The following is a 46,685-nucleotide window of genomic DNA, read 5'->3' as shown; positions in this document are numbered from 1 at the left end:
GGTGTTAGCCCGCTTTCTTTGCTTACTTTCTTTGCGGCGGCAAAGAAAGTAAGTGCCGCCCCGCACAGGGGCAACGCGAGCAAACCGATAACAAACCGCGGAGGCCACCAAAACAGCCGAAAACCCGGCTAAAAGCACCAGCAAAACCCCAAACCTGCAGAACCAAAAACCAAAATTATAGCGGATCACAACCCCGCAAGGCCGCGCTAACAGCCACTAGTCAATCAGCGCATGCTCAACAATCAGATGCACCCTTGCAACCCCATTCCACGAATCCGCCGACAACCGATAGGCCACCGTAGTCCGCGCCGGTAACGGCGTCGTATGGTTGAACCAGATCGCATTGAACCGCTGGCGTCCGCGCATCAGTTGCAGCTTCAGATGGTTGTCCTTCACCAGCGCCTGCGACATCACCTCGAATTCGCCAGAAAAAACGGGCGCCGGGAAACCCTGTCCCCACACCGCAGCATCGATCATTTCGACGAATTGCGGCGTGAAGTACGCATCTTCAAGATCGCCGTCTGTCTCCACCGTGCGCGCCAGCACGTCCTGCGTCAGCCACTCGCGCCCAACCTGCTCGAACGCCGCCGTAAAGCGCGGCAGATCGGCCGTGGCGATCGTCATGCCCGCCGCCATCGCGTGGCCGCCAAATTTCGCGATCAATCCCGGTTCCCGCTTCGATACCAGATCGAGCGCATCCCGCAAATGGAAACCCGGAATTGAACGGCCCGAACCCTTGATCGTGGTGCCGCTGTCGTCGGCGAGCGCAAACGTGAACGACGGACGGTGAAATTTTTCCTTCAGACGGCCTGCAACGATCCCGATCACGCCCTGATGCCAGCCTGGATTGAACAGCGTAATCGTCGTCGAACCGGCTGGGTCGAAGGTGGAAAGATCGTCGAGCGCCTGTTGCTGCCTGCCCGCTTCGATTTCGCGTCGCTCGCGGTTCATCGTGTCGAGTTGCTGCGCAAGCTCCCATGCGCGTCCGACGTCGTCCGTCGTCAGGCAGTCGATACCCAGCGACATGTCCGACAGTCGCCCCGCGGCATTCAGACGCGGCCCCAGCGCGAAGCCGAGATCGAAGCCCGATGCACTGCGCGCATCGCGCCCCGCGGCGCGGAAGAGGGCAGCGATGCCCGGCTGCATGCGCCCATTGCGGATCCGCTGCAAGCCCTGCGCGACCAGCACGCGGTTGTTGCCGTCCAGCTTCACCACGTCCGCGACCGTGCCCAACGCGACCAGATCGAGCAGACCGTCCAGGCGCGGCTCCGGCCGTCCGTCGCCGAAAGCGCCACGCTTGCGCAGTTCGGCGCGCAGCGCCAGCAGCACATAGAACATCACGCCGACGCCCGCGATGCACTTGCTCGGAAACTCGCAGCCCGGCTGGTTCGGATTGACGATTGCGCGCGCATCCGGCAGTTCGTCGCCGGGCAAATGGTGGTCGGTGACGAGCACGTCGATGCCGAGCGCATTCGCCGCCTCCACGCCGTCGACACTCGCAATGCCGTTGTCGACCGTGATCAGCAGATCCGGCTTGCCGCCCGGCCGTTTCGCGGCCAGTTGCACGATTTCGGGTGTCAGGCCGTAGCCGTATTCGAAGCGGTTCGGCACCAGGTAGTCGATCTGCGCGCCGAACATGCGCAAGCCGCGCACGGCGACGGCACAGGCGGTCGCGCCGTCGCAGTCGTAGTCGGCGACCACCAGCATGCGGCGCTGGCCTTCGAGCGCGTCGGCGAGCAGCGTCGCCGCCGCGTCACAGCCCTTGAGCGAGGCGGGCGGCGTGAGCCGCGCGAGGCCGGTTTCGATGTCATCGGGCAGACAGACGCCGCGCGATGCATAGAGCCGTGCGAGCACGGGATGCAGGCCGTGACGGATCAACGCTTCGGCGTCGGCGGGTGAGCAGGGGCGCGTAACGATTCGAGTCATGCGGCAAAACCGGAAACAGTAGGACAGTTCATTCGATAAAGAGCGACGCGAACACGCGCCGTCGCCAGAATTTGCGCAGGTCACCGCGCGTGATGTTCAGTGTCACCGAGCCGGTGTCGCCACACAGCGTCAGCCCGAGTTCGCCGAGTTCGCCGGACTGCAGTGCGGCGAGCGCAGGCGAAAACCAGTCGCGCTCGAGCGTCGCGAATGCAGCGTTCCAGCGGCCCCAGTCCTGCTCGATAAACGGCGCGGAAAACGGATCGAGTTCGATCAGCGTGCTGGCGGCGCTGCCGTTGGCCGAACGCCATGAGCCATATGTCGCGGGCGGTGCGTCCGTTGCGGCATTGGCAGCTAACGCAAGGCCGCGCGTCGCCGCAGCCTCCGACAGCACGCGCGTAAAACCGCTGCGCACGGGCTGCGCGGCGCCTTGCGCGTGAAACCAGATCGAATTGACGGCGGGCAGCCCGCGCGCCTCGCGCGCCTCGTTGACGGGATGCTCGAACCACGCCATCTGCACTTCGTTCTGCAGCTTCATCCACGCGCGCGAGCGCTCGCCCGTGTGCGCTTCGTGCGGCAGCCAGATCTCGATGTTGCGTCCGCTGGCGCGCAGCGGCGAAGCGCCCGCGAGCGTGCCGAACGCATCGCTCGACAGATACCAGCGCGACGGCTGCGGCGCCTCGACGCGCACGCCCAGTTCCTCAATCAGCGGACGGGCCACGTCGAACAGCGCGCGCGCGTCGGCGTCGGCGAGTTCGAGCGAGGCGGGATCGATCAACACCAGATGGTCGTGCGCGATCCGCACGTGCACCGGCTGCACGCAGGCCCACGTCGCGCTGCCGGGCTGGCCGCCGTCGGCGAGCAGCATGTACGGCGCGAGCGGCGCTTCGTCGGCGGCAGCCGTGCCGGCGGGCACCGCGCCGAACGCGCGCGCGACCCAGCGCTCGTGCGGCAAGGTGCGCTGGAAGTCTTCGCCGATCACGCGTTCGACCAGCGGGGCGCGGGCGATCAGTTTGTCGAGGGCAGGAATGTCGAGGGAATGCAGCGCGGTGGACGCGTCGGCTGCGGCTGGCAGCGCGAAGGGCAGTAGAAGGTGCAGTCGGTTGGCATTCATGATGCTGCGCATTGTATGGCAAACTTCGCCCCGTTGATCCGCGATAGCGGGCGATGCGGCCCGACAAAAAGCGGCGGCGCGGGCGCCGGTGCGTACAATTCGCGCAAGCCCGGAAAGTCGCCGCAAGCCGGCGTTCTGGAACCATCGGCCGGAATTCGCGCCCAATCGACAAGGCTTTCGCGCGCCTGACGGATGCTATCGGGGCAGACGCACGGACGCGCGGGCGCCATGCAGGCAATTGCAGAACACAGCGCATTCACGCTGAAAAAGGACTCGCTTGAAACTTCCATACGAATGGCAGATTGGCTGGCGCTACACGCGCGCCGGCAAACGCACCACGGGTAACGGCTTCATCTCGTTCATCGCGCTGGTGTCGATGTCGGGCATCGCGCTCGGCGTGGCCGCGCTGATCGTCGTGCTGTCGGTGATGAACGGCTTCCAGAAAGAGGTGCGCGATCGCATGCTGTCGGTGCTTGCGCACGTCGAGATCTTTTCGCCGACGGGTTCGATGCCGAACTGGCAGCTGACCGCGCAGGAAGCGAAGCAGAACAAGGAAGTGATCGGCGCGGCGCCGTACGTCGAGGCGCAGGCGCTGCTGACGCGCCAGGACGCCGTGAGCGGGGTCGCACTGCGCGGCGTGGAACCTTCGCTGGAGCCGGAAGTGTCGGACATCGGCAAGGAGATGAAAGCGGGCAGCCTGAACGAGCTGAAGCCGGGCGAATTCGGCATCGTGCTCGGTGCCGATCTCGCGGGCAATCTCGGCGTGATGACGGGCGACAAGATCACGCTGGTCGCGCCCGAAGGCACCATGACGCCTGCCGGTCTGCTGCCGCGCCTCAAGCAGTTCACCGTGGTCGGCGTGTTCGAATCGGGACACTACGAATACGACAGCACGCTCGCGTTGATCAATATCAAGGATGCCGAGGCGCTGTTCCGGCTACCTGCGCCGACGGGTGTCCGCCTGCGGCTGAAGGACATGCAGCGCGCGCCGGAAGTCGCGCATCAGCTGGCGCGCACGCTATCGGGCGATCTGTATATCCGCGACTGGACGCAGCAGAACAAGACCTGGTTCTCGGCCGTGCAGATCGAAAAACGAATGATGTTCATCATCCTGACGCTGATCATCGCGGTGGCGGCGTTCAATCTGGTTTCGTCGCTGGTCATGACGGTCACCAACAAGCAGGCCGATATCGCGATTCTGCGCACGCTGGGCGCGCAGCCCGGCTCGATCATGAAGATTTTCGTGATCCAGGGCATGACGATCGGCTTCGTCGGCACGGGCATCGGCGTGGCGCTCGGCTGCCTGATCGCGTGGAGCATTCCGTGGCTGGTGCCGATGATCGAACATCTGCTGCACGTGCAGTTTCTGCCGCCTTCGGTGTATTTCATCAGCGAGCTGCCGTCCGAACTGGTGCCGGGCGACGTCGTCAAGATCGGCGTGATCGCCTTCCTGCTGTCGTGCCTCGCGACGCTGTATCCGAGCTGGCGCGGCGCCAAGGTGCGTCCGGCGGAGGCGCTGCGTTATGAATGATCGTCCCAACAACACCCTTATGGCAGCCGACGAGACTGGTTTGCATCCTTACGTGCTCGAAGCGACGGGCATTTCGAAAGCATTCGTTCAGGGCGGCCTGATCGTGTCCGTGCTCAGCAACACGCAGCTGTCGGTGCGGCGCGGCGAAAAGCTGGCGATCGTCGGTGCGTCCGGCTCCGGCAAGAGCACGCTGCTGCACGTGCTGGGCGGTCTCGACGATCCGAGCACCGGGCATGTCGAAGTGATGGGCAAGCCGTTCACGAAACTGTCCGAGCGCGAACGCAATGATCTGCGCAACCGCGCGCTTGGCTTCGTCTATCAGTTTCACCATCTGCTGCCCGAGTTCAGCGCGCTCGACAATGTAGGAATGCCGCTGCGCATCCGTCGCATGACGACGGAAGACGCACGCGCGCAGGCCATGGAGATGCTGGAGCGCGTCGGCCTCGCGCATCGTGCGAAGCATCGGCCGGGCGAACTGTCGGGCGGCGAGCGGCAACGTGTCGCGATTGCGCGCGCGCTGGTCACGAAGCCCGCCTGCGTGCTCGCCGACGAACCGACGGGTAACCTCGACGGCGGTACGGCCGATACCGTGTTCAACCTGATGCTGGAGCTGTCGGCGACGCTGTCGACGAGTTTCGTGATCGTCACGCACGATCCCGATCTGGCCGCCCGCTGCGACCGGACCATGCGTCTGCGCGACGGCGTGCTGTACGAGGAACCGTCGGTGCCTGTCTAAGGCTGGACAGTTTTCATTCGACACGAGGCTGCGCGCATGTGGATCGACACGCACTGTCATCTCGACGCATCAGAATTCGACGCGGATCGCGGCGCGGTGGCGGACGCGGCACGTGACGCGGGCGTGAGCCGGATCGTGATTCCGGGCATTGCGCGCAGCAACTTCACGGTGGTGCGCGAGTTGGCGCATCAGGTGCAGGGCGGGGCGTATGCGCTCGGCATCCATCCGCTCTATACGCCGCAGGCGCAGCCGTCCGATCTCGACGTGCTGCGCATGGAAATCGAAGCCAGTCTCGACGATCCGCTATTCGTCGGACTCGGTGAAATCGGCCTCGATTACTTCGTTCCCGGTCTCGACGACGACACGCAGCAGTTCTATTACAACGAGCAACTCAAGCTCGCGCGCGAGTTCGATCTGCCCGTGATCTGCCATGTGCGCAAATCGCAGGATCAGGTGTTGAAGGGCTTGCGGCGCAATCATGTCAATCGCGGCATTGCGCACGCGTTCAACGGCAGTTTCCAGCAGGCGCAGGCGTTTATCGATCACGGCATGCATCTGGGCTTCGGCGGCAACGTGACGTTCGAGCGCGCGTTGCAGATTCGCCGGCTCGCGGCGCAACTGCCGCTCGATGCGCTCGTCGTCGAAACCGATGCGCCCGATATTGCGCCTTCGTGGCTTTATAAGCAGCGCAACACACCCGACCAGATTCCTGCCATCGGTGCGATGCTCGCCGAACAGCGCGGCATCGACCAAAACGAACTCGCGATAGGCACAACGGCTAATGCGCACGCCGCCTTGCCGCGACTCGCACTTTACTCTGCATAATCACTGTCTGACTTGTGCGGCGCCTTGCATTGGTATTGATTCGGGTTCCTGATCGATATTGATAAGCCGCTGCGCGAGTGTCGAATGCGGAGGCGGCATGCGGGCAGTGTGGTGCGGGTTTGCGTTGGGTGTCGTGTGGTTGCAGCAACAGGCTTCATTGCCTGAATGGCCAGCTTGGCTCGCGTTGATCGCGGGTGCTTGCGTGTTCATGCTCGCTGCGTGGGCGTGCTTTCGACACAACGATGTGCGGTTCATGCGCGTGGGCTGGTTCGTGGTGTTTTGCGCGGCCATGTGCTGCGGATTCGGCTATGCAGCATGGCGCGCACAGGCCCGGCTCGCATTCGAGTTGCCGCAGACGTGGGAAGGGCGCGACATCGCGGTGACGGGATGGATCAAAGGCTTGCCGACCCATAGCGCGGATGGCGCGCGATTTCTCTTTGCCGTGGAATCCACCGACGCACCTGTCGAGCGCTTTCCCCGCACGCTGCAACTCTCGTGGATGGCAAACGATGCGCCGCCGCCCATGCTCGAGCCCGGCTCGCGCTGGCGCCTGAATGTGCGAGTCAAGCGTCCGCACGGCAATGCGAACTGGGGTGTGCGGGACGCGGAAGCTGCATGGCTCGCCCGCGACGTACGCGCGACGGGCTATGTGAACATGCCTTCGCACGCCGTACGGCTGGCTGGTAAGGCAGGCGGGTTGAGCGCACGGGTCGACGGGTGGCGTTCTGCAATCCGTAACCGGATTGCCGACGTGCTAAAGGGTGCGCCGCACATAGGCATCGTCGTCGCGCTCGCCGTGGGCGCGCAGGATGCCGTCAGTGCCGCCGACTGGCTGTTGATGCGGCGCACGGGTACCAGTCATCTGGTCGCGATTTCGGGGCTGCACATTGGTTTCGTGGCGGGACTCGCGGGATGGCTGATCGGCATGCTGTGGCGGCGATCCTTTTTCGTCGGGCAGGGTTTGCCGTTGCGAGTGCCTGCGCAGAAGGTGGCGATGGTCGGCGGTGCGCTGTTCGCCGCGTTTCATGCGGCGCTCGCAGGTTTCAACGTGCCTGCGCAACGGGCGTTGTGGATGGCGGGCGTGGTGGCGCTTGCGTATGTCGGTGGCCGACGTGTCGCGCCTTCCGTTGTGATTGCATGGGCGCTTGGACTCGTGCTGCTGGTCGATCCGTGGGCAGTCGTGTCGGCGGGATTCTGGCTCTCGTTTTGTGCGGTCGCGGCGATTCTCTACGCGATGTCCGGCGACGCGCGTCCCGTCCGTGATGATCCGACGGGCTCGCCGCACGAAGAGGCAGTGAAGCACCCGTTATCAAGGCGTTGCGCCGAACAGTTGCGTGCATGGAACCGTTCGCTGAGAGGGCGCGTGCGTAGCGGCGCACGCGTTCAGTTCGCGGTGACGGTCGCGCTCGCGCCGCTGACGGTCTGCTTCTTCTCGCAGATACCGCTGATCGGTCCCGTCGCCAATGCGTTTGCGATCCCGTGGGTCAGCGTGCTGGTCACGCCTGTCGTGATCGCAGGTGTGGCGTTGCCGGCGCCGCTCGATGCGCTGGCGTTTCGTGCCGCGCATCATCTGCTGGAATGGCTCGCGGGCGGGGTGCAACTGATGTCGTGGCCGGCATGGGCAGTCTGGCAGTTGCCGCAGCCGGACGCATGGGCGCTCGCGTTCGCAGCCGTCGGTGTGGTTTGGTGCCTCGCGCCTGCAGGCTGGCCGCTGCGCTGGGCCGCGCCGCTGACGTGGCTGCCACTGCTCGCGCCCGCATCGGCGGCACCTGTCGAGGGATCGTTCCGACTCACGGCGCTCGATATCGGCCAGGGTTCATCGATCGTCGTCGAAACGGCACACCACACACTGCTTTTCGATGCCGGACCAGGGCCGGAATCGACGCACGCAGGCGAACGGATCGTCGTGCCGTATCTGCAGGCGGCAGGCATTGCATCGCTCGATACGCTGATCATCAGCCATGCCGATTCCGATCACTCGGGTGGCGCGCCCGCCGTGCTCGAAGGTGTCGAAGTAAAGCAGTTGCTGGCGGGTCTTCCGCCTACTCATGCACTGTGGCGCGCGGCAAGCGGCAAGGGCGCGCAGACCGTGCGTTGCGCAGCGGGCCAGCGCTGGCAGTGGGACGGCGTCGAGTTCGCGATCCTCTGGCCCGATGCGGGTCCGTTGCAGGGCAAGCCGAATGCACATTGCTGTGTGCTGCACGTGAGCGCTGCGCCCGTTCAAACGCCGGATGGCGCCAGCAAGGCCATGACGGCCTTGCTGGCCGCGGATATCGAAGCGCCCGTCGAACGCACGCTGCTCGCCCGCGATCCCGGCGCCTTGCGTGCGCAGGTTCTGCTCGTGCCGCATCACGGCAGCAAGACCTCGTCGACCGAGCCGTTCCTCGACTCTATCGGGCCGTCCATCGCGGTATTTCAGGTAGGCTATCGCAACCGGTTTCACCATCCGTATGAGGGCGTCTACGCACGGTATCTGACGCGCGGCATCGCGCTCTCGCGCAGCGACGACGACGGCGCCGCGCGCATCGAAGCGGGCACCGCGGGGCTGACGCTCGAACGCTTTCGGCAGACGCAGCGGCGCTACTGGATGGATCCGCAACCCGACCGGCAGCGCGATTGAGAACAAATCAGAACGGAGGCGATAGCGCTTGAAGAGCATCATCCATATCTCGCCTGCAAACGGATTCCCTGCGTCGACTTATCGGACGATCTTCGCTGAACTCGCGGACGACTACGACATACGTTTCGTCGAAAGGATCGGACACGACACGCGTTACCCGGTGACGCGCGACTGGCCGCATCTGGTCGACGAATTGCTGGATGACATTGGGCGCGCGTACGAGAACCCGGTGTGGCTGGTCGGGCATTCGCTCGGCGGCTATCTGTCGCTGATGGCCGCGTTGAGGAAGCCGCAATGGGTGCGCGGCGTGGTGATGCTCGATTCGCCCGTGATTGCGGGCTGGCGCAGCAACATGCTGCGCGTGTCGCAATGGACGGGGCTGGACGAGCGGCTCTCGCCAGCGGCCGCCACGCGCACGCGGCGCACGCGCTGGGCAAGCCGCGACGAAGCGTGGCGCCACTTTCACGCGAAGCCCGCGTTTGCGCGCTGGGACGAACGCATGCTGTCCGACTATATCGACTTCGGCATTCCGCAAGCCACGGCAGACGGCGCACGCGAACTGGCCTTCGACCGGCTCACGGAATACCGCATCTACAAGACCTTGCCGCATACTTTCGGCGGCCGGCTGGCGCACGGGTCATCCGTGCCCGTTGGTTTCGTCGCGGGAACGCGTTCACGGGAAGTACGCCAGGCCGGGCTGCTCGCCACCCGGCGGCTGGCGGGCGATCATTTCGAATGGATGGAGGGCAGCCACCTGTTCCCGATGGAGCGTCCGATCGAAACGGCGCGCGCCGTGCAGCGGCTGCTGCGCGGGCTGGAATGAGTGGGTGTGCATCGGTCGCGAGCGGGGCAATGAGAGGCGCGTTTATGCATAAATGAAACGCCGCGCGGCACTGCGACATAAACCCGCAACAAAGCCGTGACAGCCTTGCGATGCAGGTCGGATTTCCCATGCATCGGGATGCCGATCCGTCTTGCGAAGCCGCTAAAAAGCACGCTCGATCCGCATGATCGACCCGCCCCAGGACTGGGCTGGAAGCACGCGTTCATGTATAATCCGTTTTTCCCGCGAGCATCCAGCGATGACCAAATATGTTTTCGTCACCGGCGGCGTAGTTTCTTCCCTCGGCAAGGGTATTGCCGCCGCTTCCCTCGCCGCGATCCTCGAATCGCGCGGTCTGAAAGTCACCCTCCTCAAGCTTGATCCTTACATCAACGTCGACCCCGGCACGATGAGTCCGTTTCAACACGGCGAAGTGTTCGTGACGGAAGACGGCGCTGAGACTGACCTCGACCTTGGCCACTACGAGCGCTTCATCAGCACGAAGATGCGCAAGGCCAACAACTTCACCACGGGCCAGATTTACGAATCGGTGATCCGCAAGGAACGCCGCGGCGATTATCTCGGCAAGACGGTGCAGGTCATTCCGCACATCACAAACGAAATCCAGGCATTCGTCGAACGCGGCGCGGCATCCGCGACGTGCGGCGAGCCGGATGTCGCTATCGTCGAAGTGGGCGGCACGGTCGGTGACATCGAATCGCTGCCGTTCCTCGAAGCCGCGCGTCAGATGAGCCTGCGCATGGGCCGTAACAGCGCGTGCTTCGTGCACCTCACGCTGGTGCCCTGGGTCGCCACTGCGGGCGAACTGAAAACCAAGCCGACGCAGCATAGCGTGCAGAAGCTGCGTGAAATCGGTATCTCGCCGCACGTGCTGCTGTGCCGTGCCGACCGGCGTATTCCCGACGACGAGCGCGCGAAGATCTCGATGTTCTCGAACGTGCCGGAAGACGCCGTGATTTCGGTGTGGGACGCCGACAGCATCTACAAGATTCCGCAGATGCTGCACGACCAGGGCATGGACGAGATCGTCTGCAACGAACTGAAGCTGACGCCGAAGCCGGCTGATCTGTCGATGTGGTCGGACCTCGTCGAGAAGCTCGAGCACCCGAAGAGCGAAGTGACCATCGGCATGGTCGGCAAGTACGTCGAACTGACGGAGTCGTACAAGTCGCTGATCGAAGCGCTGCGCCATGCGTCGATCCATACGTCGACCAAGGTCAACATCGAATACATCGATTCCGAAGAGCTGGAAGAGAACGGCGTCGACAGCCTCAAGCATCTCGACGCCGTGCTGGTGCCGGGTGGCTTCGGCCGTCGCGGCACGGAAGGCAAGATCAAGGCAATCCGCTACGCACGCGAAGCGAAGGTGCCGTATCTCGGCATCTGCCTCGGCATGCAGCTCGCGGTGATCGAATTCGCCCGCGACGTGGTCGGCCTCGCGGACGCGAACAGCACGGAATTCGACCAGGAAACGCCGAATCGCGTGGTCGCGCTGATCACCGAGTGGTACGACCGCGAAGGCAAGGTTGAGAAGCGTACGGAAGAATCCGATCTGGGCGGCACGATGCGTCTCGGTTCGCAGCGTTGCCCGATCAAGCCCGGCACGATGGCCGAAGAGATTTACGGCAAGGATGTGAACGAGCGTCACCGTCACCGTTATGAAGTCAATAACCGCTTCGTGCCCCAGCTCGAAGCCGGTGGCCTTATCATCAGCGCCCGTACCCCGAGCGAAGATCTGCCGGAAATGATGGAACTGCCGCGTTCGATGCACCCCTGGTTCGTCGGCGTTCAGTTCCACCCTGAATTCACGTCGACGCCGCGCGACGGCCACCCGCTCTTCAAGGCATTCGTTGAAGCCGCGCGTGCGCATCGCGAAGCGAGCGTCGAGGAGAAAGTATGAAACTGGGCGATTTCGAAATCGGCCTCGACAAGCCGTTTTTCCTGATCGCGGGCACGTGTGTGGTCGAATCCGAACAGATGACGATCGACACGGCCGGCAAGCTGAAGGAAATCTGCGCGAAGCTGAAGATTCCGTTCATCTACAAGTCCTCGTACGACAAAGCCAATCGCAGCAGCGGCAAGTCGTTCCGTGGTCTGGGCATGGACGAGGGTTTGCGCATTCTGTCCGAAGTGAAGCGTCAGCTCGGCTTGCCTGTTCTGACCGACGTGCACAGCGAACACGAAATCGAGCAGGTCGCTTCTGTGGTCGACGTGCTGCAAACGCCCGCGTTCCTGTGCCGTCAGACGGACTTCATCCACGCGTGCGCGCGTTCGGGTAAGCCCGTCAACATCAAGAAAGGCCAGTTTCTCGCGCCGCACGACATGAAGAACGTGATCGACAAGGCGCGTGATGCAGCACGAGAAGCGGGTCTGTCGGAAGACCGTTTCATGGCTTGCGAGCGTGGCGTGTCGTTCGGTTATAACAACCTCGTGTCGGACATGCGCTCGCTGGCCATCATGCGCGAGACGAATGCACCCGTCGTGTTCGACGCCACCCACTCGGTGCAATTGCCGGGCGGGCAGGGCACCAGCTCGGGCGGTCAGCGCGAGTTCGTGCCTGTGCTGGCGCGCGCGGCTGTCGCAACGGGCGTCGCTGGCCTGTTCATGGAAACCCATCCGAATCCGGCTGAAGCGAAGTCGGACGGTCCCAATGCCGTGCCACTGCATCGCATGGCCGATCTGCTCGAAACGTTGATCACGATCGATCAGGCCGTGAAGCGCACGCCGTTCCTCGAGAACGATTTCAACTGATGCATTCACGCGCGTGCCGCTGAGGTCCGGCGGTGCGCGCGTGCTTCAACCCGATGGTCGTCGAACGCGTCCGGACGCAGGCAGTCATAGAGAACCGGACGTCTCATCTTAAGAATTCATCGTCATTTCAGAGGAAACCATGAGTGCTATCGTAGATATCATCGGGCGCGAGATTCTCGATTCGCGGGGCAACCCGACTGTCGAATGCGACGTGCTGCTCGAATCGGGCACGATGGGCCGCGCGGCTGTGCCGTCGGGCGCATCGACGGGCTCGCGTGAAGCGATCGAACTGCGCGACGGCGAAACCGGCCGCTACAGCGGCAAGGGCGTGCTGAAGGCTGTCGAGCACATCAACACCGAAATCTCCGAAGCGATCATGGGTCTCGACGCTTCCGAACAGGCTTTCCTCGACAAGACGCTGCTCGAACTCGACGGCACGGACAACAAGTCGCGCCTGGGCGCGAACGCGATGCTGGCTGTGTCGATGGCCGTCGCGAAGGCTGCTGCTGAAGAAGCCGGCCTGCCGCTGTACCGCTACTTCGGCGGTTCGGGCGCGATGCAACTGCCCGTGCCGATGATGAACATCGTCAACGGCGGCGCGCCCGCAAACAACAGCCTGGACATCCAGGAATTCATGATTGTCCCCGTCAGCCAGCCGACGTTCCGCGAAGCGCTGCGTTGCGGCGCGGAAGTGTTCCACGCGCTGAAGAAGATCCTGTCGGACCGCGGCATGAGCACGGCAGTCGGCGACGAAGGCGGCTTCGCGCCGAACTTCGGCAGCAACGACGAGTGCCTGTCGACCATCCTGCAAGCCATCGAGAAAGCCGGCTACCGCGCCGGTGAAGACGTGCTGCTCGCGCTCGACTGCGCAGCGAGCGAGTTCTACCACGACGGCAAGTACCAGCTGGCGGGCGAAGGCCTGCAACTGTCGTCGTCGGAATTCGCCGATTACCTCGGTGCGCTCGCGGACAAGTTCCCGATCGTGTCGATCGAAGACGGCATGCACGAAAGCGACTGGGAAGGCTGGAAGATCCTCACCGACAAGCTCGGCAAGAAGATCCAGCTGGTCGGCGACGATCTGTTCGTGACGAACACGCGCATCCTGAAGGAAGGCATCGAAAAGGGCATCGCCAATTCGATCCTGATCAAGATCAACCAGATCGGCACGCTGACGGAAACCTTCGCAGCCATCGAAATGGCCAAGCGCGCCGGCTACACGGCGGTGATCTCGCACCGCTCGGGCGAAACGGAAGATTCGACCATTGCTGACATCGCGGTCGGCCTGAACGCGGGTCAGATCAAGACGGGTTCGCTGTCGCGCAGCGACCGTATCTCGAAGTACAACCAGTTGCTGCGTATCGAAGAAGATCTCGGCGATATCGCCAGCTACCCGGGCAAGTCGGCGTTCTACAACCTGCGCTGATCAAGGTCCGATTGACGCTGTTTTGCGACTAAATGACGGTGAGAGTGACGCTTGCTGTCAACATTTCGTCTCAATAAGCGTTAAACCGGTTATGCTTCGCTACTGATTCACCCTTGCCGCCCTGCGTACAGCGCAGGGCGGCGCGTATCCAACCCTGCAATTCACTACATGCGGCTCGTCACCGTCGTTCTGCTCGTCCTGCTGGTGCTGATCCAATATCCGCTGTGGTGGGGCCATGGCGGCTGGTTGCGTGTTCACGAACTGCAGCAGGAACTCGCGCAGCAGCTGAAGAAGAACAGCGACGAGAAAGAGCGCAACGAGCGCATCCAGGGCGAAGTGCAGGATCTGCAAAACGGCACGGCAGCCGTCGAAGAACGCGCCCGCTACGAAATGGGCATGGTCAAGGACAGCGAGGTATTCGTGCAGTTCGTGTCGCCGAATGCGCCCACGGCTGCGGCGAACCTGCCGCAGTCGAATACGTCGACGCGCGGCCAGATCACGGGCGCGCCGCTGCGGGTGGTGCCGAATCCGGAATCGCGAGCGAAGCCGGATCGCAAGCATGCGAAAAAGGATGCGAAGGACAAGAAGCCGGGTTGATCTGGCGAGCGACAGGCTGATAAAAAAGGCGCGGTTCATCAAGAACCGCGCCTTTTGTTTTTGCGCGACACGCCAGCTTGTGCGTGCGTAGGGAGCGTCAGGCTGTGGGGCCTACCAGCCCCAACCCCAGCCCGGATATCCATAACCGATCCCCGTGCCCCAGCCATGTCCCCAGCCGCCGCTGTAGTAGCTGCCATACACGCTGACGGGCGGCGCGGCGTAACGCGAATAGGCCTGCGCGGCGGCATCGGCGACCATCGCCTGCTTCTGTTCGGCCATCACCTGCCTGTCGATTGCGTCGTAGCGGGCCCGTTCTTCCGGCGAGAGCGGTTGCGCTGTCGTCGGGATGCCCGACTGGTCCGCCGGCAAGCGACTGTAAATCGGCGACGGGCCGGGCGGATCCATCATGCAGCCGGATAACGCGACCGCGCCCGTCACCAGTGCGAGTGCAGCGAGCCGTTGCATGGATCGCTGCAGGGAAGGGATGTTCATATCGACCTCCATCGGTCGGATACGTCAGTCTGATATCTAGGTCGGATACCTAAGCAAATCGACGGCCCGGAACCACTGCGCGGCGCGTTATCCGTGGATACCGCGCCGCCGGGTGCTGCTATTCGAGCCGTCGGCGGGCCATGCCTGCTTCAGTGCCGCTGGTCGGCGGCAGGCGCTACACCTTGTGAGAGCCCACTCGCGACAAAAAGTTGCGCGACATCGACGGGATCGAATTCATAGCGCTGATTGCAGTACTCGCAATGAATCTCGACGTGACCCCGTTCCTCGATCACGCTATCGACTTCCTCGCGGCCCAGCATCTTCAGCATGTTGCCGACGCGAGCGCGCGAACACGTGCACTCGAAACGCGTGCGCGTCGGTTCGAAATGCTGCACGTTTTCCTGCCAGAACAGGCGTCGGAACAGCGTGTTCGGCTCTTCCTTCAGCATCTCTTCGTGCGACAGCGTGCTGCCGAGCGTGCACAGTCGGTCCCACGTATCGGCGTCGATCTCGCCCGGATGCGGCACGATGCCGCCGTCGCCGGGCAGCTTCTGCAGCAGCATGCCGACAGCGCGGTCGTCGTTGGCGGCGAGCCACAGACGCGTGTCGAGCTGCTCCGAATGCTGCATGTAGTGCTCGATCACCTGCGCCATCGTCTCGAGCGGACCATCCACACCCGACAGCGGCACGATGCCCTGATACGGCTGCTGGCCAGGCACCTTGTTTTTCGGATCGAGCGTGATCACGCAGCGGCCGTGGCCGCCGGCGTTGATCAGTTCGGCGAGGGTGAGGTCGTCGGCGATGGCTTGCGGCGTGTCGCCGGAATACTTGGCCGTCGCGCGCATCGACAGATCGGAGTTGCACTGCACGACCAGCATCCTGATCGGGCCGTCGCCGAAGATCTGCATGATCAGAGTGCCGTCGAACTTGAGATTCGCCGACAGCAGCGCGCATGCCGCCATCATTTCGCCGAGCACGTTCCGCACCGGCAACGGATAGCTTCGGCGCGTCAGCACATCCTGCCACGTATTGCGCAACGAAACGAGCTCGCCGCGCACGGGCGCCGCGCTGAACATGAATTTCTGCAACTGGTCACTCACAACTTTTCCTCGGTCGAACCGCGCGGTGGGAAAGCCACGCGTGGCGCGCCGTGCGGTCGGCTTCAGCCGATGCGCACGAGTTGCGCCTTGAAATAATCCCTGCGCTCCACGTAAATGTCCGCAGCGCGCTTCAGGCCTTTGATATCTGCTTCAGTCAGTTCCCGGACAACCTTGGCCGGTGATCCGAGAATCAGGGAGTTGTCAGGAAAAACCTTGCCTTCGGTCACGACGGCGCCTGCACCAACCAGACAGTTGCGGCCAATTACCGCTCCATTCAAGACCACGGCCTGAATGCCGATCAGCGCGCCTTCCTTGACCGTGCAGCCGTGCAGCATCGCCTGATGGCCGACGGTGACGCCTGCTTCGAGCGTCAGCGGAAAGCCGGGGTCGGCGTGCAGAACGGCGCCTTCCTGTATGTTAGTGCCCTTGCCGACGGTGATCGGCTCGTTGTCGCCGCGAATCGACGCGCCGAACCAGATGCTGGCATTTTCTTCGACGCTCACCTTGCCGATGATGGTCGCCGTGTCCGCGACGAACACGCTTTCGTGGATGGTCGGGGCTGCGTCGCCAAGCTTGTAGATTGCCACAGTGTCTCCTCTGGTCTCATGCAAGACGGTTGCTGCCGCCCGTGGGCATCGTGCCGCCGTCAGGCGTGTGGCATGACGTGGCGCCACACCGCGCGGCATGGTCGAATCGCGTATTGTAAACGGTTGTGCCATAAGGCCGTGCGGAGCGTGCCGAAGCGCGGGTAAATTGGCGATGTCACGCCAGAAACGCTGGTTTTTGTCCTTTTTTGTCGTATTCCGTATTCGCGATGCTTTCCGCCGACTCAATCCATCCGCAGCCAACGCGTTGCGCACGCTCTGAAGCGCTCGACATCCTGACGGAGCGCGTGCCTGCCGCCAAGGCTGCCGCGGCGCAAGCGCTGTACATGCATGTGCTGGCGGGCGAGACCCGTGTGTCGGCGCAACGCTCGCTGGACGAGCCGCCCGGTTTGCCGGGCCGCCCTGAGCGGCCCGAACTGGTCGAGCCGCGCAAGCTCGGGCGCCGCAGCATGCAGTCGCCGGAAGGGCGCGCGGTGCTGCTGCACGCGCTCGCGCATATCGAATTCAACGCGATCAATCTGGCGCTCGATGCCGTCTGGCGCTTCAGCGACATGCCCGACGCGTTCTACCTCGACTGGCTCAAGGTGGCCGCCGAAGAGGCGCATCACTTCTCGTTACTGTCGGCGCGGCTGGCCGAGTTCGGCCACGCGTACGGCGACTTCCCGGCGCACGACGGCCTGTGGGACATGTGCGAAAGGACGCGTGGCGACGTGCTGGCACGCATGGCACTGGTGCCGCGCACGCTGGAGGCGCGCGGACTCGACGCGTCGCCGCCGATCCGCGCGCGGCTACAGCAGGCAGGCGATCATGCGTCGGCGGCGCTTCTGGACGTGATCCTGCGCGACGAAATCGGCCATGTGCTGATCGGCAACCGCTGGTTCCGGCACTTGTGTGACAAGGCGGGCATCGACGTGCATCAGACCTATCTGCGTTTGTCCGACGAATACCACGCGCCGAAACTGCGTGGCCCGTTCAACTTCGAGGCGCGCCGCGACGCCGGGTTCGAAGAGGAAGAACTGGCCGCGCTCGCGGGCCTCGAAGCGCAACAGCGGCCATCCGACTGACGGCGCTGCGTTTATCCCGATATAATCGAACGATCATTCGTTTTTATCTGGCTACACCATGGACCGTCCGCTCAAACCCTCCGTTTCCGAATTCGTGACCGTACGCGGCGTGCGGCTGCACGTGCGCCGCTGGGGCAATCCCGACGCGCCGATGCTGTTCATGCTGCACGGCTGGATGGACGTCGCGGCGTCGTTCCAGTTCGTCGTCGACGCGCTCGCGGGCGACTGGCAGGTGATCGCGCCCGACGCGCGCGGCTTCGGCCTGTCCGACTGGCCCGTCGCGCAGCACGGCGGCGGCCACTACTGGTTCCAGGAGTATCTCGCCGATCTCGAAGCGCTGCTCGATCACTACGCGCCGACGGGCGAAGTCAATCTGGTCGGCCATAGCATGGGCGCGAACATCGTGTGCCTGTACGCGGGCGTGAGGCCGGAGCGGGTGCGTCGCGTGGTCGATCTGGAGGGCTTCGGGCTGCCGCCGTCGAAAGCCGCGCAGTTGCCGCGACGTATCGCGACGTGGCTCGACGAACTGCGCGAGCCGCCCACCTTGCGCCCCTACGCGAGGCTCGACGATGTCGCCGCGCGCCTGATCAAGACCAACGCGCGTCTCGCGCCGCAGCGCGCACAGTTTCTCGCGCAGCACTGGTCGAAGCCGGACGGCGAGGGCGGCTACATGCTGCTCGCCGATCCCGCGCACAAGATGCGCGGGCCGCTCCTGTACCGGCTCGATGAAGTGATGGCCGTGTGGGCGAATGTGCGCGCGCCCGTGCTGCACGTCGAAGCGGCTGCGTCGCCGACGCTCGCGATGCTCGCCGGCACTATTCCCCTCGATGAATTCAAGGCGCGTTTCAAGGCCTTTGCCGACTGGCGCGAAGAGATCATCGAAGACGCGGGCCATATGGTTCATCACGATCAGCCGGAGCGGGTCGCAGCGCTGATCGAGGCGTTCTGCGCGTAATGCGCGTTTGAAACCGGGTCGACGAATCCTCTGCGTGTGCTTACTGCGTTGCAGTAAAATGGATTGACCACGCTATCAAGATAAAGATGAACGCCGACCTGCACTGCCATTCCACCGTTTCCGACGGCGCCTTCGCGCCCGCCGACGTCGCGCGCCGCGCGCACGCAGGCGGCGTGCCGCTGTGGGCGCTCACCGATCACGACGAAATCGGCGGTCAGGGCGAAGCCCGTGAAGCGGCTGAGGCGCTCGGCATGCAGTATCTGAGCGGTGTCGAAATCTCCGTGACATGGGCGTCGCGCACCATTCACGTGGTCGGGCTGCATGTCGATCCCGCCTGCAAGGAACTCGTCGAAGGGCTCGAGCGCACGCGCAATGGCCGCGCCGCACGCGCCGAAGCGATCGGCGAGCAACTGGCCACGCTCGGCATTCCCGACGCGTACGCAGGCGCACTGAAGTACGTGTCGAATCCCGACATGATTTCGCGCACGCACTTCGCGCGCTTCATGGTCGAGAGCGGCCACTGCGAAAACACCCAGGACGTGTTCAACCGCTTTCTCGGCGACGGCAAGCCGGGTTATGTGTCGCATCGCTGGTCCAAACTGGCCGATGCCGTCAAATGGATTCAGGTCGCGGGCGGCGAAGCCGTGATTGCGCATCCGGGCCGCTATGCTTACACGCAGACGGAATTCGACGCGCTGTTCGGTGAGTTCATCGATCTCGGCGGCAAGGCAATCGAAGTCGTGACGGGCAGTCATACGCCCGACCAGTATCGCGAGTATGCCGATGTCGCGCGCCGTTTCGGCTTCGAGGCCTCGCGTGGATCCGACTTTCATGCTGCAGGCGAGGGCCGCGTCGATCTCGGCAGTTTGCCGCCGCTGCCGTCCGATCTGAAGCCGGTCTGGGAACGTTGGCTGTAAGCTCTCGTTTCGCGCGGTGCGTGGGCACGCGCGCTGCATGAGCCGTTGCTTGCTGTTTGTCGATTCCCCGACCTTCTGACCGACACCATGTCCCAATTCTTTCGGCTTCATCCGGACAATCCGCAGCCGCGCCTGATCAAGCAGGCGGTGCAGATCATCGAAAGCGGCGGCGTGGTCGCGCTGCCCACGGATTCGAGCTACGCGCTCGCCTGCCAGCTCGACGACAAGAATGCCGTCGACCGTGTGCGGCGCATTCGCGGGCTGGATGAGCGGCAACTGCTGTCGCTGCTGGTGCGCGATCTGTCCGAGCTGGCGAATTTCGCGCTGGTCGACAATCGCCAGTACCGTCTGATCAAATCCGTCACGCCCGGTCCGTACGTGTTCGTGCTGCAGGCGACCAAGGAAGTGCCGCGCCGGCTGTCGCATCCGTCGCGTAAAACCATCGGCCTGCGCGTGCCCGACCACGCGATCACGCTCGCCATTCTGGAAGAGCTCGGTCAGCCGCTGCTCGGCTCGACACTGATCTTGCCGGGCGAAACGCAGCCGCTGAACGACCCCGAAGAAATCCGCGAGAAACTCGAAAAACAGCTCGATCTGGTGATCGACGGCGGCGCGTGTCCGTGTGAGCCTTCGACCGTGATCGATCTGACGGGCGAAGAACCCGTGCTGGTGCGTCCGGGGCGCGGTTCGCTCGCGCCGTTCGGACTCGAAGAGACGGCCTGACTTTCAATCAGCCGTCAGATGAGCGAAAGCCGACAGAGCCGCAAGGCGCCGTTGTTACAATAGAGCGGATATGGATTCCTCCCTGATACAGACCATCGTCGTCTATGCCTTGCCCGTGATCTTCGCGATCACGCTACACGAGGCGGCGCACGGCTACGTCGCGCGCATGCTCGGCGACAACACCGCGTACGTGCTCGGCCGCGTGTCGTTCAATCCGATGCGGCACATCGATCCGCTCGGCACCATCGCGATCCCTCTTTTGCTGTATTTCGCCACCAGTGGCGCGTTCATGTTCGGTTACGCGAAGCCGGTGCCCGTCGCGTTCGGCAACCTGCGCAATCCGCGCTGGGGTTCGCTGTGGGTCGCGCTGGCCGGTCCGCTGTGTAACTTCGTTCAGGCGCTGGTGTGGGGCGTGTTCGGCGTCGCGCTGGCCGCGATGAATATCGACGAACCGTTTTTCACGCGCATGGCGGGTGCCGGCGTTGGCGTGAATCTGGTGCTCGGCGTGCTGAACCTGTTCCCGCTGCCGCCGCTCGACGGCGGTCGCGTGCTCATGGCGCTCCTGCCCGTACGTCCGGCCATGTTGCTGGCGCGGCTCGAGCCGTATGGCTTTTTCATCGTGATGGCGCTCGTGATGACGGGCACGTTGACGCGCTTCTGGCTGCGTCCGCTCGTGAATATCGGCTATGAGGCCGTGACGGCTATCCTGACCCCCCTCGTTTCGCTTCTATAAATCAAAACCATGTACCCCGACCGTATCTTCTCCGGCATGCGGCCTACCGGCTCGCTGCACCTCGGCCACTATCACGGCGTGCTGAAAAACTGGGTGCGCCTGCAATCCGAGTATCCGTGCTTCTTCTGCGTGGTCGACTGGCATGCGCTCACCACGCACTACGAAACGCCGGATGTCATCGAGAAGAACGTGTGGGATGTGCTGATCGACTGGCTCGCTTCGGGCATCGATCCGGCACAGGCAACCCTGTTCATCCAGAGCCGTGTGCCTGAGCACGCCGAACTCGCGCTGCTGCTCGGCATGAGCACGCCGCTCTCCTGGCTCGAACGCGTGCCGACCTACAAGGAACAGATCGAGAAGCTGCGCGACAAGGATCTCGGCACGTATGGCTTCCTCGGCTATCCCGTGCTGATGGCGGCGGACATTCTGCTGTACCGCGCGTCGCTCGTGCCGGTTGGTGAAGACCAGGTGCCGCACGTCGAAATGGCGCGCGAAATGGCGCGCCGCTTCAACTACATGTACGGCCGTGAACCCGGCTTCGAAGAGAAGGCGAACGAAGCCGCGAAGAAGCTCGGCGGCAAGCGCTCGAAGCTGTATCACGAACTGCGCATCGCGTATCAGCAGGAAGGCAACGAAGAGGCGCTCGAAAAGGCGCGCGCGATGTTGTCCGAGTCACAAAGCCTGTCGATGAGCGATCGCGAGCGTCTGTTCGGCTATCTCGAAGGCTCGCGCAAGATCATCCTGCCCGAACCGCAAGTGCTGCTGACGGAAGCGTCGCGCATGCCGGGTCTCGACGGCCAGAAGATGTCGAAGTCGTACGGCAACACGATCGGCTTGCGTGAAGACGCGGAAACGATCACGAAGAAAGTCCGCACGATGCCGACCGATCCGGCCCGCGTGCGCCGCACCGATCCAGGCGATCCCGACAAGTGCCCGGTGTGGCAGTTGCACCAGGTCTACACCGACAAGGACACGCACGAGTGGGTCCAGAAGGGTTGCCGTTCGGCGGGCATCGGCTGTCTGGAGTGCAAGCAGCCGGTGATCGAAGGCATTCTGCGCGAGCAGCAGCCGATGCTCGAGCGCGCGCAGAAGTACATGGACGATCCGTCGCTGCTGCGCGCCATCGTCGCCGACGGCTGCGACAAGGCGCGCCGTTTCGCGACGGAGACGATGCGCGACGTGCGCGAAGCGATGGGCCTGTCGTACACCTGATGACGGACAGCCTGAACCCGGACGCGGCGGGCGCCGCTGGCCATGCGGCAATCGGCGAGCCGTCGCGCTGGGTGAAGCGCTGGGCGCATCTCGTCGATGCAGGCGGCGCAGTGCTCGACGTGGCATCGGGAGCAGGGCGGCACGCGCGGTTTTTCGCGTCGCGTGGACATACGGTCACAGCAATCGACCGCGATGCGGCCGCGCTGCAAACGATGGAAGGCGCGCCGGGCATCGCGTGCATCACCGCCGACATCGAAAACGGCCCGTGGCCGCTGCTTGCGGGCGCGCAATTCGCGGCGATCGTCGTGACCAACTATCTGCATCGCCCGCTCTTTCCCCAATTGCTGGACGCACTCGCGCCCGGCGGCGTGCTGATCTACGAAACCTTCGCGCAAGGCAACGAAACGGTCGGCAAGCCTTCGAATCCCGCTTTTCTGCTGGCGCCCGGCGAGCTTCTCGACGCCGTGCGCAGCGTGTTACGTGTCGTTGCATTTCAGGACGGTTTCCTCGCGGAGCCGCGTCCCGCCTACGTGCAGCGGATCTGCGCCGTGCGTGAGCCGGACGCGTCGGTCGAAAGGAAAGATAAGGGGGGTCCCCCGCGTTACGATTTGGCCGGTTAATCCGCTACAATCGAAGTTTATCGAACAAATTCATGACGTTTCATGGCTAACGGCACTCAGCAAGACGGCGTCGCGATTCGCGGCAGCATTCCCGCCATCATCACTCCCATGCTCGAAGACGGCAGTCTCGATCTGCCGGCGTTCCGCAAACTGGTCGACTGGCATATCGAAGAAGGCACGAACGGTCTGGTCGTGGTCGGCACGAGCGGCGAGTCGGCCACGCTGTCGGTCGAAGAGCACGTGTTGATGGTGCGTACGGCCGTGGAACAGGCAGCCGGCCGGATTCCCGTGATTGCTGGCGCAGGCGCGAACTCCACCACGGAAGCCATCGAACTGACCGAGCAGGCGAAGAAAGTGGGTGCCGACGCCACGCTGCAGGTGGTGCCGTACTACAACAAGCCGACCCAGGAAGGCATTTACCGCCATTTCGCGAAAATCGCCGAAACGGTCGATCTGCCTGTGATCCTGTACAACGTCCCCGGCCGCACGGTCGCGGACATGTCGAATGAAACGATCCTGCGACTGGCCAATGTGCCGGGCATCGTCGGCGTGAAGGAAGCGACGGGCAATATCGACCGCGCTGCGCATCTGATCAAGTCGGCGCCGTCGCACTTCGGCATCTACAGCGGTGACGATCCGACCGCGATCGCGCTGATGCTGCTGGGCGGTCACGGCAATATCTCGGTGACGGCCAACGTGGCGCCGCGCCTGATGAGCGAACTGTGCAAGGCCGCCATCGCCGCCGACGCAAAGACCGCGCGCGAAATCCATCTGAAACTTCTCTCGCTGCACAAGAACCTCTTCATCGAATCGAACCCGATTCCGGCGAAGTGGGCATTGCAGCAACTCGGCCGCGCTCAGGGCGGCATCCGTCTGCCTCTTACGCCGCTCGACGCGCGCTACCACGACGTGGTCCGCGCTGCACTGCGCGAGGCAGGGCTGCTCGGCTGAGCGCCTGGTATCACAGGCGCCACCCGGCATTTTTTCAACTGACGTCGATATCGCCCACGGTCCCGTACCGCACCCGGCAGCGCGTTTTAGCTTCACGAAGGACCCCATGAAACGTTCCGCACTTTCCCTCCACGCAACGCGCCTGGCGGCGCTGACGCTTGCGGCTGGCACGGTCGTATCGCTGTCTGGCTGCGAGTCGCTGAACGACATGCTCGCGTCGGACCGCGTGAACTACAAGGCCACCTCGAGCGCGCCGCCGCTCGCCGTGCCGAGTGACCTGACGGCTGCGCAGATCGATCAGCGCTATGTGGCGCCGCCCGCGAACGCGGCGCTCGGCGGCGCGCCGCAGCGCGCGACGACGGCAGCAGGCAACCAGACAGAAGGCGTGCCGAGCGCGCAGGATCCGCTGGGCATGCACATCGAGCGCGACGGCGACCGCCGCTGGCTGGTAGTGGACGGGCGCTCGCCAGAACAGCTGTGGCCGCAGCTGCAGGAGTTCTGGACAGACAACGGCTTCTCGCTGAAGACGGACGCGCCGAGCACGGGCATCATGTCGACCGACTGGGCCGAAAATCGCGCGAACATTCCGGACGACTGGTTCCGTCGCACGATCGGCCGTGTGGTCGACTTCGCGTACTCGTCGGGTACGCGCGACAGCTTCCGCACGCTGGTTTCGCGCGATGCAAGCGGCGCGACCGATATCTCGATCACGCACTCGGCTATGGAAGAAGTGCTGACGGGGCAGGACAAGACGTCGTCGCGTTGGGTCGAGCGTCCGCGCGATCCGGCGCTGGAAGCTGAGTTCCTCGCCAAGCTGATGCAGAAGTTCGGTCTCACCGACGCGCAGTCGAAGCAACTGCTGACAGACGCGCGTTCGGCGACGGGGCAGGCGCAGCTCGACAAGGCGGCGGGCGGCGCGACGCTGGATCTGCCGGAATCGTTCGACCGCGCCTGGCTGCGTGTGGGCCTTGCGCTCGACCGCACCAACTTCACCGTCGACAATCGCGACCGCGAAAAGGGCATCTACTACGTCCGTTACGCGGATTCGATGCAGGAACTCAAGCGCGACGGTCTGTTCGGCAAGCTGTTCTACAGCGACAAGAGCGCGAAGAAGGATAGTCACGAATTCCTCGTCAACGTGCGCTCGAAGGGCGACGCGATGACGCAGGTTGCCGTGGTCGATTCGAACGGCCAGGTGGACACGTCGTCGGATGCGCAACGCATCGTGACGTTGCTGCACGCGCAACTGAACTAAGGCGGGTCGTGCGATTCGCCAGTCTGGGAAGCGGCAGTGAAGGCAATGCGTTGCTGGTCGAAGCCCAAAGCGGTAACACGACCACGCGTATCCTGCTGGACTGCGGCTTCTCGGGCAAGGAAGTGGCCCGGCGGCTGGAACGGCTGGGCACGGGCGTCGACGAACTCGACGCCATTCTCATTACCCACGAGCACAGCGATCACATCGGCAGCGCGTTGACTTTGGCGCGCAAGCTGTCGATCCCGCTGTACATGAGCTGGGGCACGGCGCGCGCTGTCGGCGCCGACGAGGCGGATGTCGATCTGCATGTGCTGTGGAGCGACGAGACCGTTGCGATCGGCGATCTCAGCATTCTGCCGTACACGGTGCCGCACGACGCGCGCGAACCCCTTCAATACGTATTTTCCGATGGCGCCTCGCGCCTCGGCGTGCTGACTGACGTCGGCACATCGACGCCGCATATCAGCGCGGTGCTGAGCGGTTGCGATGCACTGGTGCTCGAATGCAATCACGACGTCGGGATGCTGGCGGCTTCGCGGTATCCGCCGTCGCTGAAGGCGCGGATCGGCGGCAATCACGGGCATCTGAACAACGACGCGGCGGCGGAGATTCTGGCGTCGCTTGATCGCTCGAAGCTCCGGCATCTGGTGGCGGCGCATCTGAGCCAGCAGAACAATCTGCCTGAACTGGCGCAAGCGGCGATGGCTTCAGTGCTGAGTACAGCGGCCACGGAGGTGGTGGTCGCGAACCAGAGCGACGGGTTTGGCTGGTTGAGTCTCTGAGACTCGCGGCACTTACAAGCGGCCTGACAATGAAAAACGCCCGTGACGATTGCTCGTCACGGGCGTTTTGCTTTAGCTGGCGATCAATGCCCGCCAGCTTCGATCAGTTACGGTTGCCGCCGAAGATGCCGAGGATCGACAGCAGGTTCACGAACACGTTGTACAGATCCAGGTAGATCGCGAGCGTGGCCGTGATGTAGTTCGTCTCGCCGCCATTCACGACGCGCTGCACATCGAACAGCATGTAAGCCGAGAAGATCACGATGGCCAGCACGGACACCGTCAGCATCAGCGCGGGCAGTTGCAGAAAGATATTCGCGACCATGGCCAGCAGCAGCACAATCACGCCGACGAACAGCCACTTGCCGAGACCCGAGAAGTCACGCTTGCTGACCGTGGCGATGGTTGCCAGCGCAGCGAAGATCACACCAGTGCCACCAAAGGCGAGCATGATCAGCTGCGGCCCGTTCGAAAAACCGAGGATGAAGCTCAGCAGGCGCGACAGCATCAGCCCCATGAAGAACGTGAAGCCGAGCAGCACGAACACGCCGGCGGCGCTGTCTTTCGTCTTCTGGATCGCGAACATGAAGCCGAACGCGATGGCGAAGAACGCGATCATGCTCATGGCCGGGCTGGTGGCGGCGAACAGCGAGAAGCCCGTCGCGACGCCCACCCACGCACCGATGACGGTCGGCACCATCGACAGCGCCAGCAGCCAGTAGGTGTTGCGCAGCACCCGGTTGCGGGTCTCGGCCGTGGTGACGCTGCCGCCCCGGCCAAAGTTATAGGGATATTCGTTCATGGTTTCTCCTTGCGTCAGACGCAGTGTTGCGACGTGGCTTGCAACGGTTTTTGTACGGTGCGGCTGGCGGCTGCCAACCTTCACGCGAACCCACAACCCTAAGATTAGCGGTGTACAGCGGAGTTTCAATGCGGCGCACAACACCGTGCGATTACATTGTGTTTCCGTTTCCTTAGCCCTGTCTTAAAAGGGTTTGGGCCTCCCAACTTCGACCTTACAGTATCGTAAGGGTTCAATCGCAATCATACACTGGAACATGCTACAATAGCGGATTCATTTAAATCTGTAACCTCTTAATTTTCTGGAGTTTTTATGGCGCTCGAACGCACCCTGTCGATTATCAAGCCGGACGCAGTGGCAAAGAACGTGATCGGCCAGATCTACAGCCGCTTCGAAAACGCTGGTCTGAAGATCGTTGCATCGCGCATGGTTCAACTGTCGCGCGCTGACGCAGAGAAGTTCTACGCTGTGCACGCTGCGCGCCCGTTCTTCAAGGATCTGGTTGAATTCATGATCTCGGGTCCGGTGCAGGTTCAGGTTCTGGAAGGCGAAGGCGCCATCCTGAAGAACCGTGACCTGATGGGTGCGACGGATCCGAAGAAGGCCGACGCAGGCACGATTCGCGCTGACTTCGCAGACAGCATCGACGCCAACGCGGTCCACGGCTCGGACGCTGCTGAAACGGCAGCTGTCGAAATCGCGTTCTTCTTCCCGGAAGTCAACGTCTACTCGCGCTAAGCGCTTCGTAGTTCTGTAGTAACAGCAGCAGGAGCGGGCGCGAGCGGCTTACGCGTTCATGCAGCTTGTTGCATGAACGCAGTCTCGCACTGAATGGCAGGATTCGATATGACGAGCAGTCAAACCGTCAACCTTCTCGATCTCGACGCTGCAGGCCTCGTCGCTTATTGCGACAGCCTCGGCGAGAAGCCGTTTCGCGCCAAGCAATTGCAGCGCTGGCTCCACCAGTACAACGCTGCCGACTTCGACGGGATGACCGATCTCGCGAAGTCCTTGCGCGAAAAGCTGAAAGGCCGTGCATCGATCACGATGCCGCCTATCGTCAGCGACCATATTTCTACCGACGGCACGCGCAAATGGCTCGTGGACGTCGGTAACGGCAATGCCGTTGAAACCGTGTTCATCCCCGAAGAAACGCGTGGCACGCTGTGCGTGTCGTCGCAGGCGGGATGCGCGGTCAACTGCCGGTTCTGTTCGACGGGCAAACAGGGGTTCTCACGCAATCTCACCACGGGTGAAATCATCGGCCAGCTGCGCATGGCCGAGTTCGCGCTGCGTGCGTCGCTCGGCATGGCCGGTGGCCGCGCGACGGGTGGTGAAGGCAAGGGCGAGCGGGTCGTCACGAACGTCGTAATGATGGGCATGGGCGAGCCGCTGCTCAATTACGACGCAGTGGTTCCCGCGATGCGCCTGATGCTAGACGACAATGCCTACGGGCTGTCGCGCCGGCGTGTCACGTTGTCCACTTCGGGGGTCGTGCCGATGATGGACCGTCTCGGCGCCGATCTTCCCGTAGCACTCGCCGTATCACTGCACGCGCCGAACGACGCGCTGCGCGACGAGCTGGTGCCGCTCAACAAGAAATATCCGCTGCGCGAGCTGATGGCCGCGTGCCAGCGGTATCTGAAAGTCGCGCCACGCGACTTCATCACATTCGAATACTGCATGCTCGATGGCGTGAACGACAGCGAGGCGCACGCGCGCGAACTGCTGGCCGTGACGCGCGACGTGCCGTGCAAATTCAACCTGATTCCATTTAATCCGTTCCCGGAGTCGGGTTTGTTGCGCTCGAAGAATGAACAGATCAAGCGTTTCGCGCAGGTGTTGATGGACGCGGGGGTTGTCACGACCGTGCGCAAGACGCGCGGTGACGATATCGATGCGGCTTGCGGTCAGCTGGCAGGCGCGGTCAAGGACCGCACGCGCCTCGCCGAACGTACCGGCAAGTCGAAGATCATCGAAGTTCGCGCCGTGTAAGGCCCGCGACAGGCGAAAAGGGGCGGCATGTCAGCAAGCCGGCCCTTCGGGTGCGCCGCGTCACGTGAAGTGAAAAGAAAGTGCGCAAAATCGATCGGAAGCGGCACGCACAGCCGCACATTTTGTTATAAACGGTCTGCGCAATCGGGTGAGGCGAACAGCCGCCCGTTCGCATGAGTGATAAAAGAATCGACGCGAAAGGATTTGGGATGAGTGAGCCGCAGCACCCGCAACCGCACGACATGGATACGCATTCGGATCGCCCGCTTTCGGCCGCCCCGGCTGCCGTGCCGACCGGGTACGACTCGCTGGCGGCCGTCGGCGCGCGGCTCGCGCAGTTGCGTGAGTCGAAGGGCTGGTCGATCGAGGATGTGTCGGCACGCCTGAAGGTGTCGCCGGGCAAGTTGCGCGGCCTCGAGGCAGGCGATCTCAGCCAGTTGCCGGACACCACGATTGCGCTCGGCGTCGTGCGCAGCTACGCGAAGATGGTGGGTGCCGATCCCGCGCCGATGACGCAGGCGCTGCGTCGCGAAAAGGGCGTGCCGGCACCGGCGCTGCCCATGCCTGCTTCGGCGGGTACGGATCTGCCGCGTGGAAAAGTGTCGCTGTCGCTCGGTCACAGCGCGCCGCGTCGCCGTTCGTGGCTGTGGGGCGTTGCGCTTGCCGTGGTCGTGGTGGCCGCGCTAGCCATGTGGCATACGAATAGCAGCGATTCGACCGCGTGGCTCGCGCGCCTGAAGGGCATGGCGGGCAGCGTGACGAGCACGGACGCGGCGTCGTCGACAGCAGCGCAGCCTGCAAGCGGCTCGGCGGTGACGGGCGAAATCAGCGCGTCGGATACGGCGGCGCAAACGGATGCGCAAGCCGCGACGGACGGCGCATCGGCAACGCCGATGCCGACTCCGCTGCCGATGGCAGGCGCGACGCCCGCATCGAACGCAGCGCCGGCATCGACGCCGGCCGCCAATGCCGTTGCCTCGGCGCCGAAGGCTGCAAGCGCAGCGCCTTCCGCGACGGCCGCTGCATCGGCAGCCGCATCGGCAAGCGAGCCCACTGCAGCACCGGAAGGCTCGTCGACGGTCGCGTTGACGGTCAAGCAGGACAGCTGGTTCAGCGTGCGCCAGAAAGACGGCAAGGAAGTGTTCTCCGGCCTCGTGCACGCAGGTGAAAACAAGGAAGTCAGCGGCATGCCGCCGTTCAAGGTAACGGTGGGCAACAAGGCGGGTCTCGATTCGATCACGCTGGACGGCCAGCCGGTCGACCCAGCCAAATACGCGTCAGCCAAGGGCAATGTTGCGCGCTTCGCGTTACCCTGACGCCATTCAAATCGTGCGCGTCGCGGCTTCGAGGCCGCGGCGCTTTTTCAATTCACGCGCCGTATTTCCCAGCAGGGCCGAACGCTTATCGGTCCGCGGGCAAGCGGCGTAAGCGGGTTTATCGATGCATTCCGATCAAGTGAAATCCAGCAGCCAGATTGTTTCGACCGTGCCGGTGTTCGGCGGTCACGCGCCGCGTCGCCGCTCGAATGCGGTCGACGTCCGTTGGGGCGGCCAGCTCGTGACGATCGGCGGCGACGCGCCCGTGCGCGTGCAGTCGATGACGAACACGGATACGGCCGACGCCATCGGTACGGCAATCCAGATCAAGGAACTCGCGCAGGCTGGCTCGGAGCTCGTGCGCATCACGGTGAACACGCCGGAAGCGGCTGCCGCCGTGCCGGCCATTCGTGAGCAGCTCGACCGTATGGGCGTGACGGTGCCGCTGGTCGGCGACTTCCACTACAACGGCCATCTGCTGCTGCGCGACTATCCGGGCTGCGCGGAATCGCTGTCAAAGTACCGTATCAATCCCGGCAACGTCGGCCAGGGCGCCAAGCGCGACACGCAGTTTGCGCAGATGATCGAAGCTGCCGCGAAGTACGACAAGCCGGTGCGAATCGGCGTGAACTGGGGCAGCCTCGACCAGGATCTGCTCGCGCGCATGATGGACGAAAACGCCGCGCGCCCCGAACCGTGGGAAGCGCAGAGTGTGATGTACGAAGCGCTGATCCAGTCGGCGATCGGCTCGGCGGAGCGTGCGGTTGAACTCGGCCTCGGCCGCGACAAGATCATCCTGTCGTGCAAGGTCAGCGGCGTGCAGGATCTGAACGCCGTGTACCAGGAACTCGCGCGCCGTTGTGACTTCGCGCTGCATCTGGGCCTGACGGAAGCGGGCATGGGTTCGAAGGGCATCGTGGCGTCGACGGCGGCGCTGTCGGTGCTGCTGCAGCAGGGCATCGGCGATACGATCCGCATTTCGCTGACGCCGGAACCGGGCGCATCGCGAACGGGCGAAGTGATCGTCGGCCAGGAAATCCTGCAGACGATGGGCCTGCGTTCGTTCTCGCCGATGGTCATCGCGTGCCCCGGCTGCGGCCGCACGACGAGCACGCTGTTCCAGGAACTGGCGTCGCAGATCCAGACGTATCTGCGCACGCAGATGCCGCTGTGGCGCGACAGCTATCCCGGCGTCGAAAAGATGAATGTGGCCGTGATGGGTTGCATCGTCAACGGTCCGGGCGAATCGAAGCACGCGAACATCGGTATCAGCCTGCCGGGCTCGGGCGAAAACCCGGCCGCGCCCGTCTTCATCGACGGCGTGAAGGTCAAGACGCTGCGCGGCGAACACATCGCGCAGGAATTCCAGCAGATCGTGAGCGATTACGTCGAGCGCAGCTACGGCCCGAATGCCGTGCGCGCCGAAGCGACGACCTGATTTCGCTCCATCCAATCGTCAATCAAAGACAGATGACTGAACAGAAGAAGCAGAAGCTCGAGAAGCTGTCCGGCGTGAAGGGCATGAACGACATCCTTCCGCAGGACGCAGGCTTGTGGGAATTTTTCGAAACGACGGTCAAGTCGATGCTGCGTTCGTACGGATACCAGAATATCCGTACGCCGATCGTCGAGCACACGCAGCTCTTCACGCGCGGTATCGGTGAAGTGACCGACATCGTCGAGAAAGAGATGTACAGCTTCACGGACGCGCTCAACGGTGAAAACCTGACGATGCGTCCGGAGAACACGGCGGCTGTCGTACGCGCGTCGATCGAGCACAACATGCTCTACGACGGCCCGAAGCGCCTGTGGTACATCGGCCCGATGTTCCGTCACGAGCGTCCGCAGCGCGGCCGTTATCGCCAGTTCCATCAGGTTGGTGTCGAAGCGCTCGGCTTCGCGGGTCCGGACACGGACGCGGAAATCATCCTGATGTGCCAGCGTCTGTGGGACGACCTCGGTCTGACGGGCATCAAGCTCGAAATCAATTCGCTCGGTCTCGCGGAAGAGCGCGCGAAACATCGCGTCGAACTGATCGCGTATCTCGAGAAGCACGTGGACGTGCTCGACGAAGATGCGAAGCGCCGCCTGCATACGAACCCGCTGCGCGTGCTGGACACGAAGAATCCCGCCATGCAGGAAGTCGTCGAAAAAGCGCCGAAGCTGATCGACTTTCTCGGCGACGAATCGCGCGCGCACTTCGAAGGGCTGCAGCGCATCCTGAAGTCGAACAACATTCCGTTCAAGATCAATCCGCGTCTCGTGCGTGGTCTCGATTACTACAATCTGACCGTGTTCGAATGGGTGACGGACAAGCTCGGCGCACAAGGCACCGTCGCAGCGGGCGGCCGTTACGATCCGCTGATCGAGCAGCTCGGCGGCAAGCCGACGGCAGCGTGCGGCTGGGCGATGGGCATCGAGCGCATTCTCGAACTGCTGAAAGAAGAGAACCTCGTGCCCGAAGCGGAGGGCTGCGATGTCTACGTCGCGCATCAGGGCGACGCAGCACGCGAGCAGGCTTTCATCGTTGCCGAGCGTCTGCGCGACACAGGCCTCGATGTGATCCTGCATTGCAGTCCTGACGGTCAGGCAGCGAGCTTCAAGTCGCAGATGAAGCGCGCCGACGCAAGCGGTGCTGCCTTCGCAGTGGTGCTCGGCGACGACGAGATCGCGAACGGCACAGCGGGCGTGAAGGCGCTGCGCAACACCTCGGCAAGCGATGGAAAGAGCGAGCAACAAACGGTACCGCTCGAAGACTTGACCGAATATCTAATCAATGCGATGGTTGCGTCCACCGAAGACGGCGACGACTAAACGCTGCGTCGTTCGACGGGCCGCAACGGTTGCGGCCCCAATCAGCTAAGGCACCAGGAAAGGAAAACGCGTCGCGATGAGTTACCACGACGAACAAGAATCGGTTGAGAGCCTGAAGGCATGGTGGGCGCAGTGGGGGAATGCCACTACGTGGATCGTGCTGGTCGCGCTGGTCGCGGCTGCGGGCTGGAACGGCTGGAATTACTGGCAGCGGCATCAGGCAGCAGAAGCGGCCGTGCTGTACGACCAGGTTCAGCAAGCCACGGCAGGCACGGACAAAGCCACCATCACGCGTGTTGCAGCCGACATGGAAGACAAGTTCAGCGGCACGGCCTACGCCCAGATGACGGCGCTGGCCGCTGCGAAGGCGCTGTCCGCCGCGGGCGACGAGCCGGGCGCAAAGGCGCAACTGCAATGGGCCGTCGATCACGCGAAGGACGACGAGTTCAAGCAGATCGCGAAGCTGCGTCTCGCGTCGCTGCTGCTCGATGAAAAGGCTTATGACGCCGGTCTCGCGCTGCTGAACGATCCGTCGGATGCGTTCAAGGGCGTGGTCGCCGACCGTCGCGGCGATCTGCTCGCCGCACAAGGCAAGCGCGACGATGCACGCACCGCCTACAAGCTCGCGCTCGACACGCTGCCGAAGAACGATGCCTCGGCACGTCAACTGATCCAGTTCAAACTCGACGCGCTGGGCGGCTGAACGTTGCGCGCCGCTGCAACGTCCGCCGTCACCTTTTGACCAATACAACATACATGCTTCGTTCACCGATGAATCTGCTGAAACGTTACGCCGTGCCCGTTGCCTGTGCGATGACCGTGCTTGCTCTGTCGGCCTGCTCATCGTCGAAAGACGAGCGCCGCGTGCCCACGCCGCTCACCGAGTTCAAACCCGTGCTCGACGTACAGCAGGCGTGGACGGCGAGCGTCGGCAAGGCCGGACGCTATCTGTTCTCGCCCGTGGCGGTCGGCGACGCCGTGTACGCAGCGGGCGCGAACGGCTCGGTCGCGAAGATCGACGCGAAGACGGGCAAGGATGTCTGGCGCACCAAGGTCGACGGCGATCTGTCGGCGGGTGTCGGTACGGACGGCACGCTGACGGCTGTCGGTGGGCTGAAGGGCGAAGTGTTCGTGCTCGACCAGAACGGCAAGCTGTCGTGGAAGGGCACCGCGCCGGGCGAAATCCTGTCGCCGCCGCTGGTCGGTAATGGTCTCGTGGTCGTGCGCACGGTGGACGGCCAGATCACCGCGTTCAACGCGCAAACGGGTGAACAGAAGTGGAACTACCGTAACCGCGCCGTGCCGCTGAACCTGCGCGTGGCGGCGGGCATGACCTTCGCGGGCGACCAGGCGGTGCTCGCCGGCTTCCCGGGCGGCCAGTTCGCTGCCATCAACGTGCAAACGGGCGATGCGTACTGGTCGACGCCCGTGTCGTATCCGAAGGGCGTGACGGAAGTCGAGCGTATCAACGACGTCACGGGTCCGCCCACGCTGGTCGGCGCTGAAACCTGCGCGGTGACGTTCCAGGGCCAGTTGGGCTGCTTCGACGCGAACTCGGGCCGTGCGCTGTGGGAAAAGGCATTTTCGAGCACCAGTGGGCTGGCTCAGGACGACCGTACGGTGGTCGCGGGCGACGACTGGGCGATCGTGTCGGCGTTCGACGCCAACACGGGCAACCAGTTGTGGCGCAACGACCAGCTGAAGAGCCGCGACGTCAGCGTGCCGCTGCTGCTCGGCCACGCCGCCGTGCTGGGCGACTATCAGGGCTATGTGCACTTCCTGTCGCGCGACGACGGTACGTTCGTCGCCCGCGCCAAAACGGACGGCAGCGCGATCACGGCGGCTCCCGTACTGGCCGGCGACACGCTGGTAGTTCAGACGCACGACGGCGACCTGTACGCTTTCCGTCCGCGTTAAATGTAGTCAGGCTGTGCGGTGCGCCGGTAACGGCGGACCGCACGGTGAATGCAGGCCGGCTTTGCCGGCCGCATCTTTTTGATGGCGTGCCCCGATTGCGGTCGAACGCGGCGGGGCCAAGGCATAGAAGAATCAAGTCGTCTCATCAGCGAAACCGCCAGCCAGGCTGCACGGGCGGTGATCCAGGACGCGTTGCGCAACTCGCGCAATCAAGGCGGCGCCGCCGGTTTCACGATCCACCCGGCGCACGCATTCAGGCAGCCAACCTGACTTCCATTTGCATGCGCACGCTCCGCGCGTTCGAAATGGGTCAAATTCGTGATAATTTTCGTCAAACGCAGCCGTGCAACGGCCGCATGGCGTTGCCAGCGCGGCAGGTCGACCGTTCGATCCCGCGTCTCACTGTGAACAAGATCTGATGAAACCCGTTATTGCCCTCGTTGGGCGCCCCAATGTGGGGAAATCCACGCTGTTCAACCGGCTCACGCGCTCGCGCGATGCGCTCGTCGCCGATTTGCCGGGCCTGACGCGCGACCGTCACTACGGTGAAGGGCGCGTCGCCGGCGAACGTCCGTATCTCGTCGTCGATACGGGCGGCTTCGAACCGGTCGCGAAAGAAGGCATTCTGTTTGAAATGGCGCGCCAGACGCGCCAGGCCGTCGAAGAGTCGGACATCATCGTGTTCATCGTCGATGGACGCAATGGTCTCGCGCCGCAGGACAAGTCAATCGCCGACTACCTGCGCAAGACCGGCCGGCCGATCTTCCTCGTCGTCAACAAGTCCGAAGGGATGAAGTACACGTCGGTGGCCGCCGATTTCTACGAACTCGGCCTCGGCGACCCGCGCGCGATTTCCGCAGCGCACGGCGACGGCGTCACGGAAATGATCAACGAGGCGCTCGACGTCGCCTATGCCGGCCAGCCGGAAGAAAGCGAGGAAGAGAAGGCCCAGCACGGCGTCAAGATCGCCATCGTCGGGCGGCCGAACGTCGGCAAGTCCACGCTGGTCAACACGCTGATCGGCGAAGAGCGCGTGATCGCGTTCGACATGCCGGGCACGACGCGCGATTCGATCTACATCGACTTCGAGCGCCAGGGCAAAAAGTACACGCTGATCGACACGGCCGGCCTGCGCAAGCGCGGGAAAGTGTTCGAGGCGATCGAAAAGTTCTCGGTCGTGAAGACCTTGCAGTCGATTTCCGACGCCAATGTCGTGATTCTTCTGCTCGACGCGCGCCAGGACATTTCGGAGCAGGACGCGCACATCGCGGGCTTCGTGGTCGAGCAGGGCCGGGCGCTCGTGGTGGGCGTGAACAAATGGGACGGCCTCGATTCCCATGTGCGTGAGCGCACCAAGGCGGATCTTCAGCGCAAGCTAAAATTCCTCGACTTCGCCAAGTTCCACTTCATTTCCGCTGCAGAAAAGACGGGCATCGGCCCGCTGATGCGTTCCGTCGACGACGCTTACAAGGCTGCCATGTCCAAGCTGCCGACGCCGAAGCTCACGCGCGCGCTGATCGACGCCGTCGAGTTCCAGCAGCCGCGCCGCCGGGGTCCGGTACGTCCGAAGCTGCGTTATGCGCACCAGGGGGGACAGAATCCGCCGATCATCGTGATTCACGGCAACGCGCTCGACGCGATCACCGACACGTACAAACGCTACCTGGAAAACCGCTTCCGGGAAACTTTCGGGCTGACGGGCACTCCATTGCGAATAGAGTTTCGATCGTCGACGAATCCCTACGCGGACAAAGGCTGAGACAGTACCGAAACGCAGGCTGATTCCCGGCTTGAAATCCGGGCTGAAACCCGCATGTACATTGGGTCCTGGCCGAATGGCCAGGGTCAGCGCTGGTCAATAAAAATCGGCTATAGTGTAGCGATTGACGGCGGATTTCTTTTTCTTCGCCGACAATAAAGTCAACCTGCAAAAAAACACGGAGTTTGCTATGAGCAACAAAGGGCAATTGTTACAAGACCCGTTTTTGAACGCACTGCGTAAAGAGCACGTGCCGGTCTCGATCTATCTGGTCAACGGCATCAAGCTTCAAGGGAACATTGAATCGTTCGACCAGTACGTCGTGTTGCTCCGGAATACGGTCACCCAGATGGTCTACAAGCACGCAATCTCGACAGTCGTGCCTGCCCGTCCGGTGAATTTCCACCCGGATTCCGAATCGTCCTAACCCTTCGTCGCGGCCGGTCGAGCGTCGTCCGCAGGCGACTCTGACCGGCTGCTTCATTTTGATACCCACCAATTTGATTAACGCCGCGCTTGTCGGCATCGACTTCGGCAAGATCGATTTCGAAGCCAGTCTCGAAGAACTCAGCCTGCTCGCGCAAAGCGCGGGCGCCCATCCTGCCGTCACCCTCACCGGTCGCCGAGCCAGTCCAGATGCCGCCATGTTCGTCGGCAGCGGCAAGGCCGAAGAATTGCGCCTCGCATGCGAGGCGAATGACATCGCCATCGTCATCTTCAATCACGCACTCGCGCCCGCACAGCAACGTAATCTGGAGCGTGCGCTTAATAGACGCGTGGTCGATCGCACCAGCCTGATTCTCGACATCTTTGCGCAACGCGCGCGCAGCCACGAAGGCAAGCTGCAGGTCGAGCTCGCACAGCTGCAATATCTTGCTACGCGCCTCGTGCGCGCATGGACTCACCTTGAACGCCAAAAGGGCGGTATCGGTTTGCGCGGTCCGGGTGAAACGCAGCTCGAAACCGACCGCCGGCTGATCGGCGAGCGCATCAAGATGCTGAAAGGCAAGCTCGAAAAGCTGCGCCGGCAGCATGGCACGCAGCGCCGCGCGCGCACGCGTAACCGTACGATGTCGGTGTCGATCGTCGGCTATACGAACGCGGGCAAGTCCACCTTGTTCAATTCGCTGACCAAGGCGCAGGCCTACGCGGCCGACCAGCTGTTCGCCACGCTCGATACGACTTCGCGCCGCGTGTATCTCGGCGAAGAAGTCGGGCAGATCGTCATGTCGGACACCGTAGGATTTATCCGCGAATTGCCTCACCAACTGGTCGCCGCTTTCCGCGCGACGCTCGAAGAAACCATTCATGCCGACCTGTTGTTGCATGTGGTCGATGCATCGAGCGCAGTGCGGCTCGATCAGATCGATCAGGTCAACGATGTCCTGCGCGAGATCGGCGCGGACACGATCCGGCAAGTGCTCGTGTTCAACAAGATCGACGCCGTGCCTGAACTGGCGGCCCGAGGCGACGCGGTCGAGCGTGACGAGTATGGTAATATTTCGCGCGTCTTTTTGAGCGCGCGCACGGGGCAAGGGCTGGACACACTGCGCGCTGCCATCGCCGAAATCGCAACTGCCGAACAACTTCCGGAGTCTGACGGTCTACTGTCAGAGGGAGACCCGAGAGCGGCGGCACTTCATCAGGACTATCGCGATGATGAAGGCGAAGACCACCGCGACGACCGCAAGATCCCAGACACGGGCGCTGACCCGTTCCAATTGCATTGACCCGCTGTCTACTCTGGTGAACGAACACAGGTGAACGATTACAACGAGCGGAGTATCTGGCTGCGTCTGCGCGCCATGTTGTCGCTGAACGACCCGCGCTGGGGCCGGGGCGAAGGCAATGGCGATCGCCAGCGCCTGAACGATTCCAAGCGTCCGCCCAATGGCAAGGACAGCGAAGGTCCGCCCGATCTCGACGAAATGTGGCGCGACTTCAACCGGCGCCTGTCGCGTCTGTTCGGCCGCAAGGGCGGCAGCGGCGGCGGTCCGCGTCCTGATAACGGGCGCGGCGCACGCATTGGTGTCGGCATCATCATCGGCGTGCTGATCGCCATCTATCTGGGCAGCGGCGTGTTCGTCGTGCAGGACGGCCAGGCGGCCGTGGTGCTGCGCTTCGGCCAGTTGCAGGGCACGGCCGGACAGGGCGTGCACTGGCGTATGCCGTATCCGTTCGAAACGCATGAAATCGTCAACGTGGGCCAGGTGCATTCCGTCGAGATTGGCCGTAATAACGTGGTGCGCCTCGCGAACGTGAAAGACGCGTCGATGCTCACGCACGATGCCGATATCGTCGATGTGCGCTTTGCCGTCCAGTACCAGATTCGCAAACCCACTGATTACCTGTTCCGCAGCGCCAATCCTGACCTGAGCGTGACGCAGGCTGCGCAGGCGGCCGTGCGGGAAATCGTCGGCACGCGCAGCATGAGCGACATCCTCGATCAGGATCGCGAGGCAATCCGCGCGCAACTGACGGAAGCCATCCAGCATTCCCTGGACGAATCACACACAGGTCTTGCCGTCACCGGCGTGACGATTCAGAGCGTGCAGCCGCCCGAGCAGGTGCAATCTGCGTTCGACGACGCCGCCAAGGCGCGTCAGGATCGCGAGCGCGCGAAGCGCGACGCGCAGGCCTACGCAAGTGACTTGCTGCCGCGTGCGAAGGCGGAAGGCGAGCGCATGATCGACGATGCGAAGACGTACAGCGAACGCGTCGTTGCGCAGGCAGAAGGCGACGCCGAGCGTTTCAAGGAAGTCTATGCGCAGTATTCCAAAGCACCGGCTGTGGTCCGCGAACGCATGTATCTCGACACGATGCAGCAGATCTATGCGAATACCACTAAGGTGTTCGTCGATAGCAGGACGGGCAGCAACGTGCTGTATCTGCCGCTCGACAAGCTCGTCGATCAGACCCGCCAGCGCGTAGCCGATGCCGCTACGGCAGCGAGCGCCGCCCCGGCGACGCAAGCCGCACCCGCAGCGCAAAACCAGCAGGGCGCAGCGGGCACGCAGGGCGCACAATCCGCGCCGCAGGGCAACAACACGCCCACCATCATCACGCCTGCAGCACCCGTCAGCGGCGCAAGCCAGGCGGCCGCCGCGACCGATGCCTTCCGTTCGCGCGAATCGTTCCGCAGTCGCGGCCGCGAAGACGATCTGCAATAAGGAGCGCGAACATGAATAAAATCGTTGCGCTCGTCGTAGCTATCGTCATCGTGCTGTTCGCAGCATCGTCGATGGTGTTCGTCGTCGATCAGCGGCATATGGCAGTTGTTTCGGGTCGCGGCGACGCGGCGCCCACGCTTGCCGGTCCCGGCCTGCACGTGAAGTTGCCGCCGCCGCTGCAGACGCTGACTTTGGTGGATACGCGCATCCAGTCGCTCGACGCACCGGATGAAGACCGCTACGCCACATCCGACAAAACGGACCTGCTGGTGAATCCGGTGGTCAAGTTCCGCGTGTCGGATCCGGTGAAGCTGGTGACGGAAACGAACGGGGACGTGCAAAGCCTGCCCGATCGTCTGGCGCTGCTGTCGCGCGGTGCGCTCGGTGACGCGTTCGGGAAATACACGCTGACGGACGCGCTCGCGAAGCAGGACGCGATCACGGCTCAGGCGCGCGAAGGCATGCAGAAGGGCGCCGCATCGTTGGGTGTGGATGTGATCGACGTGCAACTCACGCGGGTCGATTTTCCTGCCGCGATGGCCGATTCCGTCTACAAGCGCATGATCGCCGCCCGTGAACAGGTGGCGAATCAGGAGCGTGCTGACGGCGCAGCCGAAGCCGATCAGATCAAGGCAGACGCGGCGCAGCAGCAGCAGGCCGCGCTGGCGGACGCATACAAGCGGGCGCAGGAGATCAAGGGCGAGGGCGACGGCAAGGCAGCGTCGATCGCAGCCGACGCCTATGCCCGCGATCCGCAGTTCTACCAGTTTTACCAGAGCATGCAGGCCTACAAGAACAGCTTCAAGCCGGGCGACGTGATGGTCGTCGACTCGAGCAGCGATTTCTTCCGCTTCATGCGTGGTCCGGATGGCGCCGCCGCGCCTGCCCAATCGTCTTCTGGCGCGTCGACGGGCGCGCGCAAACACTGATAACCGGAACGCCGCGGCATACGGATCGCGGCGGCCTCATCGCATGGACATAGCCGGCTCGTTATTGCTCGCGATCGCACTGATGCTGATCATCGAGGGGATGTTCCCGTTCGTGTTTCCGGGTGCCTGGCGCGACACGTTTCGTAAAATAGCGGAGCGCCCGCCGCATCACATCCGGATCGGCGGGCTGATCGTCATGGTGCTGGGACTGTTGTTGCTGCTGATCGCAACCTGAGCCACCATGCGGCAGCGGACGACGCTCACGAGGCGGCGTCCTTGCGGTTCTGCCGGTACGCTGTTTTCGCCTCGCTTCGACCGCCTGACGACGCGCTTCGCAGCAGCGGACGTTACAGCGCGCCAGAAGCCGCTCCGTAGTGCCGCAAGCGCAGACAAGCAACGGATTTCCTGCCGCACCGGCGCGCGAGCGCCAGCGTTTCGCGCGCCAACGCGCCACGCGTCACTCTCATTTCCAACGGCGTCCACCGTGACGCCGGATTCACCGTCGTAGGACTGTACCAATGTCGACCTGGTTACTCCCCGAGAATATTGCCGACGTGCTGCCGTCCGAGGCACGCAAGATCGAAGAACTGCGCCGCCGGCTGCTCGACCGTTTTCGCGCGTATGGCTACGAGATGGTCATGCCGCCGCTGCTCGAATATCTGGAGTCGCTGCTGACGGGCGGCGGCCGCGACCTGAACCTGCGAACCTTCAAGCTCGTCGATCAGCTGTCGGGCCGCACGCTCGGCCTGCGCGCCGACATCACGCCGCAGGTCGCGCGTATCGATGCGCATCTGCTGAACCGGCAGGGCGTGACGCGTCTGTGCTATGCGGGCAACGTGCTGCATACGCGTCCGCGCGGCCTGCACGCAACGCGCGAGCAGATCCAGATCGGCGCTGAAATCTATGGTCACGCAGGTCTCGAAGCCGATCTTGAAATCCAGCAACTGATGCTTGATGCACTGCATCTCGCAGGCCTTGGCCGCGTGCGTCTCGATCTGTGCCACGCCGCGGTGCTCGGCGCGCTGATCGACGGCGATCCGGCTGCCGCGTCGCTGGGCGAAGCGCTGTTCGACGCGCTCGCTGGCAAGGACGTGCCGCTGCGGAAGGAACTGACGGCCAACCTGTCGCCCGTCACGCGCGACGCGCTGCGCGCCTTGCCGACGCTCTACGGCGATGCTTCGGTGCTCGAAGAAGCGCGTGCCCGCCTGCCGAATGCGCCCGAGATCTCGCGCGCACTCGACGATCTCGCGTTCCTCGCGAAACAGGTTGATGGCGCGGAAGTGATGATCGCTCTGGCGGATTTGCGCGGGTACGCGTACCACAGCGGCGTGATGTTCTCGGCGTACGTGGACGGCGTGCCGAATGCGGTGGCGCGCGGCGGCCGGTACGACAAGGTCGGCCAGGCATACGGCCGCGCCCGCGCGGCAACGGGCTTTTCGCTGGATCTGCGGGAAATTGCGCGCATTTCGCCCATCGAGGCCCGCAGCAGCGCGATTCTCGCGCCCTGGCAGCACGACGAAGCGTTGCGCACCAGCGTCGCCGCCTTGCGCGATGCGGGTGAAGTGGTGATCCAGGCGCTGCCCGGTCACGACCACGCGCTCGACGAATTTGCGTGCGACCGCGTGCTGGTCGAGCGCAACGGCCAGTGGGTCGTCGAATCGAAGTCCTGAGCGCCGCGAAGGTCAAGAGGACCTGTGGCGTCATGTGAAACGTGACGCCGCAACCATCGTTTGCGCGGCCCGCCAGAGGCCGCTAACAGTCGGGCCGCACGGGCCTGCCGCTCCCATGCCTTTGAGCGCAAAAGGAAATTTCTGGGAAATTCCCGGCATCAGCCGGCGAAAAAAATCAGGAACCTTTCGCGAACATAGGTAAAATGCGTTTTTAACCAGCTTAAGAAACAACATGTCTGCCAGCGCAGTGAATGTGAACCCTGGGCGCAATGTCGTCGTCGTGGGTACCCAGTGGGGTGATGAGGGCAAGGGCAAGATCGTTGACTGGCTGACGGACCACGCGCAAGGCGTCGTTCGTTTCCAGGGCGGTCACAACGCCGGCCACACGCTCATCATCGGCGGCAAGAAAACCATCTTGCGTCTGATTCCGTCGGGCATCAAGCGCCCGGGCGTCGCCTGCTACATCGGCAATGGCGTCGTGTTGTCGCCTGAAGCGCTGTTCAAGGAAATCGAAGAGCTGGAATCGGCCGGCGTCGACGTGCAAACGCGTCTCTTCATTTCCGAAGCCACCACGCTGATCCTCCCGTACCACGTCGCTATCGATCAGGCCCGCGAAGCACGCAGCGGCGCCGGCAAGATCGGCACGACGGGTCGCGGCATCGGCCCGGCTTACGAAGACAAGGTCGCACGCCGCGGTCTGCGCGTGCAGGATCTGTTCGAGCCGGAAGCGTTCGCTGCACGCCTGCGCGCCAACCTCGATTTCCACAACTTCGTGCTCACGCAATACCTCGGCGCGCCGGCTGTCGACTTCCAGCAGACGCTCGATCTGATGCTGGGTTACGCCGAGCGTCTGAAGCCGATGGTGACGGACGTCTCGCGCCGTCTGTACGACGCGAACCACGAAGGCAGCAACCTGCTGTTCGAAGGCGCGCAAGGCACGCTGCTCGACGTCGATCACGGCACGTATCCGTTCGTCACGTCCAGCAACTGCGTTGCGGGTGCGGCGAGCGCGGGCGCGGGCGTCGGCCCGCAGAAGCTGAACTACATCCTCGGCATCACCAAGGCATATTGCACGCGCGTCGGTTCGGGCCCGTTCCCGAGCGAACTGTACGATGCCGACAACGCCAATCGCCAGGAAGAAGTCGGTCTGACGCTCGCGAAGGTCGGCAAGGAATTCGGTTCGGTCACGGGCCGTCCGCGCCGCACCGGCTGGCTCGACGCCGCCGCGCTGCGCCGCTCGATCCAGATCAATGGCGTGTCGGGCCTGTGCATCACGAAGCTCGACGTGCTCGACGGCCTCGACGAAGTGAAGCTGTGCGTCGGCTACACGATCGACGGCAAGGATGCCGACATCCTGCCGCGCGGCGCTTACGAAGTGTCGCGTTGCGAGCCGGTGTACGAAACGTTCGGCGGCTGGCAGGAAAGCACGGTCGGTATCAAGGAATGGAGCAAGCTGCCCGCCAACGCTCAGGCTTACCTGACGCGCGTGCAGGAAGTCGCTGGCGTGCCGATCGACATGGTGTCGACGGGCCCGGACCGCGACGAAACCATTCTTCTGCGTCACCCGTTCAAGGTTTAATGCATGATTCAGGGTGTACCGATGATTGAAATGAAAGACCCGCGCAACGACGAGCGCAACCTGTGGGTCGGCTGGGATGAATATCACCGGCTGATCGAAATGCTGGCGCTCACCGTGCATGAATCGGGCTGGAAGTTCGACAAGATCCTGTGTCTGGCGCGTGGTGGTCTGCGTGTCGGCGATCAGCTGTCGCGTATCTATGATCTGCCGCTCGCCATTCTCGCGACCAGTTCGTATCGCGAAGCCGCGGGCACGGAGCAGGGCGAACTCGACATTGCGCAATACATCACGATGACGCGCGGTGAACTGTCGGGCAACGTGCTGCTGGTCGACGATCTCGTCGATTCCGGCGTCACGCTGGCGCGCGTGCAGCAGCATCTGAAGGAGCGTTATCCCGCCATTACGTCGGTGCGTTCCGCCGTGCTGTGGTGGAAGGCGTGCTCGAAGGTGAAGCCGGACTATCACGTCCAGTATCTCGCGACCAACCCGTGGATCCATCAACCGTTCGAGGAGTGGGACACGGTGCGTCCGCACAACCTGAGCGCGTGGATCAAGCGTGGCCAGGAGCGTTCGACGGACGCCAGCTAGCATCGGGCGGCCGCTGCGCAGTGTCTCGCCGGCGGTTTTGCTGCGGATCTGACAAAAATGGAGCCTTTCGAGGCTCCATTTTTTATTTCCGTTCAAGTTTGTCAGCAGTCGCTGCCAAACGGCATGAATTTGATGTTGAGGCCCTTGACACGCGCAAACACGCGCCGGTCAAAGGGCGCGATGCTACACTGATCCAACGGGGACAGGCCGCGTGGCGTCTGCACAACGGGCCGGATGGTGGGCTTTGTCGCCTATATTCTTTAGAATAGCGTTCGTTTTTGCCGCTCAGGAACGGATTCTTTTCGCGTTTATGACAGACAACTCTCACGTCCCCAAGCAGCCGTTGCCATCGCTTGCAGTTGCTGCGATCGGCGTGGTGTTCGGGGATATCGGCACCAGCCCGCTCTATTCGCTGAAAGAAGCCTTCAGCCCCTCCCACGGCATTCCCCTTACCGAAAGTTCCCTCCTTGGCGTTATCTCGCTGCTGTTCTGGGCGATCATCGTGGTCGTGAGCATCAAGTACGTGATGTTCGTGATGCGCGCCGACAATAATGGCGAGGGCGGCGTGCTCGCCCTGATGGCGCTGGCGCTGCGCTCGCTCGACTCGAAGAGCCGGGCGGCGGGCCTGCTGGTGGCGCTGGGCATCTTCGGTGCCTGCATGTTCTACGGTGATGCCGTGATCACGCCAGCCATCTCGGTGATGTCGGCCGTCGAAGGTCTGGAGATCGCCGCGCCCAAGCTGTCGCATCTGGTGCTGCCGCTCACAATGGTGATCCTCGTTCTGTTGTTCTGGATCCAGCGGCACGGCACGGCGATGGTCGGGCGCCTGTTTGGCCCCATCATGGTGCTGTGGTTCCTGACGCTCGCGGTGCTCGGCCTGTCGCATATCGTGCAGTCGCCGGAAGTGATCAAGGCGCTCAATCCTTACTACGCGTTTTCGTTCATGTCGGCGCACGTGCTGCAGGCGTACGTGGTGCTCGGTTCCGTCGTGCTGGTGTTGACGGGCGCTGAAGCGCTATATGCCGACATGGGCCACTTCGGTGCCGCGCCGATCCGCTGCGCATGGTATGCGCTGGTGATGCCGTCGCTGGTGCTGAACTATTTCGGCCAGGGCGCGCTGCTGATGCACGATCCGAAGGCGATCGAAAACCCGTTCTTCCTGCTCGCGCCTGACTGGGCGTTGCTGCCGCTGGTCGTGCTGTCGACGGTGGCGACGGTGATTGCGTCGCAAGCGGTGATTTCGGGCGCCTATTCGCTGACCAGCCAGGCGATCCAGCTTGGCTACGTGCCGCGCATGAAGATCCTGCACACGTCGGAACTGGCGATTGGCCAGATCTACGTGCCAGTCGTCAACTGGATGCTGCTGTTCATCATTCTGTGTATCGTCCTTGCATTCAAGAGTTCGGACAATCTGGCGGCTGCTTACGGTATTGCCGTGACGGCGACGATGGTGATTACGACGATCCTCGCGAGCGTCGTGATGGTGAAGGTGTGGAACTGGAACAAGGGCGTGGTGGCGCTGATCATCGGTTCGTTGCTGGTGGTCGACCTGGGTTTCTTCGGTGCGAACCTGCTGAAAGTGGCGGAGGGTGGCTGGCTGCCGCTCGGCATCGGCGCGCTGCTTTTCTTCCTGCTGATGACGTGGTTCAAGGGACGCATGATCGTCAAGGAGCGCACAGCGGCTGACGGTATTCCGTTGATGCCGTTCGTGCAGGGGTTGCTGGCGCATCCGCCGCATCGCGTGTCGGGGACGGCGATCTATCTGACGGGTAGCGCGACGCTGGTGCCCGTGAGCCTGCTGCACAATCTGAAGCACAACAAGGTGCTGCACGAGCGCACGATCTTCCTGACCTTCATGACGCGGGATATTCCTTATGTCGACGACAAGGATCGGCTGATCGTCAAGGATGTCAGTGGCGGGTTGTTCCTCGTCAAGGCCGCATATGGCTTTAACGAAACGCCCGATGTGAAGGCCGTGCTCGAGCAGATCAGCGTGTCGCATGACATGTCGTTCGAGTTGATGGACACGTCGTTCTTCCTTGCGCGCGAGACTGTTGTGCCGACCCAGTTGCCTGGCATGTCGGTGTGGCGCGAGCGCGTGTTCGCGTGGATGCATCAGAACGCGGCCAAGCCGACGGATTTCTTTAGTATTCCCGCGAATCGTGTGGTGGAGTTGGGGACTAAGATCGAGATCTGAGGTTGGTTTTTGTCTGCGACGCTGGTTGGGTTTGCTTGTGTATTTGGTGGCGTCCGCGTTTTGTTAGTGGTTCTTCATGCGTTGCCCCTGTGCGGGGCGGCACCTACTTTTCTTTGCCGCGGCAAAGAAAAGTAGGCAAAAGAAAGCCGCTGAACACCGCCAGCCCTCGTACTTGC

42 protein-coding genes are annotated in these 46,685 nt (G+C 63.2%); 36 read left to right on the top strand and 6 right to left on the bottom strand.

What is annotated here, in order from left to right:
• Positions 1-216: 216 nt before the first annotated feature.
• Positions 217-1,926 carry a single-stranded-DNA-specific exonuclease RecJ gene (gene recJ, locus DK391_RS30095; protein WP_109481646.1) on the bottom strand — a complete coding sequence of 570 codons (1,710 nt, stop codon included), beginning with the start codon at positions 1,924-1,926 and terminating at the stop codon, positions 217-219.
• Positions 1,927-1,954: 28 nt separating this feature from the next.
• On the bottom strand, positions 1,955-3,049 hold the full coding sequence (locus DK391_RS30090; RefSeq protein ID WP_109481645.1) for a regulator: 1,095 nt from the start codon (positions 3,047-3,049) through the stop codon (positions 1,955-1,957).
• Between the two features lie 265 nt (positions 3,050-3,314).
• Between DK391_RS30090 and DK391_RS30080 the strand changes: the two genes are divergently transcribed.
• The 9 genes from DK391_RS30080 (at position 3,315) to ftsB (ending at position 14,364) form a co-directional block, all read left to right on the top strand.
• Entirely contained in the window at positions 3,315-4,568 is a 1,254-nt protein-coding gene (locus tag DK391_RS30080) for a lipoprotein-releasing ABC transporter permease subunit (RefSeq protein WP_109481644.1), read from the top strand.
• Positions 4,561-5,304: a lipoprotein-releasing ABC transporter ATP-binding protein LolD gene (gene lolD / locus DK391_RS30075; RefSeq protein ID WP_109481643.1), complete on the top strand. Its 744-nt coding sequence runs from the start codon at positions 4,561-4,563 to the stop codon at positions 5,302-5,304. The genes DK391_RS30080 and lolD overlap by 8 nt, the downstream gene beginning before the upstream one ends.
• A 36-nt stretch (positions 5,305-5,340) precedes the next feature.
• Positions 5,341-6,129 (top strand): TatD family hydrolase, encoded by a 789-nt coding sequence (locus tag DK391_RS30070; RefSeq protein WP_109481642.1) that lies wholly within the window; start codon positions 5,341-5,343, stop codon positions 6,127-6,129.
• A 97-nt stretch (positions 6,130-6,226) separates the two neighbouring features.
• Positions 6,227-8,749 (top strand): DNA internalization-related competence protein ComEC/Rec2, encoded by a 2,523-nt coding sequence (locus tag DK391_RS30065; protein WP_109481641.1) that lies wholly within the window; start codon positions 6,227-6,229, stop codon positions 8,747-8,749.
• A 28-nt stretch (positions 8,750-8,777) separates the two neighbouring features.
• Positions 8,778-9,572, top strand: a complete 795-nt coding sequence (locus tag DK391_RS30060) for an alpha/beta hydrolase (protein ID WP_109481640.1) — start codon at positions 8,778-8,780, stop codon at positions 9,570-9,572.
• Between the two features lie 259 nt (positions 9,573-9,831).
• The gene (locus DK391_RS30055) at positions 9,832-11,493 is read left to right on the top strand and encodes a CTP synthase (protein ID WP_109481639.1); all 1,662 of its coding nucleotides are present in this window, start codon (positions 9,832-9,834) and stop codon (positions 11,491-11,493) included.
• Positions 11,490-12,344, top strand: a complete 855-nt coding sequence (gene kdsA / locus DK391_RS30050) for a 3-deoxy-8-phosphooctulonate synthase (protein ID WP_109481638.1) — start codon at positions 11,490-11,492, stop codon at positions 12,342-12,344. Before DK391_RS30055 ends, kdsA begins: the two co-directional genes overlap by 4 nt.
• Before the next feature lie 139 nt (positions 12,345-12,483).
• Positions 12,484-13,767 (top strand): phosphopyruvate hydratase, encoded by a 1,284-nt coding sequence (gene eno, locus DK391_RS30045; RefSeq protein ID WP_109481637.1) that lies wholly within the window; start codon positions 12,484-12,486, stop codon positions 13,765-13,767.
• A gap of 168 nt (positions 13,768-13,935) precedes the next feature.
• Positions 13,936-14,364 carry a cell division protein FtsB gene (gene ftsB / locus DK391_RS30040; protein WP_109481636.1) on the top strand — a complete coding sequence of 143 codons (429 nt, stop codon included), beginning with the start codon at positions 13,936-13,938 and terminating at the stop codon, positions 14,362-14,364.
• Between the two features lie 111 nt (positions 14,365-14,475).
• On the opposite strand, the gene DK391_RS30035 is transcribed toward ftsB, so the two are convergent.
• The 3 genes from DK391_RS30035 to DK391_RS30025 all read right to left on the bottom strand — a co-directional run bounded on the left by DK391_RS30035 (position 14,476) and on the right by DK391_RS30025 (position 16,543).
• Positions 14,476-14,856 (bottom strand): hypothetical protein, encoded by a 381-nt coding sequence (locus DK391_RS30035; RefSeq protein ID WP_109481635.1) that lies wholly within the window; start codon positions 14,854-14,856, stop codon positions 14,476-14,478.
• Between the two features lie 149 nt (positions 14,857-15,005).
• Positions 15,006-15,956, bottom strand: coding sequence for an Hsp33 family molecular chaperone HslO (gene hslO / locus DK391_RS30030; RefSeq protein WP_109481634.1), 951 nt, complete (start codon positions 15,954-15,956; stop codon positions 15,006-15,008).
• Positions 15,957-16,018: 62 nt separating this feature from the next.
• Positions 16,019-16,543: a gamma carbonic anhydrase family protein gene (locus DK391_RS30025; protein ID WP_109481633.1), complete on the bottom strand. Its 525-nt coding sequence runs from the start codon at positions 16,541-16,543 to the stop codon at positions 16,019-16,021.
• Between the two features lie 227 nt (positions 16,544-16,770).
• On the opposite strand from DK391_RS30025, the gene DK391_RS30020 reads away from it, so the two are divergent.
• The 10 genes from DK391_RS30020 to DK391_RS29975 all read left to right on the top strand — a co-directional run bounded on the left by DK391_RS30020 (position 16,771) and on the right by DK391_RS29975 (position 25,773).
• Complete coding sequence (locus DK391_RS30020; RefSeq protein ID WP_109481648.1) at positions 16,771-17,625, top strand: ferritin-like domain-containing protein; 855 nt, start codon at positions 16,771-16,773, stop codon at positions 17,623-17,625.
• A gap of 58 nt (positions 17,626-17,683) precedes the next feature.
• Positions 17,684-18,580 carry an alpha/beta hydrolase gene (locus DK391_RS30015; RefSeq protein WP_109481632.1) on the top strand — a complete coding sequence of 299 codons (897 nt, stop codon included), beginning with the start codon at positions 17,684-17,686 and terminating at the stop codon, positions 18,578-18,580.
• An 86-nt stretch (positions 18,581-18,666) separates the two neighbouring features.
• A complete protein-coding gene (locus DK391_RS30010) occupies positions 18,667-19,497 on the top strand; it encodes a 3',5'-nucleoside bisphosphate phosphatase (RefSeq protein ID WP_109481631.1) in 831 nt (276 codons plus the stop codon).
• 87 nt (positions 19,498-19,584) lie between these two features.
• Entirely contained in the window at positions 19,585-20,220 is a 636-nt protein-coding gene (locus DK391_RS30005; protein WP_109481630.1) for an L-threonylcarbamoyladenylate synthase, read from the top strand.
• Between the two features lie 70 nt (positions 20,221-20,290).
• The gene (locus DK391_RS30000) at positions 20,291-20,953 is read left to right on the top strand and encodes a site-2 protease family protein (protein ID WP_109481629.1); all 663 of its coding nucleotides are present in this window, start codon (positions 20,291-20,293) and stop codon (positions 20,951-20,953) included.
• A 9-nt stretch (positions 20,954-20,962) separates the two neighbouring features.
• Positions 20,963-22,165 carry a tryptophan--tRNA ligase gene (locus tag DK391_RS29995; RefSeq protein ID WP_109481628.1) on the top strand — a complete coding sequence of 401 codons (1,203 nt, stop codon included), beginning with the start codon at positions 20,963-20,965 and terminating at the stop codon, positions 22,163-22,165.
• A complete protein-coding gene (locus DK391_RS29990) occupies positions 22,165-22,785 on the top strand; it encodes a class I SAM-dependent methyltransferase (protein ID WP_109481627.1) in 621 nt (206 codons plus the stop codon). The genes DK391_RS29995 and DK391_RS29990 overlap by 1 nt, the downstream gene beginning before the upstream one ends.
• 42 nt (positions 22,786-22,827) lie before the next feature.
• Positions 22,828-23,736 carry a 4-hydroxy-tetrahydrodipicolinate synthase gene (gene dapA, locus DK391_RS29985; protein WP_109481626.1) on the top strand — a complete coding sequence of 303 codons (909 nt, stop codon included), beginning with the start codon at positions 22,828-22,830 and terminating at the stop codon, positions 23,734-23,736.
• A gap of 106 nt (positions 23,737-23,842) precedes the next feature.
• Positions 23,843-24,991 (top strand): outer membrane protein assembly factor BamC, encoded by a 1,149-nt coding sequence (gene bamC, locus DK391_RS29980; RefSeq protein WP_109481625.1) that lies wholly within the window; start codon positions 23,843-23,845, stop codon positions 24,989-24,991.
• 8 nt (positions 24,992-24,999) lie between these two features.
• Complete coding sequence (locus DK391_RS29975; protein ID WP_109481624.1) at positions 25,000-25,773, top strand: MBL fold metallo-hydrolase; 774 nt, start codon at positions 25,000-25,002, stop codon at positions 25,771-25,773.
• 103 nt (positions 25,774-25,876) lie between these two features.
• Here DK391_RS29975 and DK391_RS29970 read toward each other — a convergent pair whose 3' ends face one another.
• A complete protein-coding gene (locus DK391_RS29970; RefSeq protein WP_109481623.1) occupies positions 25,877-26,575 on the bottom strand; it encodes a Bax inhibitor-1/YccA family protein in 699 nt (232 codons plus the stop codon).
• 312 nt (positions 26,576-26,887) lie between these two features.
• Here DK391_RS29970 and ndk point away from each other — a divergent pair, with 312 nt between their 5' ends.
• The 17 genes from ndk (at position 26,888) to DK391_RS29880 (ending at position 46,509) form a co-directional block, all read left to right on the top strand.
• The gene (gene ndk / locus DK391_RS29965; RefSeq protein ID WP_109481622.1) at positions 26,888-27,313 is read left to right on the top strand and encodes a nucleoside-diphosphate kinase; all 426 of its coding nucleotides are present in this window, start codon (positions 26,888-26,890) and stop codon (positions 27,311-27,313) included.
• A 108-nt stretch (positions 27,314-27,421) separates the two neighbouring features.
• On the top strand, positions 27,422-28,570 hold the full coding sequence (gene rlmN / locus DK391_RS29960) for a 23S rRNA (adenine(2503)-C(2))-methyltransferase RlmN (protein WP_109481647.1): 1,149 nt from the start codon (positions 27,422-27,424) through the stop codon (positions 28,568-28,570).
• Positions 28,571-28,779: 209 nt separating this feature from the next.
• Positions 28,780-29,886 carry a helix-turn-helix domain-containing protein gene (locus tag DK391_RS29955; protein WP_109481621.1) on the top strand — a complete coding sequence of 369 codons (1,107 nt, stop codon included), beginning with the start codon at positions 28,780-28,782 and terminating at the stop codon, positions 29,884-29,886.
• Between the two features lie 124 nt (positions 29,887-30,010).
• Entirely contained in the window at positions 30,011-31,324 is a 1,314-nt protein-coding gene (gene ispG, locus DK391_RS29950) for a flavodoxin-dependent (E)-4-hydroxy-3-methylbut-2-enyl-diphosphate synthase (protein ID WP_109481620.1), read from the top strand.
• 32 nt (positions 31,325-31,356) lie between these two features.
• Positions 31,357-32,700 carry a histidine--tRNA ligase gene (gene hisS, locus DK391_RS29945; protein WP_109481619.1) on the top strand — a complete coding sequence of 448 codons (1,344 nt, stop codon included), beginning with the start codon at positions 31,357-31,359 and terminating at the stop codon, positions 32,698-32,700.
• Between the two features lie 76 nt (positions 32,701-32,776).
• Positions 32,777-33,403, top strand: a complete 627-nt coding sequence (locus DK391_RS29940; RefSeq protein ID WP_109481618.1) for a tetratricopeptide repeat protein — start codon at positions 32,777-32,779, stop codon at positions 33,401-33,403.
• Between the two features lie 68 nt (positions 33,404-33,471).
• Positions 33,472-34,617, top strand: a complete 1,146-nt coding sequence (bamB, locus tag DK391_RS29935) for an outer membrane protein assembly factor BamB (protein ID WP_109481617.1) — start codon at positions 33,472-33,474, stop codon at positions 34,615-34,617.
• Between the two features lie 418 nt (positions 34,618-35,035).
• Positions 35,036-36,376: a ribosome biogenesis GTPase Der gene (der, locus tag DK391_RS29925; RefSeq protein WP_109481615.1), complete on the top strand. Its 1,341-nt coding sequence runs from the start codon at positions 35,036-35,038 to the stop codon at positions 36,374-36,376.
• A 190-nt stretch (positions 36,377-36,566) separates the two neighbouring features.
• The gene (gene hfq / locus DK391_RS29920) at positions 36,567-36,803 is read left to right on the top strand and encodes an RNA chaperone Hfq (RefSeq protein WP_007580427.1); all 237 of its coding nucleotides are present in this window, start codon (positions 36,567-36,569) and stop codon (positions 36,801-36,803) included.
• Positions 36,804-36,861: 58 nt separating this feature from the next.
• Positions 36,862-38,106, top strand: coding sequence for a GTPase HflX (hflX, locus tag DK391_RS29915; RefSeq protein WP_109481614.1), 1,245 nt, complete (start codon positions 36,862-36,864; stop codon positions 38,104-38,106).
• A gap of 30 nt (positions 38,107-38,136) precedes the next feature.
• Positions 38,137-39,546: an FtsH protease activity modulator HflK gene (gene hflK, locus DK391_RS29910; RefSeq protein ID WP_109481613.1), complete on the top strand. Its 1,410-nt coding sequence runs from the start codon at positions 38,137-38,139 to the stop codon at positions 39,544-39,546.
• Between the two features lie 11 nt (positions 39,547-39,557).
• The gene (locus DK391_RS29905; protein WP_109481612.1) at positions 39,558-40,475 is read left to right on the top strand and encodes a protease modulator HflC; all 918 of its coding nucleotides are present in this window, start codon (positions 39,558-39,560) and stop codon (positions 40,473-40,475) included.
• A 43-nt stretch (positions 40,476-40,518) separates the two neighbouring features.
• Positions 40,519-40,710: a DUF2065 domain-containing protein gene (locus DK391_RS29900; protein WP_012400807.1), complete on the top strand. Its 192-nt coding sequence runs from the start codon at positions 40,519-40,521 to the stop codon at positions 40,708-40,710.
• 283 nt (positions 40,711-40,993) lie between these two features.
• Positions 40,994-42,145 carry an ATP phosphoribosyltransferase regulatory subunit gene (locus tag DK391_RS29895; RefSeq protein WP_109481611.1) on the top strand — a complete coding sequence of 384 codons (1,152 nt, stop codon included), beginning with the start codon at positions 40,994-40,996 and terminating at the stop codon, positions 42,143-42,145.
• Positions 42,146-42,377: 232 nt separating this feature from the next.
• Complete coding sequence (locus DK391_RS29890; RefSeq protein WP_109481610.1) at positions 42,378-43,724, top strand: adenylosuccinate synthase; 1,347 nt, start codon at positions 42,378-42,380, stop codon at positions 43,722-43,724.
• 3 nt (positions 43,725-43,727) lie between these two features.
• Positions 43,728-44,312: a phosphoribosyltransferase gene (locus tag DK391_RS29885; protein WP_109481609.1), complete on the top strand. Its 585-nt coding sequence runs from the start codon at positions 43,728-43,730 to the stop codon at positions 44,310-44,312.
• Between the two features lie 310 nt (positions 44,313-44,622).
• Entirely contained in the window at positions 44,623-46,509 is a 1,887-nt protein-coding gene (locus DK391_RS29880) for a potassium transporter Kup (RefSeq protein ID WP_109481608.1), read from the top strand.
• Positions 46,510-46,685 lie beyond the last annotated feature (176 nt).

The organism is Paraburkholderia sp. C35 (assembly GCF_003121405.1).
Classification (GTDB): Bacteria; Pseudomonadota; Gammaproteobacteria; order Burkholderiales; family Burkholderiaceae; genus Paraburkholderia.
Note: the sequence above shows the minus strand (reverse complement) of the source record. Positions and strands in the feature narration are given on the sequence as shown.

Coding starts and splice junctions, on each gene's coding strand:
- recJ (WP_109481646.1), bottom strand. CDS start 1,926: ATGACTCGAATCGTTACGCGCCCCTGCTCACCCGCCGACGCCGAAGCG.
- DK391_RS30090 (WP_109481645.1), bottom strand. CDS start 3,049: ATGCGCAGCATCATGAATGCCAACCGACTGCACCTTCTACTGCCCTTC.
- lolD (WP_109481643.1), top strand. CDS start 4,561: ATGAATGATCGTCCCAACAACACCCTTATGGCAGCCGACGAGACTGGT.
- DK391_RS30070 (WP_109481642.1), top strand. CDS start 5,341: ATGTGGATCGACACGCACTGTCATCTCGACGCATCAGAATTCGACGCG.
- DK391_RS30065 (WP_109481641.1), top strand. CDS start 6,227: ATGCGGGCAGTGTGGTGCGGGTTTGCGTTGGGTGTCGTGTGGTTGCAG.
- DK391_RS30055 (WP_109481639.1), top strand. CDS start 9,832: ATGACCAAATATGTTTTCGTCACCGGCGGCGTAGTTTCTTCCCTCGGC.
- kdsA (WP_109481638.1), top strand. CDS start 11,490: ATGAAACTGGGCGATTTCGAAATCGGCCTCGACAAGCCGTTTTTCCTG.
- eno (WP_109481637.1), top strand. CDS start 12,484: ATGAGTGCTATCGTAGATATCATCGGGCGCGAGATTCTCGATTCGCGG.
- ftsB (WP_109481636.1), top strand. CDS start 13,936: ATGCGGCTCGTCACCGTCGTTCTGCTCGTCCTGCTGGTGCTGATCCAA.
- DK391_RS30035 (WP_109481635.1), bottom strand. CDS start 14,856: ATGAACATCCCTTCCCTGCAGCGATCCATGCAACGGCTCGCTGCACTC.
- DK391_RS30020 (WP_109481648.1), top strand. CDS start 16,771: ATGCTTTCCGCCGACTCAATCCATCCGCAGCCAACGCGTTGCGCACGC.
- DK391_RS30015 (WP_109481632.1), top strand. CDS start 17,684: ATGGACCGTCCGCTCAAACCCTCCGTTTCCGAATTCGTGACCGTACGC.
- DK391_RS30010 (WP_109481631.1), top strand. CDS start 18,667: ATGAACGCCGACCTGCACTGCCATTCCACCGTTTCCGACGGCGCCTTC.
- DK391_RS30005 (WP_109481630.1), top strand. CDS start 19,585: ATGTCCCAATTCTTTCGGCTTCATCCGGACAATCCGCAGCCGCGCCTG.
- DK391_RS30000 (WP_109481629.1), top strand. CDS start 20,291: ATGGATTCCTCCCTGATACAGACCATCGTCGTCTATGCCTTGCCCGTG.
- DK391_RS29995 (WP_109481628.1), top strand. CDS start 20,963: ATGTACCCCGACCGTATCTTCTCCGGCATGCGGCCTACCGGCTCGCTG.
- DK391_RS29990 (WP_109481627.1), top strand. CDS start 22,165: ATGACGGACAGCCTGAACCCGGACGCGGCGGGCGCCGCTGGCCATGCG.
- dapA (WP_109481626.1), top strand. CDS start 22,828: ATGGCTAACGGCACTCAGCAAGACGGCGTCGCGATTCGCGGCAGCATT.
- bamC (WP_109481625.1), top strand. CDS start 23,843: ATGAAACGTTCCGCACTTTCCCTCCACGCAACGCGCCTGGCGGCGCTG.
- DK391_RS29970 (WP_109481623.1), bottom strand. CDS start 26,575: ATGAACGAATATCCCTATAACTTTGGCCGGGGCGGCAGCGTCACCACG.
- ndk (WP_109481622.1), top strand. CDS start 26,888: ATGGCGCTCGAACGCACCCTGTCGATTATCAAGCCGGACGCAGTGGCA.
- rlmN (WP_109481647.1), top strand. CDS start 27,422: ATGACGAGCAGTCAAACCGTCAACCTTCTCGATCTCGACGCTGCAGGC.
- DK391_RS29955 (WP_109481621.1), top strand. CDS start 28,780: ATGAGTGAGCCGCAGCACCCGCAACCGCACGACATGGATACGCATTCG.
- ispG (WP_109481620.1), top strand. CDS start 30,011: ATGCATTCCGATCAAGTGAAATCCAGCAGCCAGATTGTTTCGACCGTG.
- hisS (WP_109481619.1), top strand. CDS start 31,357: ATGACTGAACAGAAGAAGCAGAAGCTCGAGAAGCTGTCCGGCGTGAAG.
- DK391_RS29940 (WP_109481618.1), top strand. CDS start 32,777: ATGAGTTACCACGACGAACAAGAATCGGTTGAGAGCCTGAAGGCATGG.
- bamB (WP_109481617.1), top strand. CDS start 33,472: ATGAATCTGCTGAAACGTTACGCCGTGCCCGTTGCCTGTGCGATGACC.
- der (WP_109481615.1), top strand. CDS start 35,036: ATGAAACCCGTTATTGCCCTCGTTGGGCGCCCCAATGTGGGGAAATCC.
- hfq (WP_007580427.1), top strand. CDS start 36,567: ATGAGCAACAAAGGGCAATTGTTACAAGACCCGTTTTTGAACGCACTG.
- DK391_RS29905 (WP_109481612.1), top strand. CDS start 39,558: ATGAATAAAATCGTTGCGCTCGTCGTAGCTATCGTCATCGTGCTGTTC.
- DK391_RS29900 (WP_012400807.1), top strand. CDS start 40,519: ATGGACATAGCCGGCTCGTTATTGCTCGCGATCGCACTGATGCTGATC.
- DK391_RS29895 (WP_109481611.1), top strand. CDS start 40,994: ATGTCGACCTGGTTACTCCCCGAGAATATTGCCGACGTGCTGCCGTCC.
- DK391_RS29890 (WP_109481610.1), top strand. CDS start 42,378: ATGTCTGCCAGCGCAGTGAATGTGAACCCTGGGCGCAATGTCGTCGTC.
- DK391_RS29885 (WP_109481609.1), top strand. CDS start 43,728: ATGATTCAGGGTGTACCGATGATTGAAATGAAAGACCCGCGCAACGAC.
- DK391_RS29880 (WP_109481608.1), top strand. CDS start 44,623: ATGACAGACAACTCTCACGTCCCCAAGCAGCCGTTGCCATCGCTTGCA.